Consider the following 57,671-nt stretch of genomic DNA (forward strand, 5'->3'; position numbering starts at 1 on the left):
TCAGATTAAGCAGAGCATGAGTCGACGAGGAAACTGCTGGGACAACAGCCCGATGGAGCGCTTCTTTAGAAGCTTAAAAACAGAATGGATACCGATGACCGGCTATCGGGATATCGGTGAGGCTAAGGGTGAAATTTCGCGATATGTGACGGGGTATTACAGTCAGCTGAGACCACATCAATATAACGGTGGGCTGACACCCAATGAGTCAGAGCGAAGATACTGGCTTGAATACAAAACCGTGGCCAATTTTAGTTGACCACTACAATCGGAGACTAAATGTGTTTTAGTGGACATTAAGGTGACAGCAAGCACTGAAGGGAATGACGCTGATTTTTGCACATAGCCAAAAGCGCGATTACTTTCTGTATCATGGGTTTTGAAGTAAGTACCGTCCACGCTCATCAGCTTCAACCCACAGCATTGCTCAAATTCACTTTGTTTATCCCATTGCGCCGCAGTGAGTTTGAACAGATAACGCATGGGTTCAAATCCCAGTTTTTCTTTGCCCTTGATAATACTACTGGTCGCCAACGGAGGAAGGTCACCTTTGGCATCTGGGAACGCAAGTTCAAGTCGGTCACAGACCGTTTGAATAGAGCGGTTTCTCAGCAAAGCAATTCCTAGCACTAGCCATACCGCTTGCTCCGCAGGAAAACGACGCTTACGGACAGACGCTCTGCCCGTTTGCTTAACGGCTTCTTCTACCCAGGCTAGCGGAATATGTTTAGCAAAGGCGTTGAGATGACGCTCTTGGCAAAACTCGGCGGTGATCTGTAACTCTTTAGAAAATTCGGACATAAAAAAATCGGTCTCAACAATGTTGAGACCGATTATGGCGTCTGCTCTGGATCGGTCAATTACTTAAAACGATCGACATTAACCTCTGGGGTCGCCTTTTTATTGGGGGTTATCCGATTAGCGCTTATTTCAATGAGAAATAGATGTCGGTTACCAGCTCATGTTCCGCCACTTCCGGGAAGAAGTTGTGGTACTCGAAGTAGAGGGGGAAGTCTCTCAGCTCCTCGCCGCTCTGTGGTAACCATTCGCGGTAGAATTGATAAATTTTATCGTCCATCTGATCGTGGGGCCCCTGATGACGGATCACGGCGCAGCGGCCACCGGGAATAATCTTAGTGATCACCCCAAACCCGTTGGGCGCCACATCCTGAGTGACTGAGCCGCAGATATCGAAATGAAACGCTTCGGGCGGCACGTTATTGGGGTCATTAAAGGGCACGCCTAGGGTCTGGCTGGTGGTGACCGGTGATTCATCCGTCTGTTTGCGCCAGGCGATAAACCGCTGGATCGATTGATTGAGTGTGGCGGGGCTGCCTCTGTGTTCGAGCACTGCGACCTTGATGGGGTCTCTTTGGGTCAGTTCGATTTTCATCTTGTGGTTCCTGATTATGTTGGCCTTGGCATAGTGGGCGTTCCACTGTTCCCATTTGGGCCTCAGCCTGAATTGGGATGGGGTCTGCTGAAACTGCGCCTTAAAACTTCTGGAGAAGGACTCGCTGTTTTCAAACCCCGCATCGAGGGCGATCTCGGTGATCTTGACCTCGGGATGAAACACCAGCCGGTACGAGGCCCGCTTGAGGCGCAACTGGCTGATGTATTTACCCACATTGATGCCGGTATACACCTGAAACTGACGGTGAAAGTGGTATTTAGAAAAGTGGGCCACTTGGCTGAGGGACTCGACGCTCAAAGGCCTGTCTAAATGCCGGGCAATATAATCACAAACTGTCTCAATGCGTTTGTTGTACTCTTGACTGGCTTGTGTATTCATATCGGACCCAATTTCAAGTGAGAGGCCAGTCTACTCGGCCCCGCTGGCTGATACCTGACTCAAATTGCTCAGATGTTAAAATTAGAGTCCGCGGCGTTTCCAGAAGGCGGCGATCTGGCTCTGCTCATCCTTGTGATGCACATTAAAGGTTTTTTCGGCGACAATTTTGCCGCGAAGCTCTAGCGTCATGCGCCACTTGCCCACCTTATTGTGCTCGGGAGCCCAGATGGTATCGCCGAGAAAGAACTTCCAGTCATTGGACTCGACATAGAGCTCGCCCTCGAACGGCGGGCGAATATTGCCATTGTCATCGGGAATGTCCGGATGATAGATGCAGTATTTCAGCAGTTGATTCTTGGCCTTCTTAATCTGTGCCACGAAACCAAATTCGATATCGATTTGCGCCGGCACATGGATTGTCGCCTGTAAAAATTTCGGCAGCTGTTCACTCTCTTCATCCCATTTGCTAAAGATCCCAGCCTGCAGGAGAGTGACATCGGCTTTGAGCTTAGACACGTGTAAATCCGTTCCTTAGTTATGGTACTTAACGGCCATCTCTATCATGGGCTCGCGGCTGGCCTTGGCGGCGCGCAGTCTGGCGAGATAGTTTTGCCACAGATCCACCTGATTGGTGGCTAAGTCGTGCAACACCTTCCAGGAGTAGAGGCCGGTATCGTGGCCGTCGTCGAACACGATTTTCACCGCATAGTTACCCACGGGTGTGATGGCAGCTATGTTGACGTTTTTCTTGTGGGTCACCAGCACAGGATTACCGTGGCCATGCACCTCGGCAGAAGGGGAGTAGACCCGCAGTAACTCGCAGCTTAAGGTATAGGTATTGCCGTCATCGAAGCTGACTTCCAGCAGGCGTGATTTACGCTTGAGTTTTAATCCGCTGACCTTGGGGGAAAATGTAGCACTCATGGTGTTTACCCGTGATTGAGAGGTGTTGATCTAAGTGTAGGAAAAAATGTGGGCCAAACGCTGACCCACATAGTTTGTCGCTTAAGCTTACAGGATAAAGCGGCTGAGATCTTCGTCCTGCACCAGGTTATCCAGATGTGCGTTGACATAATCGGCATCGATCATAGTTGTCGAGCCGGACTTATCCGAGGCCTCGAAGGAGATATCTTCCATCAAGCGTTCCATGACTGTGTGCAGACGACGGGCGCCGATATTCTCGGTGCGCTCGTTCACCTGCCAGGCCGCCTCGGCAATACGCTCGATACCCGATTCGCTGAACTCGATCTTGACCCCTTCGGTGGCCATCAGGGCGACATACTGCTCGGTTAACGAGGCATGAGGCTCGGTAAGAATGCGCTTAAAGTCATTGGCGGTCAGCGCCTGCAACTCGACGCGGATCGGCAGGCGGCCTTGCAACTCTGGGATCAGATCCGAGGGCTTAGACATCTGGAATGCGCCCGAGGCGATAAACAGTATGTGATCGGTTTTCACCATGCCGTGCTTGGTGGTCACTGTGCAGCCTTCAACCAAAGGTAGTAGGTCGCGCTGTACCCCTTCACGGGAAACGTCTGGCCCCGAGGTGTCGCCGCGCTTACAGATCTTGTCTATCTCGTCGAGGAACACGATACCGTGCTGCTCGACCAGATCGATGGCTTGTTCTTTGAGATCTTCGGCATTGATCAGCTTAGCCGCTTCCTCTTCCACCAACAGCTTATAGGCCTCCTTGATCGGCATCTTACGGCGCTTGGTTGCACCCGGTCCCATGTTCTGGAACATGCTCTGTAGCTGATTGGTCATCTCTTCCATGCCGGGAGGCGACATGATCTCAATCCCGACCTGAGGCGCGGCGAGATCTATCTCGATCTCTTTGTCGTCGAGCTGGCCTTCACGCAGCTTCTTGCGAAAGACCTGTCGGGTCGAGGAGTCGCTCTTAGGTTCGCTGTCCCAATCCTCTTTCGGCTTAGGCAGCAGGGCGTCGAGAATGCGCTCTTCGGCGGCCTCTTCGGCTCTGAACTTGCACTTGGTCATCTGCTCTTCGCGGGTGAGCTTGATGGCCGCATCTGTGAGATCGCGGATGATCTGCTCCACTTCCTTACCCACATAGCCCACCTCAGTGAACTTGGTGGCTTCCACCTTAATAAAAGGCGCCTTGGCGAGTTTGGCCAGGCGGCGGGCGATCTCTGTCTTACCCACACCGGTTGGGCCAATCATCAGAATATTCTTGGGTGTGACTTCCTGGCGCAGCTCGGCATCGAGCTGCATGCGGCGCCAGCGGTTACGTAATGCGATGGCAACCGAGCGTTTGGCCGCTTGCTGACCTATGATGTGGCTGTCCAGCTCATGGACAATCTCTCTGGGGGTCATCTCAGACATAATTTTCCCTTAATTCAGTTACCTAAATTAGTAATTCAGTTCTTCAATCGTCTTGAACTGGTTGGTGAACACACAGATATCACCCGCAATGGTCAAGGATTTTTCGGCAATTTCACGGGCGCTGAGATCGGTATTTTCCAGCAGGGCGATGGCCGCCGACTGAGCAAAATTACCGCCAGAGCCGATGGCGATCAGATCGTTTTCTGGCTGCACCACATCGCCGTTACCTGTGATGATCAAGGAACACTCGGTATCGGCCACGGCTAATAACGCCTCGAGTTTGCGTAAGATCTTGTCGGTGCGCCAATCTTTGGCCATCTCGACCGCGGCGCGCATCAGGTGCCCCTGGTGCATCTCCAGCTTGGCCTCAAAGCGTTCAAACAGGGTGAATGCATCGGCGGTGCCACCGGCAAATCCCGCCAGCACTTTATTGTGGTAGAGACGGCGTACCTTCTTGGCGTTTCCTTTCATCACTGTATTTCCCAGTGAGACCTGGCCATCACCGGCGATGACAACTTGATTGTTGCGACGTACTGAAACGATTGTGGTCACGATATTTCCTCTTTTCTAGCCGCCGGGCAGCAGACCCGTGCGCTGAACAATAGTGTAAATATGGGGGGCGCTTCGAATAATTCAAGGGCAAAACCCAATGGGATGATAAATGCTGACTTTTTGGAAAAGTATGACGCGGGACTTAGTACTAAAGTGGGGGTGCGTAAGTTGAAATATAGCCAGTCGGTGATGAGCTTTAATACCTTAGCTCGATGATGAAACGGGAGTCGGCTTCCATACTCTGCCTGTTGGCACTAGTTAATAGCTGGGCGTCGATACCTCAGGTTTCGTGCTCTCATCACCAAGCTCGATGAGTTGCTAGGCCGAGGGGGACTCACATTATGCAGGCAGCCGTTTTCTGCCGTCTGCTTAAGGTGAAACAGGATGAACAATAGCTAGGCTAGTCGCTGAAGGACTAGCACGATATTAATCACAGTAAAGGATATTACTCATGACTAAGTTACTTCCACTTGCCGCCGCGATCGCAATGGCCGTTAGTTCTGCCCATGTATATGCAAATACGGCAACCGCAACTCAAGAAGGTTCAAATAACACGGCAACCATCACCCAGGCTGGTTTTGGTAAAACCGCGACCATTGACACCCTTGGACAATATAGCAGTGCCCAAATCACTCAGTTGGAGGGGTTTGGTGACAATCACCAAGCCTCTATTGATCAGTGGGGCACCTATGAAGTGAGCGCTACAATCACTCAAAGTGGTGATAATCTCGACGCACAAATAAGTCAGAATATTGTGGCATTCTCTTCGGCCACAATTGACCAGTCAGGAGAAGATCAGTATGCCAGTGTGAATCAAAGTGGCAGTTGGGCTCATAATGGTTACCTGACCGCCGATGTGATACAGACAGGTTCTGAGCAGGAAGCTTATGTGGATCAAAGTGGTCAATATAATACCGCCGATGTGATGCAGAGTGGTTGGGATAACTATGCCGATGTGGATCAGATGGGCGACCATGGTTACGCCGATCTGGATCAGGGAGGTTGGCATAACGAAGCTTTTGTCGACCAGTCAGGTGGCGATTATAACAACGCTAGTGTGACTCAAGGGGATTTCAGTATCGGTAATGTTGCCCATATTACTCAATCAGGCTATGGGGTTGGTGGTAATCCTAATAACGCGAGTATAAGCCAGTATGGTTGGAATGATATGGCTTCAATTACTCAGAGTGGTGGAGCGGGGAATACGGCGACAATTACTCAATATTAGATTGAGTTGTTGGTAAGCATTCACTAACTATATTGAGTTTGTCATGATGGCAAGTTTACCGGGGCTTTCAGAGGGTATCAGTCATAGGTGTATTAAAGTTCTCTCTCCACTTTGGTATTGAATGATTGGTACTCTTTGCTTTTTTTGACAGTTTTTTTACTGTTTTGACACTCGTTTTGATCAAAAAAGCCAGCAAGTGATTGCTGGCTTTTTATTTATATATCAATATATTAAATGGTTTGTGCTTTGAGTTTGTAGCAAAGCCTTAGCCTTCCCAAAACCAGATCTGACAGCCGTTTAAACCGCCGCGTTGCAGTATATGACGCTGTCTTTCTGCTGCCCGCTTGCGATCATAAGGGCCTAAAACTACCTTATACCAGACACCGTTGCTACCTTCTGCCCGGCGAACTTGAGCTTCGAGTCCCTGGAAAGCGATCATCGCCTTCATCTCATTGGCCTGAGTCTCTTTTCTGAAGGAGCCGCACTGCATCTGGTAGGGACGCGTTGGCTGAGTATCCTCGGGAATATCGACTTCGACCTGTTTATTTTCCAGTTCCTGCTGATAGGTCCACTCCTCCTTAGGTTTAGGAGGAAGGGCGTTAGGATCTTTCTGTGGCGTCTTAGGCTGAGCCTTGGGTTCAACTACCTTAGTCTTAACCTCAGTATCGGGCGCGCTGTTATTAATACTCCAGAGAAAATAGCCAAAACCGCCGAGTAATCCCGCCGTAATGATAAACAGCAGAAAAGGAAAACGTCTCTGCGGGGCTTTACGCTTACTTACGTTAGCCGCTCTCCTCTTCGCCGGTCTTCTGTTAGCGTAGTCCTTATTGCTCATCTTACTCGCCTTATATTACATGCGTTCCAAGGTTTCGATACCCAGTAGATCCAAGCCTTGTTTCAATGTTTTGGCGGTAAGTTTTGCCAGTAACAAACGACTGTTGCGCTCTTCATCAGAGTCGGCAGCCAGAACCGGGCAGGCTTCGTAGAAGCTGGAGAAGGCGCCTGCCAGTTCAAACAGATAGCCACAAAGTGCGTGAGGTTGACCCTTATCGACCATACGATTAAGCACTTCGCCAAACTGAGCCAGCTTAGTGCCCAGCTCTTTCTCCTTGTCGTGCTCAAGCTTGATGCTGGCCTGACTGAGATCCACATCGCTGGCGCGTTTGAAGATACCGGCAACACGTGTGTAGGCATACAGTAGGTAAGGGGCGGTATTGCCTTCGAAACTCAGCATCTGCTCGAAGCTGAAGATATAGTCGCTGGCACGGTTTTTCGATAGATCGGCATATTTTACTGAGCTGATACCAACCACTTTGGCTATCTGCTCCAGCTCTTGCTGCTCCATATCCGGATTCTTGCTGCGAACCAGTTCAAGGGCGCGAGTTTCCGCTTCCGCTAACAGATCCACCAATTTGACTACGCCGCCAGAGCGGGTCTTGAATGGGCGGCCATCTTCGCCGTTCATTGTGCCAAAGCCCATGTGCTCTAGGCTCATCCCAGGCTTAACGAAATTCGCCTGGCGCGCCAGACTGAAGACCTGCTGGAAATGGAGTCCCTGACGCAGATCCACGAAGTAAAGCGCGCGATCGGCCTTGAGTACATTAGAGCGATAACGCATGGCGGCCAGATCGCTGGTGGCATAGAGGAAGCCGCCATCGGCTTTCTGGATGATCACAGGCAGAGGCTCGCCCTCTTTGGTGTGGAACTCATCCTGGAATACCACCTTGGCGCCATTACTTTCAGACAAGAGTCCCTGGGCGTCGAGATCGATAACCACCTGTTCAAGGTCGTCATTATAGGCACTCTCGCCACGCACATCAGCGCGGGTCAGACTGACCCCGAGACGCTCATACACTTCATGGCAGTGACTCAAAGAGATGTCGTTAAATTCGCGCCACAGTTTGTTGCAGTATTCGTCGCCCGACTGCAGCTCAACCACGAGTTGACGGGCGCGGGTGGCGAACTCTTGCGATTCATCGAAACGAACCTTGGCGGCACGGTAGAAGCTTTCCAGATCCGACAGCTCCACTTGCGCCTGCTCGCCATTTTGAGCGCGAAGCTCTTCCATGTAAGCCAGCAGCATACCAAATTGGGTACCCCAGTCGCCGACATGGTTTTGACGGATCACTTTATGTCCCTGGAACTCCAGTGCCCGCACCACGCTGTCGCCGATAATGGTGGAGCGCAGATGGCCCACGTGCATCTCTTTAGCGAGGTTGGGGGAAGAGTAATCCACCACCACTGTCTGTGGCTCTGGCAGCGTGACACCCAGATGATCGTCATTAAGGGCCGTCATCAGCTGATTGGCTAAGGCGTTTTCGTCGATAAAGAAGTTAATAAAACCGGGACCGGCGATCTCTACCTTGGCCACCTGGCTGTCTTGAGGCAGGTTATCTATGATCAGCTGAGCGATTTCACGGGGATTTTTACGCGCCACTTTCGTTAACATCATGGCGAGGTTGGTGGCAAAATCACCATGGGTTTTGTCTTTGGTTCGATCGACCTGAATACGCGCGTCAAAGTCTGCAGGAATGATCTCTTGCTGTTTGAGGCTGTGAATTGTTTGTTCGAGCAAAGATTGAATATGTGATTTCATGGGCGTTTAATCGACAGTAGCAAAGTTCAATAGAACTAAGATAAAAAGACTCAGGGATAACCGCGTATTCTAGCCGTTTATGGGGGTGAATTGCTATCCTTTGGCGGCAAATTCATGGTCAATTTGGCAGAATTTTACCCAGGTCACCCTCAGAGCAGGTCTTGTGGGTCTCTGTCCAGACTCCAGCGGCATTTCTTCGCTAATGGCAGGGCCTCAATCTGCGGCAATGCCGCCTCGAAAGCCTGTTGCAGCTGGCTGCGCTCTTGTGTCTGGAACATCAATTGGCGGCGATATTTACCGGCTTTTCTGTCCATAGGCGCGGGCATGGGGCCAATGACCTCACACGCTTTATTCTGGGGCAATATGGCCGCCACCTGACCAAGAAAATCATCGGCATCCTGAGGATTATGGGCCTCGGCGCGCAGCAGCAACATATGCCAGGCCGGTGGCAGCAGTGCCTGTCTGCGCTCTTCCAACTGACCTCGGGCAAATTCCCCATAACCTTTATGCATCAGCTCGCGCAGTATGGGATTGTCACTCTGGTGAGTCTGCAGCAGTACAGTGCCCGCCTTGCTCGCCCGGCCTGCACGTCCCGAGACCTGAGTGTAGAGCTGGCCGAAACGCTCCGGCGCGCGAAAGTCGGCGCTAAATAGGGCGCCATCCACATCCAGCAGCCCCACTAAGGTGACGTCGGGGAAATGGTGCCCCTTGGCCAGCATCTGGGTGCCGACCAGAATTTTATACTCTCCCTTATGGATAGCGTTGAGGTGATCCTCAAGTGCGCCCTTACGGCTGGTGGTATCCCTGTCGATTCGCACCACAGGGTATTTAGGAAACTCCTTGGACAGCGCCTGGGCAAGCTGCTCTGTGCCCACGCCTTGCCCCATCAACATGGTACTGCCGCACTGATGACACTGCTTGGGAATAGCGTATTGATTACCACAGTGGTGACAGCGGATCTCCCCCAAGGATTGATGCACAGTAAAAAAGGCATCGCAGCGATCGCACTCGTGTAGATGGCCACATTCGTGGCACAAGAGCGCAGGGGCAAATCCGCGGCGGTTAAGAAACAGCAATACTTGATTACCGGCATCCAGGTGCATGCGCATCTCATTGAGCAGGGGTTGAGACAGGCCGTGTCTTAGCGGCTGATTGCGAATATCGACGATTCCCTGACGGACTTTTTGGCCGGCGCCAGCGCGCTCGCCTAGGCTCAGGTGGTGATAACGTCCTGACAGGGCATTTTGTAAGGTCTCCAGCGAAGGGGTGGCGCTGCCAAGTAATACAGGGATCTGCTCCAGATGGCCGCGCATCACTGCGAGATCTCTGGCATGGTAGCCGACCCCCTCCTGCTGTTTGAAGCTGCTGTCATGTTCCTCATCTAAGATGATCAGTCCTGGATAGCGCATAGGGGTGAAGAGTGCCGAACGGGTGCCGATAATGATGGCCGCCTCGCCACAGCGCGCCTGTCGCCAGGCGTTGAGGCGCTGGTTATCTGTCAGCCCCGAGTGGATCACGGCTATCTGCACATTGAATCTGTATTTGAAGCGGCTGATGGTCTGGGGCGTAAGGCCAATTTCTGGCACTAAGATCAGTGCCTGTTTTCCCTGTTTGAGCACAGTTTCCAGCAGCGCCAGATAGACCTCAGTTTTGCCCGAGCCGGTTATCCCCTCCAGCAGGGTGCAGTGGTAGCCGCTCTGCTGAGTCAAGGTGGCCACGGCTATGGCCTGCTCGGCATTGAGCCTGTGGGGTTCTTCGCCTAAGGTGAGGGTGTCACGCCAGCCCAGATCTAGGCTATTTTCCCTGTCTTTAAAACCGACCCATTCTCTCTCCTGCAGGGCCTTGAGGGCGGTTTTACTCAACCCCAAGGCATCGAACTCTTCCTGAGTTAGTTCACCTTCTCTTAGCTGTTGCATCACTTTACGCTGCGCCGGTGCGCGCTTGAGGGTATCGAGATCGGCACTGCTGCCTTTGCCGGTTAGAGACCAGAAACGTGTGCTTGGGGTGGTGAGCTGAGCGCCTTTACGCAGGGCAACCGGCAGCGCCTGGGAGAGCATCTGGCCAACACTGCAAAAATAGTAGCGCGCCGCCCAGAGGGTCAGTTTATAGAGGGATTCGTTCAGCAGAGGTTCTGGGTCTAACACTTCGAGTACAGATTTGATCTGCGTCGGGGGCAAGTCACAGCTGTCGCTGATCCCAGTGACTAATCCGATTAACTGCTGGCGGCCGAAGGGCACTTTAACGCGCACGCCTATGGCGATCAGGGCGCTATCGTTATCATTAACGCGATAGCTGAAGTTCTGACGCATGGGCACGGGCAAGGCAACTTCGACAAATTGGGGCATAGAGATGGCTGACTCAACTTAAGGTTTCGATAGTGTAACTAGGGGAGTTGGTCAGGGCTAGCCCTATCTTAAGCCCGTTAGCAGGCGCAACGGCTTTTATGACTAAAAATTAAGTCTTGTTAACAGCTTGGCCTACACTTAAATGCAATGGAGAGGGGCATTAGGCATTAAGATTGATGGACGTTATCTGAATGAGGACGGCATGAAAAAATTAACATACACTCTGTTACTTGGCGCGCTTTGGGGCGGGGCGGTTTTGGGCAGTTTTGGTGCCTGGGCGGATATTAGTCATGTAAGTATTAATCAACAGCAGTTTGTCCTCGGCGCCTATCCCAAATTTAAGATTAATATAGTGGCGCAGGATACTCAGCTGGACAGGGTGCAGTTTATTTTGTCCCAGCGCAGTGGCTCCGAGCGTTTGATGGTGCGACCCCTCTCGGATTATCTGCTGGAGGTGACCGGCATAGAGGATGTGACCGACCCGGATGCGCAGCTTATTGTGAAAGAGTATCAGGTTAACCGCTGGGTGGATGTGGAGCGCATTGCCCTGTTTGATGCTCAAAGCGCCGATCTGACTCAGGTTGCTGCGGCGAACTCGGGCTTAGCTCAGACAGGTATATCTCGGGCAGGTTTATCTCATACAGATGCCCCTCTGGCTAGCTCGACTATGAGATCATCCGGCCAGCTTAACCCTCAGTCAATCGAAGCGCATTGCCAGCTGAATTATAAAGGTGGACAGACGCTGTGGCGCCTTGCCAGTCAGTACAGCGGGCAGTGGAACTTGAGCCCCTATGGCGCCATGCTGGCGATCTTTGATGCTAACCCTAAGGCGTTTAACCGCGGTGATATTCATGGCCTAAGGGCCGATGTCAGGTTGAACTGCCCTTCATCTGAGGTGAAACAGCGTTATCTGGATGCTGAGTTGGCAAAACAGACATTTGAGGCCATGTGAGCCTAAAAGGCATGCAATCTTTAGCCTGTTTCTAGCCTATCTCTAGCTTATGACTGTCAAGGTGTAAGCAGGGCTTGTAACTATTGCTGCTATCCTGTACTATCTCGCGCCTAAATATTCTATTAACTGCATGTGGTGTCCGACTTCGGGTTGGAAGTGCGACATGGCCTTTAACTTGAGGTAATCCCAATGAAACCAGGTATCCATCCTGAATATGCAGAAATCACTGCAACTTGTACTTGTGGCAACGTGATCAAAGTAAACTCAACTGCAGGCAAAGCACTGCACTTGGACGTTTGTGGTGCATGTCACCCATTCTACACAGGTACTCAGAAAGTTGTTGATACAGGCGGACGTATCGACAAGTTCAACAAGCGTTTCGGTATGCTTGGCAAGAAGTAATCATTGCTTAGGCGATGAAACGAGAAAAGGCGCTATTGATAGCGCCTTTTTTGTTGCCTGAAATTAATAAGCGCCCGATTATTCAAAGTCTGATCTGCTGAGCTGATTTGTCGGAACCGGGTAGATCCCGTGAGCCAGCTGTTTTAGTGTATAAGCTAAAGTGGTGCATAAGGAGGGATCGCATGACTAAATTTGGACTCGGCATGTTACTTTTCTGTGCCCTTTTTTCCGTTCGAGCAGAGCCAAGCCTTTGTATTCCAACCCACTTTGATCAAACTGTGCAATTAAGCCATGTTATCGATGGCGAGACTTTAGCGCTTACCGATGGACGCATAGTGCGCTTGATTGGCATCAAGGCACCGACAATTGATACGCAATATCCTGAGCTTTCTGAGCCGTTTGCCAATCAGTCGCGCCAGTTTCTTGCCCAGCAACTCAGTGACAAACAGACGCTTTACCTCGCCTTTGATAATAAGCGACTCGACTCTAAGGGTAAGACGCTGGCTTATGTATATACAGAACAGAAGCTGCATCTACAGGAGATGATGCTAAGCCAAGGATATGCCAAGGCCCGCGTTTATCTGAATGATTACTTCTGGCAATGTCTGGACAGAGTCGAGCAGTCGGCCAGAGAGGCAAAATTGGGATTATGGCGTTATCTAGAGTATCAAACTAAGACGGTTGAGCAGTTAAGCCGTGATGATCTCAATCATTGGATAGAGATCAGAGGAGTTGTGACCAACCTTGAAAGAAAAGATCAGAACTGGTCATTAATTGTCGATGAAAAACTGCATATAACTGTGCCCAGCGAACTAAGTCCAAGTTTCACGCAGGTTTTAACAATTAATTTACTTAAAACCTCCATAATTATTAAGGGTGAACTGTATTTTTCTTACGGTAAATGGCAGATAATTACGCATCATCCTTCCCAGATAATCCTATTAAACGAGCCTTAGAGGTTTTTGTTTTATCATAAAGCCGAATTTTATAATCTTTTGTTTAAAAAATAGCTTATTTCTAGTATCTTAGCGTCCCAAAGATTACGCTGGTCAGTTCGATGTTTTCCGATGAAAGTGTCGGGTTTACTGGCGATCAAAGATTAAGACCTCACTACTGACTTATTTGCCGCATTTTCAGGATTATTAAAATGGCCGACTTTCGTCAACAAGCACTCGACTATCATGAATTTCCCGTTCCAGGAAAAACAGCAGTCACTCTGACTAAACCTGCACAGACCAGTATGGATTTGGCGTTGGCCTACAGCCCTGGCGTGGCCGAGCCGGTGCGTGAAATTGCAGCCGATCCCGAGACAGCTTATCGATATACGGCTAAAGGCAACACAGTGGCGGTGATTTCGAACGGTACCGCCATCCTAGGGTTAGGCAACTTAGGCCCCTTAGCTTCTAAGCCTGTGATGGAAGGTAAGGCGCTGTTGTTTAAACATTTTGCTAATATCGATGCCACAGATATCGAAGTGAAACATCGCACTGCCGAGGAGTTTATCAACACAGTCGAGGCGATTGCCGATACCTTCGGCGGTATTAACTTAGAGGATATCAAGGCGCCCGAGTGCTTTGAGATAGAGAAAGCCCTGATCGAGCGTTGTAACGTGCCTGTGTTCCATGATGACCAACACGGTACCGCCATTGTGACAGCCGCGGGTATGATCAATGCGCTGGAGATCCAGGGTAAGGCGATCGATAAGGCTGTTTTTGTCTGCATGGGCGCGGGTGCGGCAGCGATTGCTTGTATGACTATGCTGGTGAAGTGTGGTGTGCAGCGCGAAAACGTTTATATGTTGGATCGTAAAGGGGTGATTCATACTCGTCGTGAAGATATCAATGAGTATAAGGCGCTGTTTGCGAACAACACAGATAAGCGCACACTGCAGGATGTGATCAAAGGTGCCGATGCGTTTTTAGGTCTGTCGGGTGCCGATGTGCTTAAGGCGGAAGATGTGAAGTTGATGGCTGAAAATCCAGTGATTTTTGCCTGCTCTAATCCAGATCCTGAGATCAGACCTGAAACAGCCCGTGACGCAAGGCATGATCTGATCATGGGTACAGGCCGCAGCGATTATCCTAATCAGGTGAACAATGTGCTCTGCTTCCCCTTTATTTTCCGTGGTGCCCTGGATGTACGGGCATCAAAGATCAACGATGAGATGAAGCTGGCGGCTGTGCATGCTATTGCAGATCTGGCCAAGGAGCCTGTACCCCAAGAGGTGTTAGCAGCTTATCCGAATGTGACCGAATTGAGTTTCGGTCCCGATTATGTGATCCCTAAGCCAATGGATAGCCGTTTACTGGATAGAGTTGCTAAGGCTGTGGCCCAGGCGGCGATCGATTCGGGTGTGGCCGCGATTAAGCAGCTACCCGCCCATTATCAGGACTGAGCCATAAATAACTGAAAAAAGGGCCTTAATGGCCCTTTTTTTTCATAAGTACTTTGCTCAATGGGCTGAATGGCTGTAACTTGATTGGCATATTTGATTTTTATGGTAAATTTAGCGATTGATTTAAATACTCTTGATCTAATTTTGCCCATTTTACTCGATGTAAGCAGTACCAACGAATAAGAATAATCCTGCAGGAAGCGGAAATGAAACTGACCGAATTGTTAACTAAGAAATTGACAGCCTTCTGGTTTTTATCCCTTGCTGCCGTCGCCTTTATTTTTCTGATCATCTCCTTTTTTAGTTTTGTTCAGCTCTCCTACAAAACCCAGCAACAGCAGGTGACAAAGCTGGAAACCATACTGTTTGAGCATGAGCAGCATCAGCTTAAACACCTGCAGCTCTGGTTACCCCAGATATTGTCGGCCTATCATACCCAGCGTTTTACTCTCACACGTCAGGGCGAGGTCATCTTCGAGTATGACAGCCAGACGCCTTCGCAAAACGTGATCCAATATGATCGTAAGGTTACCGGCCCTATGGCCTTGGCTTTTGAACTCCAGGTTAACCGCCCGCAGCTTTGGGATAATGTCACCTGGCAGGGCGCTCTGATCTTACTGCTAGGCTTGAGTGCAATTGGGCTGTTTGTGCGTTGGGGCTATCTCTGGTTAAGGCAGCAACTCAAAGGGGTGGAAGACCTGGCTAAGCGCAGCCACCTAATACTGTCTGGGGAATACGATAGGGCGCTGGCCGAGAGTGCCAGTGGCCGTCCCAGATTGATCAACCGGGCCCTAACCCGCATGTTGCTGGAGCTGGAAGATGCCCGAAAACAGCGGTCGCGTTTCGATCAGTTTATTCGCTCTAACACTTTCTTGGATCCTGAAACCGGAATAGGTAACCGCCTGTTTTTAAAGAATCGTCTCGATGCCCTTAGCGATCAGAATGGCATGATGGCCCCTGGCGCCCTGTTGTTACTTGAGGTAAACGATCAAGCGCTTTGGCAGCATGAGTTCGACGAAGCCCATATCAGGGAGTTTTTTACACAAACCATCAGCAGTATAGGCCAGATACTCGACAGTCAGGCCAACAGCATTTTTGCACGGCGTTCCCATCAGCAATTGGCGATAGTGGTACCGCAGATCTCCCTTGTGGATGTAGAAAAACTGACAGCCAAACTGCTCAAGGTGTGCTTGTCTCAGGTGCTGGATGGAGTGGATAACCGCGACGATCTATTCCACATTGGTGTGGCTTACTTCAAGGTCGGCGAGTCAAAAGAGCAGTTATTTGAAGAGGCTGAAATGGCGCTGAGGGCCGCCCAGTTTCAGGGGGGCAGTAGCTGGTTTATGTATGACAAAGGTGTGCTGGATGAGGAGTTTGCCAGAGGCTCGGTTCGTTGGCGCAGCTTCCTGGAATATGTTTTGGTCAATAAGCGCGTGGTGACATTTTCCCAGCCTGTGGTGGATAGCGATGGGCGGGAGCATCACCGCGAGGTGTCATGCAGGCTGAGAGACAACAGCGGTAACTTGGTGCGTGCGACCCTGTTTCTGCCTATGGCGATTAAGTGTGGACTGACACCGCAGATAGAGCGGCAGGTGATAGAAAGCGTCTTGTTTGATCTCTTACTCAACCCCAAAAATAGTCAGGCACGCTATAGCATCAACCTGAGTCTGGATACCCTGACAAGCCGAGCGTTTATTCGTTGGCTCACCACTAGCTTATTAGAATACCGCCATCTGGTGCCTAAGCTGATTTTCGAGGTCAACGAAGATATCTTAGTGAGCAATATCGATAAGCTGAAAGATAACCTGAATATGATCAAAAAGATGGGCGCCACTTTATGTGTCGACCGAGTGGGTCAGAAAGTGGTGAGTATGGAATATATCAAGAGTTGTCAGATTGATATCATCAAACTGCACCGCTCAATCGTGAGACAGATACATCTGCGTCAGGAAAATCAGTTGTTTATCCGCAGTTTGATCGGCGGCTTATACCGTTCAGACGTCCAGTTTTATGCCGATGGAATCGAAACATTCGAAGAGTGGCAAACTTTGAAAATTTTAGGCATAGGCGCCGGGCAGGGGAGTTTCTTTGGCGATCCGGTCGAGGAACGCGAGTAGACGCCTTGGCATTATAACAAAGTTTAAATTTTGTCACTTTTTATATAACTCCTAGATATGTGTCCTCCATCTAATTGACAGTGTTATTTGCTACTCAGAGCCATGAACTCTGGTTACAATAAGGACAATTTTTTGACTCTTGATAAGACCTTGGTTACCAAGGCTAAAAATAAAATCATCAGTTAAAGCGTATCCATGTATCGATAGTCCATCATACAGGGAATTTTATAGGGAATTATTTTTTGAAAAGGCTGGCTTTTTGGCAAAAAAAACATAAGCGCGTCGATATAGGCGTTTATGTCACTTCAGAACGGCTAACCCTCTCTCATGCCGATGAGTCTGCACCCTTAGAGCAAATATCTTTCGCGGGGCAGGATTGGTATGCCGCCTTGGCCATCTTGGCGCAGCGGCTTCCAGGGGCACACCTGCAAATTGTCTTAAACTCCGCTTTTTATCAGCTGTTAGTCGTGGATAAACCGGCCGTCGAGGCGGCGGAAATCCCTCAGGCGCTGGTGTGGTCAATCAAGGATATGGTCGCACGTCCGGTCAATACACTGCATTTTGATTATTTTGAGCCCCCCGAATCCACACAAAACAAGTTAAACCTGGTGGTGGTTGAGCGGGAGTTTTTGAGTGAGATGGCTCAGGCTGCCGAGAAATATGGCCTAGTTATTTCTACCGTGAGCATTGAAGAGATGGCGATAAGTAACCTGTCCGTGACAGAAAGCTTGGCCAAACTGGTTCTACTTCATGAGCCTAATCAAGAGCTTAAGCTAATAATCGTCAAGCAAGGTCAGCTTTTCATGCAGCGTACCGTGCGGGGATTTAACCAGATAGACAAGGTTTCAGGCGAAGATTTACGCTTAGGTGTAGCCGATAGTTTGAGCCTAGAGTTACAACGTTCCATGGACTACTTCGAGAGTCAGTTACGTCAGGCGCCTGTTGCCGAGATAGCATTGTTGATGGGCGGCGACACTGGGGTGTTGGCTGAATTACTGGCGGCACACTTCTACCAGAAGGTCGCTATTGTGCCCTGTGCCTCTGTGGGTGAACAGCTCGCTAAACTCGCCTGTCTGGAAAGTAAACACCAGCAGGAGGCGGCGTGATGACGGCTAAACTAAGGGTTAACCTCTTTAGTGACTCACTGCTTCCCCCTAAGCTTGGGCTCTCTTTTAGCCGTTTAACAAAGCTGGCCCTGACGCTGCTGCTCCTGTTGCTGCTGGCCAACCTTTACTACTTGTTTGAAGTCAAAGCACTGCAAGAGCACAAAGCGGAGCTGCTGAGCCAGAAAGCTGATTATGACAGCCAAAAAAGTTCGCTTGAACAGCAGCTTAAGCAACATTTTGCCTCAAAATCCTTAATGGATGAAGCCGAACTGTTAGGCCTGCAGATAGCCTTGAAACATCGTCTTCTCGGTGAGCTCGGCGAAGTTAAAAAGCTTCAGAGCCGGGGCTACTCTGAGTTACTGACAGATCTTGCCAAGATAGCCGATAGCCGGGTCTGGCTGAGCCGCATTCATGTGATTGACGATAGCGTTGAATTTGAGGGCTTTAGCAGTGAACCGGCGCAGGTGCCCGATTGGGTTGAGCGTTTGCATAGAGTCGAACTCTTAAAAGGCCAGTCATTCAAAACCTTAACTATGGAGCGAGGCGAAAATCAGCCCTTGTCTTTTGTGCTGACGAGCAAGATAAAAGAGGAGTCGGTTCAATGAGATCCCGCTTAAATAAGCTAGCCGGGCATTTCGACCAGCTCTCACTGCGTGAGCGAACCATGGTAAGCCTGGCGATCATACTGTTTGTGGCCGTGATAATGTATCTCCCTCTGGAATCGCAACTCGTCGAATATCAGAGTGTGAGGCAGCAGATAACAGGACTCTCAGCCGAGAATGCCACCTCACAGCAGCAGATAGCGCTCTATCAGGAGAGATTGAAGCAAGATCCCGATGAGGGCGTGCGCCAGCGCTTAACTGTGCTTAGGCAGCAGATGGAGAATGTCGATCAACAACTCGCCTTCCAGATGGTGGATATGGTGCCCGCAAAACAGATGCCCACCATGCTCAGAGAGCTGTTAAAGCGGGTGAAGGGCGTTAAGTTAACCGGCTTCGATACACTGGCTCCGACCCCATTCCTGCTTGGTGATAACGAAGAGAAGCTCAATATTTACAGCCATGGCATGAAGCTGACCTTTGAAGGGGATTATTTCTCCACTTTGGCGCTGGTCAGTGCCATAGAAGCCATGCCAAACAAGCTGTACTGGAAGCAATTGGATTATCTGGTCACCGGCTATCCCAAGGCGAATGTCACGCTGGCCCTATACACCCTGAGTATTAATAAGGATTTTATCAGTGTCGCTAATTAATTTTTTAATTAAGTGCCTGGGCGGTAGCGTTATTTTATTGCTGTTTTTGCCTGGCGCACTAGTGCAGGCTAAGGATGCCCAGACCCTTAGGGATCCGACCCGTCCGGGTATCGGGGTCTCTTCCCAGGGGGCAGGGCAGACTCAGGGTAAAGAAAAATTAAAGTTAAACAGTGTATTAATTTCTAATCACACGGCCACAGCGGTTTTTAACAATAAGCTGTTTAAAGTAGGAGACGCACTGCAGGGCGTGAAAATTGTACGCATCGAACAGGCGGGTGTCTGGTTGGCCGATGGGCGTAAATTCAGTCTGTATCCTGCCGTGATTGGGACCAAGGGAAGTAGAGAATAGATGAGAACAATAACAAGCATGACGCCACTGCTGGCCTTACTGTTAGTTGCGTGCCAAACCACAGACAGACCACAGCCAGTGGAATCTAAGGCGGCCCTGTCCCATTCGCTTGAAAATAAGGCTGCGCAGTCGGCGCAGCAGCCTCCAGCGGTCAAGATGCCTGAGTCGGTGCAGCGTGAACTCAGTTCGGCTTCCCTGTTAGGTGGCGTTTCGCCGCAGGCTCCCGTTGAACGACGTTTCGATGTTTCGGCCCATGATGTCGATGCCAGAGTCTTTTTCTCAAGCCTGGTACAGGGCACGCCGCTGAGCGTTGCCGTCCATCCCGATGTGTCTGGTACCATCTCTTTGTCGCTCAAAGAGGTGACCCTGAGTGAAGCTCTGAAGGTGGTGGAAGATATCTATGGCTATGAAGTGAGCCGAGCGGGCCGGGTGCTGCGGGTGTTTCCCGCCGGGATGCGCACCGAGACCATAGCGCTCAATTATCTCTATATGGAGCGTCAAGGCTTATCCCTGACCTCAGTCAACTCGGGTCGAATCTCAGACAATAACAATAGTAATAACAGTAACAACAATAACGGTAACAATAACAACAGCAATTACAGTAACGGTAGCAACGGCTCGAACGGCAACAGCAACGACACCACCAATGGCACCTTTATTCGCTCTAATACCAAGACAGATTTCTGGGGCGAACTGAAAGACACCTTGGTCTCTATCGTGGGTCAGACAGACGGTGGGCGTCAGGTGGTGGTTTCGCCTCAGGCGGGATTGGTCACAGTGCGTGCCTATCCCAATGAGCTACGTCAGGTGAAGGCCTTTATCAAGCAGGCCGAAAGCCATCTGCAGCGTCAGGTAATTCTGGAAGCCAAGATCTTAGAGGTGACACTATCCGACGGATATCAGCAAGGTATTCAGTGGGATAACGTGCTTGGCAGCGCCTTTGCCAACGGTAATACCAAGATCAACTTCGGCACCTCGCCAGGCAGCTTCGGCGATGCTATTACCGGCACCTTGGGCGGTGTGACCTCGATTAATGTTCAGGGCTCAGATTTTGGCGCCATGATCACCCTGCTCGATACCCAGGGCGATGTCGATGTGCTCTCCAGCCCAAGAGTGACAGCGTCCAATAACCAGAAAGCGGTGATCAAGGTAGGTAAGGATGAATACTTTGTTACCGATGTCTCCTCGACTACGGTCGCCGGTACAACCCCTGTGACCTCGCCCGAGGTTGAGCTGACCCCCTTTTTCTCCGGTATCGCCCTGGATGTCACGCCTCAGATAGATGAAGAGGGCAATGTGCTGCTGCATGTTCATCCCTCGGTTATCGATATCAAAGAGCAGAACAAATCGATCAAAGTCTCCTCTGAGACCTTGGAACTGCCCCTGGCCCAGAGTGAGATCCGCGAGTCAGATACTGTCATCAAGGCCCGTAATGGCGATGTGGTGGTGATTGGCGGCCTGATGAAGAGTGAGAATATCCAGCAATCCTCTAAGGTGCCGCTGCTGGGAGATATTCCCCTGATAGGTGAGCTATTTACTAATCGTTCTAACTCATTGAGGAAAACCGAGTTGGTGATTCTGCTTAAGCCGACAGTGGTGGGCGCCTCCACCTGGCAAACCGAGCTTGAACGCTCCAAGGCCCTGCTTGATCGCTGGTATCCTCAAGAGAGTGGGGAGTAAACGCGCTTGTACCTGCAGCACTTTGGCTTTACGGCAACCCCGTTTTCGTTAACGCCTAATACCGAATTCTTTTTTGGCCTGATGCCTCATGTTGAGGCGCTTCAGGTGCTGCAAACTGCGCTGCAAACTGGCGAGGGTTTTATTAAGGTGACCGGCGAGGTTGGTACGGGTAAGACACTGATCTGTAGAAAATTACTCAATGATCTTCCCGAACGATTTCATTGCGCCTATTTGCCCAATCCCTATTTAACGCCGGATGAACTGCGCTGGGCGGTTGCGGCGGAGCTGGGGCTGAAATATTCGGCCAATATCGACCGACAGCAGCTGACCAACCTGATCCAGCAGCAGCTTATCGCCTTGTCGGCCCATGGTCATTCTATCGTACTTGTGCTCGATGAGGCCCAGGCCTTGCCCGATGAGAGTCTCGAGGCGCTGCGTCTGTTTACCAATCTGGAAACCGAGAGCCGCAAACTGCTGCAAGTGGTATTGTTCGCTCAACCAGAGCTGGATGAACGCCTTAAGCTGAAACAGTTCCGTCAGCTCAGACAGAGGATCACCTTCAGCTACCGGCTCAGGGCCTTAACCCAGGCGGAAACCTATGCTTACCTGTGCCATCGCTTGAAAATCGCCGGTTATCGGGGTCTGCCCTTGTTTGGTGATAACGACAGTAAACGCATTGCCAAGGCTGCAAGAGGTATTCCGCGTTTAATCAATGTGTTGTGTCATAAATCTCTGTTACTTGCCTTTGGTGAGGGCGCCCAGGCCGTGAGCAAGCGCCATGTGAATGCGGCGATTAAGGATACTGAAGACACCCAAGTTGCAAACCGTCTACCCTGGCGAATTGCCGGGGTGACCTTTACCGCCCTGCTGTCATTTGGCTGCTGGTATTGGTTTATGGGGGCTCAGTGATGAGTGTGATCAACCGTATGCTCAAAGATCTCGACAAGCGTCAATCGCACCAGGGAGGCGAGGACTTGCCTGTTCCTCAAGTGCAGTTTCATCAGCCTGCGACCGGCAGACTGCCTTGGATCCTGTTTGCACTGGCCTTGAGCGTGTTACTTGTGGGGGGGGCATTCGCCTGGTACAAGCTGAGTATGCAACAGCAGGAACATAGGCAGCTTTTCCAAAATATCTCAGTAGACCAGAGCGAGAAGGCTCGGGTCGTCGAACAATTAGCCCTGGTACATGCAGAGTCGACAGAAAACGGGGCGACAGAGAAAGCACCTGAGAATCGCCCAAAAGTGCTAGAGAACACAGTTGAGAAAGAGGCGAACCCGGCGAAAACAAAAAACGTAGCGGAAACCGCGGCTGAAACGCAGGACAGGCAGCTGAGCGAGTCTGCTCAGGTCAATACTCCTCCTGTTACTCATGCTCAAGTTGCTAATGCTCAAGCAGCTAATGCTCAAGTCACTAGTGCTCAAGCTGAGCAGGGGATTTCTCCCGCAGTAGCAGCCTCCCAGCCTGATAGCAAAGCCAGTAAACCAGCTGGAATGATGGCGATCAAAGAGGTGATCTTATCGCCTCAGGCATTGGCCGAGAAGCGTTTTGCTGCCGGTCAGGCGGCACAGAATGAAGGCAATATGACCCAGGCTGAAAGCGATTTCAGCGAGGCGCTTAGACTCAATTCGCAGCTGCATCAGGCGCGTCGCCATCTGGCGGCCCTCTATTATGGCCAGGGGATGATGACCCAGGCCGAGTCCGTGTTGCAGCAGGGGATGACGCTTTTCCCCGAGGAGTATGAATATAGCCTGCTACTGGCGCGTGTCTACGATGCAGTTGAGATGAAAGATGAGGCGCTGGCCGTGTTGGCGTCGATCCCGGATGAATCCGAACTGGCGAAGCAGAAATGGAGTATGCAGAGTCACCTTGCTCAGCAGCAAGGGGCGTTTCCCCTGGCCGAGCAGAGCTACCGCCAACTCGCCCGTATCGAACCCGATGACGCCAAATGGTGGATGGGACTGGCCTACGCACTGGATTCGCAGCATCAGTTTTCCACGGCGAAACAAGCCTATCGTCAAGCGTTAGTTCTGGATGGTCTGTCGACACAGGCACTTGAATTTATTGAACGTCGTTTGGCTCAATTAGGAGAGATCCAGTGAAACCCAAGTTAAAAATGCGCTTAGGCGATCTCCTGGTTCAAGAGCAGATCATCAGCGATGTTCAGCTCGCTCAAGCCTTGGCCGAGCAGAGCCGAAGCGGTAAGAAATTAGGCCGGACCTTAATCGATCTCGCCTGTATCACAGAGGAGCAGTTGCTGCATTTTCTGGCGCACCAGCTCAATATTCCTTTTCTGGATATCAGCCGTCGCCCCATCTCATCTGAGGTGGTGAATCTGCTGCCCGAGGTACAGGCGCGGCGATATCGGGCGCTGGTGGTGGAAGATCAAGGGGACAAGGTGCTGGTCGCCATGAGCGACCCTGCGGATCTGCAGGCGATGGACAATATCGAAGTCCTCTTGATGCCAAGGAGCATCAGTATCGCCGTGGTGACTGAGAAGCAGCTGTTCGATGCCTTCGATAACCTCTACCGTCGTACCGGCGAGATAGCCGAGATGGCCGGCCAGTTGGAGGAGGAGTATGCCGCCGATGATCAGTTCGATCTCGCCAGTCTCACCGATGCCGATGGCAACAATGAGGCGACTGTGGTTAAGCTGCTGCACTCGATTTTTGAGGATGCGGTTCAGGTTAGGGCGTCGGATATCCATATTGAACCCGGTGAAAAGGTACTGAGGATCCGCCAGCGTATCGATGGCCTGTTGCAGGAACATACGCTGCCTGAGGCTAATATTGCCTCGGCGCTGGTGCTGCGCCTTAAGCTGATGGCGGGGCTCGATATTTCAGAGAAGCGTCTGCCACAGGATGGCCGTTTTCACATAGTGGTCAAAGGCCATAAAATCGATGTGCGTATGTCGACCATGCCCATCTATCACGGCGAATCTGTGGTGATGCGTCTGCTGGATCAATCCGCAGGCCTGCTGACATTGAATGAAACCGGTATGCCGCCTGCCATGTTGGCGCGGGTGCGTAAGCAGATTAAGCGCCCCCACGGTATGCTCTTGGTGACAGGGCCGACCGGGAGCGGCAAGACCACCACTCTCTATGGTGTGCTAAGTGAACTCAATACCCCGGACAGGAAGATAATTACCGTCGAAGATCCGGTGGAATATCAGCTGCCCCGAATTAACCAAGTGCAGGTTAACCATAAGATAGGCCTGGATTTTTCCAATGTGCTGCGCACCACTCTGCGTCAGGATCCGGACATCATAATGGTGGGTGAGATGCGCGATCAGGAGACGGTGGAGATAGGACTTCGCGGCGCGCTGACGGGTCACTTTGTGTTATCGACTCTGCATACCAATGATGCTGTGACCAGTGCCCTGCGTCTGCTCGATATGGGCGCCGCCGGTTATCTGGTGGCCAGCGCCCTGCGGGTGATCATCGCCCAGCGTTTGGTGCGCCGCGTGTGTCACAACTGCGCCCAGCCCCATAGCCTGAGTCCGCAGGATATGGCCTGGTTGGCCTCTGTGAGCAAACAGGATTTCTCACAGGCGACATTCCAGATGGGGAGCGGCTGTCAGAGCTGTAATGGCACAGGGTATCGCGGCCGGATCGGGGTGTTTGAGATCCTAGAGCTCGATGAGGTGATGATAGAAGCGATGCGCACCGGCCATCCTCATGCGTTCGCTAATGCGGTCAAGCAGAGCCCGAATTTCACCCCGTTGGCAGAATCGGCGCTAGGGTATCTATCTCAGGGGGTGACGACCCTCGAAGAGGTGGCCAGGTTGATTGAGGATGTGTCTGAGGCGCAGCCGCCTCTGTCTACCTCTTTGGCTGAAGGCAAGGCCAGGACTAGGCCTGATACTGAGCCCGAAATTGAGCTTGAAACGGAGCTTAGTGTCTGATCATGCCGATTTATCGCTATCGTGGACGGGATGCCAAGGGGCAGGTGGTGACAGGGGAGCTGGACGCGACCTCTGAGAGCGCGGCGGCGGATCAGCTGATGTCACGCGCTATTATTCCTTTGTCCGTCACTCTGGCTAAGGTTAAGCAGGATTTTAAGCTGGACTCCCTGTTTACCCCTAAGGTTGGCCTGGATGAGCTGCAGATTTTTACTCGGCAGATGTATTCCCTGACGCGTTCGGGGATCCCCATTTTGCGCGCGATAGCCGGGCTGGCCGAGAGCACACATTCGAAACGGATGCGCGAGGCGCTCAAGGATATCTCAGAGCAGTTAACCTCGGGGCGGCCCCTGTCATCGGCGATGAACCATCACAGCGATGTGTTTGACTCTCTGTTTGTCTCCATGATCCATGTCGGCGAGAACACAGGCAAGCTGGAAGATGCCTTTAATCAGCTGTCTGGTTATATCGAGCGGGAACAGGAAACCCGCAGGCGCATCAAGTCGGCGATGCGTTATCCGCTGTTTGTGCTGCTGGCGGTGGCTATGGCGCTGGTGGTGCTCAATATCTTAGTGATCCCCAAGTTTGCCGACATGTTTTCCCGTTTTGGAGCTGAGTTGCCCTGGGCGACACAAGTGCTGATAGGTACCTCCAACTTTTTCGTCAACTACTGGTACCTGCTTTTATTCGGTGCATTGGCGGCATTTGTCGGGATCAGATATTGGCATAGCACAGAGAAAGGGGAGAAACAGTGGGATCAGTGGAAGCTTAAGTTACCTGCTGTGGGGAGTATTATCGAGCGCTCCACCCTGTCGCGCTACTGCCGCAGTTTTGCCATGATGCTCAGCGCTGGCGTGCCCATGACTCAGGCGCTTAGCCTGGTGGCCGATGCGGTCGATAACGCCTTTATGCACGATAAGATAGTCGGCATGCGCCGCAATATCGAATCGGGGGATTCCATGCTGCGGGCATCAAATCAGAGCCAGTTATTTACCCCTCTGGTATTGCAGATGGTGGCCGTTGGCGAAGAAACCGGGCAGATAGATCAACTGCTAAACGATGCTGCCGATTTTTATGAGGGAGAGGTGGATTATGATCTCAAAAATCTCACCGCCAGACTGGAACCGATTCTGATAGGTATAGTGGCCATCATAGTTCTGATCCTCGCGCTGGGTATTTATCTGCCCATGTGGGATATGCTCAATGCGGTGAAAGGGGGAAGTTAATATTGTCTACTTTTAAGTGTTAAAAGTTTGATAAATAAGTAAAAAATGTAAAAATAGATAGTTTATTCTAATTGTGATGATAGAATCTTCGCTGCTTGGTTAGATGTAGAGAGTTTGTGCATTTTTTATAAGCAGGGATATAGCTTTAACTTTTAGTAATTTATTTATATTCAAGGATTAAGGGAAAGAAAATATGAATATGGCGACAAATATGATGAGAAAGAAACAACAGGGCTTTTCACTTATCGAGTTAGTGATAGTGATAGTGATCTTAGGGATTTTAGCCGCAACGGCCATTCCGCGTTTTCTCAATGTGACCGACGAAGCCGAAGAGGCCAGCGTCGATGGTGTCTCTAGTGGTTTAGCCACTGCGGTGAGTTTTGTGCGCTCTCAGTGGGAAGTCGATGGCCGTAAAAATAGTGATGTAGTGCTTGATGGCACAAACGTCAATGTGGATACCCGCTTTGGTTATCCAACTGGCACCAGTGGCGCAACCAGTGCGACAGCTATGACACATGAAAGCTGCAAAGAGGTGTTCGATACTGTGTTGCAAAGCGTCCCAAATAACGTGCTCTCAACTGCAGATGCCCGCAATGAGCGTTTTACTGTGCGCATGTTAAATGGTGCTGGCGGTTCGACTAAAGCCACAGATGGCACAGATGTCACTGGCCTGGATCTCTGCGTTTATCATCAGGTGTCATCGCTGACCCTGAACCAGTCTGGTGTGCCGACACCTAACCCAGATCTCAATACTGCGAGTGCTAAGGGAATCACCTATAACCCAGGCACAGGCCAGGTGTTAAGTTTTACTAATTGATTCTCCCTCCTCGACTTAAGTGCAGTATCTGCTCCCAAGGATTCAGATACTGCTTTATCTGTTGTAAGCGAGAAAACTAAAGGTTGTTTTTCATGAAGAAGCAAAATGGCTTTACCCTAATCGAATTAGTGGTAGTGATAATCATCTTGGGCATTCTGGCGGTGACCGCCGCGCCTAAGTTTATCAATCTGCAGTCCGATGCCCGCGCATCGACCCTCGATGGACTCAAGGCCTCGATACAGGGAGCCAATGCGCTGCTCTATTCGAAGGCCACCATCGCAGGAAAAGAGCAGAGCCTGAGTGATTCAGTCACAATCGCCACAGGTGTAGATGTAGCAACCCGTTATGGTTATCTGGACGGTAAGGCTACTACGGCGGATGTCGCTAAGGAACTGGAAAAACTGCTGGATATGCAGTTTGAAGTTCTGTCTGGTCCCACAGTGGCTGTTACCGGTGACTGGGGTGTTTGGTCTGTTGCGAATACGACGAACGAATTTTTTATCGCACCCAAAGGTAAAACGGCAAATGATCCAACGGATTCATGTCGCATACATTACATAGTTGCGATCGCTGCCACAACACAGCCCGCTGTAAAAGCAGATAATAACGGCTGTTAATTTTAATAAATGATTGAATTGTTATTGTTGAATAATTGGGAATGAAGATGCAAAAACAACAGGGTTTTACACTAATTGAATTAGTGGTCGTGATCATCATCTTAGGTATTCTGGCTGTGACCGCCGCGCCTAAGTTTATTAATTTGCAGTCAGATGCGCGAGCTTCGACATTGGATGGGTTAGAAGCTGCGATTAAAGGCGCCGACAGCCTAGTTGTTTCTAAATCGCTAATTGCCGGTAATGAAACTCTAGCATCGACAGCAACCCCTACAGTTACTGTCGCGACAGGTAAAACTGTTGCGCTTAACTATGGTCATGCAACTGCGGTATGGACAGGTAGTTTGGAACATGTGTTAGATATTAGTGCTGCTAATACAGGTACTACGGCTGAGTGGTTATATGAAGAAGATACCTCGAACAAGCTAATTTATTTCTATCCACAAGGACAGGCTACTCCTCCCACAGGTACTTGCTATGTGAGTTACGAAAATGCGCTTGATAGCGCATCAGGACATGCTCCTATTAAGGTAGAGAAAGTTATTACAGGTTGTTAATGACTTAGTTGATTCAAAAGGCCTGCCATGCAGGCCTTTTTTGTACTGCAGGGTAAAGAAGCACTCAGTAAAGTGCTCGGCAAAGCTTACTGAAATCAATGACATTATCTGACGTACACTGTAGCTTATAGGCAAAGTCAATTTAACCCTATTGCGGGCGAGGAGCGATGGCAAAACAGCAAGGTTTCACTCTGGTGGAATTGGTCACAACTATGGTCTTGATTAGCATCCTGGCCGTGGTGGTGTTGCCGCGCTTTTTTTCTGCCTCAGCTTACAGTGCCTATACCCTGAGAGATGAGTTGATCGGTGAGCTCAGGCGGGTGCAGCTGATGGCGCTCAATAATCAGGATAGGTGTTATGGCGTTAAGCTGACGCCCAATGATTATCGCATGATGATCTATCGGAGCGATTGCAGCACAGTCCTAGTGTCTGGCACGCCTCAGTCACTTCCCAGACAGACATCAGTCACCTTAAGCGGCAGTCAGGACTTTAACCTGATGTTTAATCAAGAGGGTGCGATCCTGCCCCAGTGCGCTAACACTTGCGTTGTTAAGGTGTCGGCGGATGAGAGCCTAGATCTCATTATCGAGAGTCAGGGGTATATCCATGGCCGCTAATTTTCACAAGAATTCAAGTCGCGCCCAGGGCTTTACCCTGGTGGAGTTGATTGTCGGGATCTTGGTGCTGGGTATCGCCTTTGTGATGCTGACTAGCATGCTGTTTCCCCAGGCGGATCGCGTCGCCGAAACCCTGCACAGGGTGCGATCGGCCGAGCTGGCGCATTCGCTGCTCAATGAGATCTGGGGCAAACGTTTCGATGAACATACTAATCCCAATGGCGGCGTACCCGCTTGCGGCGCGCTCGCCCGGCCGGATGCTGGCTTGCCCGCAGGGGAAGAGTGCACAGATGCCGCCGATTTCGGTCCCCAGGGGCTGGACAGGAATCACTTTCGGGATCTGGATGATTATGACGGCCTGACCGAAAATGATTTGATGCTCAACTCCACTCAGACCTACAAGGAGAGTTACCCCAACTACCGTTTACATGTGTCTGTGACTTACCCTAACACTAATAAAAATAGCAAATTGATCACCATAGATGTGACAACGCCCAATGGGGAAGTGATCACTTACAACGCCCTGAGGAGTAACTATTGATGCAGCGCAATGGTTATTCTGACGGTCCCTACTTTCTCGGTCGTTCTGGGCACCTTCTTACTTGCTCCAAGCAGCTAGGCTTTACCCTGGTGGAGATGGTCACAGTGATCATCATCTTAGGCGTGCTGGTGATCGGCAGTAGCAGCTTTCTCATTTTCGGCACGCGGATTTTTGTTGAGTCCACCTCGGTCGATCAGGTGCTCGGCCAGAGCCGTTTCGTGATTGAGAGGCTCACCCGGGAGCTGCGTAACGCCGCGCCTAACAGCCTGCGGGTGACCAGCACGGCCGATTATCAATGTGTGGAGTTTGTCCCTATTCTGGCGGGTGGCAGTTATCTGCAACTGCCGGTCGCGCCGGCTGCGCCAGCCAGTAGCGGCAATATCATGCCCGCATCAATTTCTGTGTCGGGCACTGAAAAGCTGCTGGTTTATCCTCAGAGACCCGCTGACTTTTATGCAAGCCAGCCCTCGGGCACTGTGGGACAGCTTTTCAATATCAAGAAGCTGACGGGGGACATTATTGAGTTTGAGCGAGCAGTACAGTTTGCTAAAGATTCACCACAGAAACGTTATTATCTAGTCGATGATGCCGTCAGTTACTGCTTTTTACAGGCAGGCGAGATCCGCCGTTACGACCATTATGGCTTGCGGGCACTGCAGGGTACGCCCGCTACCCTGGGACCTGGCGTCTTGATGGCGCAGAATCTCGCCAATCATCTGCAGACTGAGCCTGCCCTTAGCTTCACGCCTGGCACGCTTACGAATCATGCCGTGGTGCAGCTCAGTCCTAGATTTTCGGTCAATGGTCAGGTGTTTCACTATCAACATCAGGTGCAGGTGATCAATGTTCCTTAACGCTTCTATCGCCATACACAGATTGAACCGACAAGGCCAGCGAGGCAGTGCGCTGGTGATAGGTATCTTCGTCATCACTGTGATGTTTCTGATGGCCAGCGCCTTAATTCATATCTTGCAGGATAGCGACGAGCAGGTGAGTCTGGAGGTGATGGGTACTCGGGCCTTGGCGGCGGCGAACAGTGGTGCCGATGCCGCCTTAGCGCAATTGTTTCCCTTAAGCGGTTTAGCGGCAGACAGGGTTTGCTTAGCCAGCAGCAGTTGGACGCCGCCCGATCTTGTGGGTTTTTCTGGTTGCAGTGTGAGTCTTACTTGCAGCGAACATCTGCTTGATGGTGTGACTCAATATGCGATCACCAGTGAGGCGAACTGCGCCGCAGGCAATTGTGATGGCGACAGCTGTATTCGAGTTAACCGTAAGGTGGAGGTGCTGGCCCGTGATTAGCCTGCTGCGAAATTGCCTTTTACTCTGTACTGGCCTGTTGGTGGTTTGCTTGCAAGCCTCGGCGGCGCCTCAGTGTAATGATATTTTTAAGGATCCTCCGCGCGGTAATATTCAGCCTGGACTCATTCCGCCAGCGAATATTGGGCCAAGCTTAGGCCTGCTGGATTGCAGCAATGGCTCCTGTACACCTGTCGCCTATGACCCGAGCACCTATGAGTTTCAGCCAGGAGACTATAACTACAGCTCAGGCAGGTTTCATCAGGGAAATTATGTTAAGACCAGTGGCAGAACGACCCGGCTCTATTTCGATACCCTCTCTATTAATAACTCAAATATCAATTTAGGTGGCGATGCCAGTGAGTTGATCATCTTTGTCAGAAATGCTTTATCACTCGCTGGCCATGTTTCTATTAATGGCATCATCTATGTGGGTGGCTCAGTGGATATTCAGCCGCAAACCATCATAGATGGGGCCGTTGCCTCGGGGGGCGCGTTAGCACTTCACAATAAAAGTGAGGTAAATTTCGATCAGGATGCGGTGGATAAGGCTGACTTTGGCGGCATGTGTAATCAAGGCCCCGTGAGTGTCGATCATTATCGTATCGAATTTAGCTCAGATGCCCTTAGCTGCACGGCGAAAAGTATCGGTCTGCGCGCCTGTGTCAATGATGCTTGCTCAACTGAGGCGACAGTTACCTCCAGCGTTGAGTTGACTAAGGCCAATGTTCATTACCAAAATGTGACTTTTACCGGTCAGACTCAGACTCAGCTTCTGCATCCTGCTGGGGGGATCGTGCATCTAGGGCTGGGAGGCACATCCCCAGCGGCGCCTTATCGCTGTTATATCGATGGCGCTCTGGTGAGTAATGCTGCCTGCCAGCTCAACTTTGAAGATACAGGGCTCTATTTCGAGGTGCCCGATACCAGCTCCTGCAAGACCAGCAATCAGTTCAATCTGTATGCCGTGACCAAAAATACCCAGACCCAGCAGTGTCAGCCGCTGTTCACTAATCAGAGTCGCTCGATCAACTTCAGCTTCGATTATGAGCGCCCATCGAGTGTGAACAACCCGGCGAAACTGACGCTTAGCAGTGTCAACGCCCCCGCTCAGACTAAGACGATTTCGGGGGGCAGCATACAGAACATGAATGTTCAGTTCGATGCCAATGGGGTGGCCAGCTTGACGGCCAGGTATCCCGAGGCTGGGGTGGTCAGGTTAAACGCCCAATATCTGCATTTTGTGACTCAGCCGAGCGGAGCGACTGAGAGTTTATTTCTGACTCACAGCGATACCTTCACTGCCGCGCCGGCTGGATTTCATTTCTCGCCCATGAATCATGTGCGTTGTGATAGCAGCGATCCCTATGATCCCAACTGCGCTATTTTCGCTAAAGCGGGAGAGCCTTTTGCCATGCAGGTGATGGCCGCCTGTTGGCAAACCGATAACGACAGCGACTTTAGTGATAATGGTGCGCTGCAAAATTTTGAATATGCTAGCCTGCAGTTTGATGTGAAAGTGGAGCAGCCCAGCACGGGCGCCGACGGTGCGCTGGGGGTAACGGCGGCCGATTTTAAGATAACGGCCAATGACACAGGGCTTAAGATAGATAACCAAAGTTGGAGTGAGGTCGGCACCATGAAGGTGAGCCTCGCCGCCGATCTGCATTATGAGGGGGTGACTATCGATGCGGGGCGTTCCAGTAGCGAAATTTTTGGCCGCTTCACCCCAGCCTATCTGGACATAAAGGGCAATGTTCCCCAGCTCGCGGCGAGCTGCCAGCACTTTAGCTATCTGGAGCAGCCCTTTGGATTTATCGCCGGGCTGGAGCCACGCATTGAGGTGGCGGGCTACAGCACACTTGGCACTGTCACCAGTAACTATCAAATTGGGCAGTGGTGGCGCTATAGACACAGAGATCTGGCCGAGCAGAACCCATGGTCGGGGCGGCGGTATCAGGATCAGAGCGGCAGTGCCAATCTGGCCGATTTCGCGTTTCCTGCTCTGTCGGGCAGGGTCAATTATCAACTTTCGCCCAATGTCGCCGAGCTGCGAGATAGCGAGCTTAAGTATGTGCGTACTCCAGCGCCTCTCGTCCCCTTTGAAGGCCAGTTTTATCTTGAGCTTTCCAGCCTAGATGTGAGCGATGAAGATGGTATCTGCTATCAAGCCAGCGCTGCGGGCAGCTGTTTGCCCTATCGGTTCGATGAGATAGGCAAGGGGCAGGGGGTCGAATTCAGGTATGGTCGATTACGCCTGGAAAATGGCTATGGGCCTGAGACTGAGAGTCTGCGCCTGCCCCTTCGCAGCGAATATGTCACCAGCATTGATGCTCAAGGTTTGGCAAATTGGGAGACGAATCAGCAGGATAACTGCACTGTGTACCAGACTGTTAGTTCGAGCGATCCGGGCGAGGGCGCCGTAAGCGGGCTTAATATGCAGTTTCCTGCGGGCTTTTCTGCAATTAATGCCTATAGCGATCCTAATCTCTCGTCTCAACTTGGCAGCCTAGGGCTCGGCCAGGGGTATCTCTATTTCGCTGTCCCAAGCAGTGCTGGGGAGGTGCCGTTAAAACTTCATATCGGTCCCTGGTTGAAGTGGTACTGGAACTTCGATGGCACGGCGCCAGATACTCTGTATGACCCAAGGGCGACCGCCTATTTTGGCACTTACCGTGGCCACGATAAGGTGATTTTCTGGCGCGAGGTGCAATAAGCGCTCTGGTTGAGCCATCAGGGTTTTGAGTTGTATTAGCCCTTGCTGAATTTACCACTGGGGAGCTTGATGCTTACGGCTTGAAGATGAAGATATATTTATCAAACTATCCGCATAATCTCCTTGTGGAATCCGGGGGGCATTGTTAAAGTTACCTGATCTTTATTCATCCGACTCCACTGAGACAGGCTAAGTTACATGTTCAAGAAGCTGCGTGGCATTTTTTCTAACGATCTATCGATCGATTTGGGTACAGCTAACACCTTAATTTACGTTCGCGAAGAGGGCATAGTATTAAATGAGCCTTCAGTTGTTGCTATTCGTGGCGAACGCGGCAGTCATGGACAGAAATCTGTCGCAGCCGTAGGTACAGAAGCAAAGCAGATGCTCGGTCGTACGCCGGGTAATATTCAGGCGATTCGTCCAATGAAAGACGGTGTGATTGCCGATTTCTATGTGACTGAGAAGATGTTGCAGCACTTCATCAAGCAAGTGCACAACAACAGTGTTTTCCGTCCAAGTCCCCGCGTGCTGGTGTGTGTGCCTGTTGGCGCGACTCAGGTTGAGCGCCGCGCGATCCGCGAATCTGCCATGGGTGCAGGTGCTCGCGAAGTCTATCTAATTGAAGAGCCTATGGCGGCTGCGATTGGTGCCGGTCTGCCTGTGTCTGAAGCCACAGGTTCTATGGTGGTTGATATTGGTGGTGGCACAACCGAAGTGGCCATCATCTCGTTAAACGGCGTAGTTTACTCCTCTTCTGTGCGTATTGGTGGTGATAAGTTTGATGACGCCATCATCAATTATGTTCGCCGCAACTACGGCAGCCTGATTGGTGAAGCGACTGCCGAGCGCATCAAGCACACTATCGGTACCGCTTATCCTGGCGATGAAGTGCTGGAGATTGAAGTGCGTGGCCGTAATCTGGCCGAAGGTGTACCACGCAGCTTTACCCTAAACAGCAATGAAATCTTAGAGGCGCTACAAGAGCCCCTTTCGGGTATCGTCAGTGCGGTTATGGTGGCGCTTGAGCAGTCTCCACCTGAACTGGCATCGGATATCTCTGAGCGCGGCATGGTGTTAACCGGTGGTGGCGCGTTGCTGCGTGATCTTGACCGCCTGCTGATGCAGGAAACGGGGATTCCTGTGATGGTGGCCGACGATCCGTTAACCTGTGTGGCCCGTGGTGGCGGCAAGGCGTTAGAGATGATCGATATGCATGGTGGTGATCTCTTCTCTGAAGAAAACTAATTAAGTCGATTTAGACGCTAATTAGAGGCAGTGATATGCCGGTGACCTGATTTAATGGGACAGAGCGTTATTTTACCCATATAATCAAACCTTTCTTATTTTGATTGGTCACGGTCGCCGCATCTTGCTGCCTTAAGTGTTTTATGAAACCCATTTTCGCACGCGGTATTTCAAATCAATTCCGACTGACATTGGCAATTATTTTGTCGGTGATCTTGCTGGTGGCCAACGACAGGCTGGAGCCGGCGAGAAAATCTATCTCATCCCTACTCAGTCCCATGCAGTATGTGGCCAATATTCCCGGTGCCTTTCTCGATTGGTCGGCAGAAACCATAGCCACCCGCAATATGCTCGAAAGACAGAATAAAGAACTGCTTAGACAGCAACTGCTGATGAGTGAGCGCCTGCAGCGTTTTGAACATCTGCGTCAGGAGAATGAGCGCCTGCGCGCCTTGCTGGGCTCGCCTGTGCATATGGATGCCAGGAAGATGGTTGCCGAGGTGATGGAGGTGGCCAGCGATCCTTTTCGTCATTATGTGGTGTTAAATCATGGCGCCAGCAGCGGCGTCTATGTGGGTCAGCCTGTGGTCGATGCTCACGGTGTGGTCGGCCAAGTGGTGGAGGTGAGCGCTCTCACCAGTCGGGTGCTATTGATCTCCGATGTGACCCACGCCATCCCGGTGCGGGTTACTCGTAACGATGTGCGACTTATCGCCCAGGGAACCGGTGAAATTGATGAGCTGGAACTGCGCCATGTGGCCAAGAGTACCGATCTGCGCGTCGGCGATCTGCTGGTCTCCTCGGGTCTGGGGAAACGCTTTCCTGAGGGGTATCCCGTCGCGCGTATTATGCAGGTTGATAAAGATGATGGCCAAAGCTATGCCACAGTCACGGCACAGCCCTTAGCCGCACTGGACAGAATTCGTTATCTGCTGCTGCTCTGGCCCGATGGTGAGGCGCCAGAAACAAAAGCTGAAGCCAAGAGTGAGGTGCAAGCGGGCAGCAATGACGGGGAGAATAAGACGCAATGAGTATGCAAATTGCGAGAGGCCGCTGGATCGTATGGCTGAGCTTACTCGTCGCCATGGTGTTTCAGATCATGCCTCTGCCCAGCATAGTCGAGCCTTGGCGCCCCGACTGGGTACTGCTGGTGATCTTCTATTGGGCCATGGCCTTACCCCACAGATACAATATTTTAACCGCCTGGATACTCGGGGTGCTGCTGGATATTCTGCTGGGCGCCCACCTTGGGATCCGCGCCTTTGCCATCTCTCTGGCCGTTTATGTGGTGGTATTGCACTTTCAGCGGCTGCGTAATTTCCCCATGTGGCAACAGGCGTTGATGATGTCTACTCTGGTCTGTCTCTATCATCTCTTGGTGTTCTGGCTGCAGTTTGTGGTGAATGTGGCGAGCTTTGAGTTCAATATCTTCCTGCCTGTGATCTCCAGTCTGTTTATCTGGCCATGGGTGTTCTGGATCCTGAGACGAATTCGGCGTATTTATAAGGTAAGATAATCCCTAATCCTGAGACGGGATCGGTTTGAGTAATAGGATAAATTAAGATGTCTTTGGTTTTGGCTTCCGCTTCTCCGCGCCGCAAAGAACTGTTGGCGCAGCTGGGTATGGGGCAGGCACAATTTAGTTTTGCGATCTTACCTGCGGATATCGATGAGACTGCCAGAGCGGGCGAGCTGCCAGGGGAGTTGGTGCTTAGGCTCGCGATAGAGAAAGCCAAGGCGGGTCTGGCTCTGTGCACTGAGGTCGGCGCTCAGGTACTGGGCTCAGATACTATAGTAGTGCTGGATGGGCAGATCTTAGGTAAACCTCAAGATGAGGCGGATGCTAAGCGCATGCTGGCGGCGCTCTCGGGGCGACAGCACAGTGTCATGACGGCTGTGGCCCTGACCGATGGTGAAACGACCCTGTCACATCTGGTTGAAACGAAAGTGAAGTTCTGCCAGCTTTGCGATCAAGATATCCAAGCCTATATCGCCACGGGTGAACCTATGGATAAGGCCGGCGCCTATGGGATTCAGGGCTTGGGCGGCTGTTTTGTGCAAGGCATTGAAGGGAGCTACTCTGCTGTCGTGGGTCTGCCTCTGGTTGAGACCAAAGCCCTGCTAGCTCAGATGAAAATTTTATAATTGCATTAAATTTAAGTGGTTGAGGAGCGATGCTCCTTTATGACTTTGAGTGAGTATTCATGAGTCACCAGTTTAGCAACAGAGTACAAGGCAAAATAGGGGCCGAGTTACTGATCAATGTGACGCCGACAGAGGCGCGTGTCGCACTGGTCGAATTTGGCATACTCCAAGAAGTGCATATCGAGCGTCGCATGAAGCGCGGTCTGGTCGGCAATATCTACAAGGGCAAGGTCAGTCGGGTGCTGCCGGGTATGCAAGCGGCGTTCGTGGATATAGGTCTGGATAAGGCCGCCTTTCTGCACGCCTCGGATATAGTGCCTCACACAGAATGTGTGGCCGACGTCGAGAAGGGTAACTTCGTGGTGCGCGACATTGGCGAGCTGGTGCGACAGGGGCAGGATATCATGGTGCAGGTGGTCAAAGATCCCCTGGGAACTAAGGGTGCGCGCCTGACCACAGACATCACTCTGCCCTCCCGTTATCTAGTATTTATGCCCGGTTCCAGCCATGTGGGGGTGTCTCAACGCATCGAGTCTGAAGAGGTGCGCTCGCGCCTAAAAGGGCTGACCGAGCCTTTCGTGGATGAAGATGGCGGCTTTATTATTCGTACTGCGGCCGAGAATGCTGGCGAGCAGGAACTGGTGCAGGACGCGGCATTTCTACGCCGGGTGTGGGCCAAGGTGATGGAGCGGCGCAAACGCCCAGGTGTGGCCTTGCTCTATCAGGATCTGGCGCTGCCTGTGCGTATAGTGCGTGACTTTGTCGGCACGCAATTAGATCAGATCCAGGTGGACTCCAGCCAGACTTTCCAGGAGTTACAGCAGTTTACCCAGGAGTTTATGCCCGAGATTGCCGATAAGCTAGAGCACTATTCGGGCCGGGTACCTATCTTCGATCTCTATGATGTGGAGAACGAGATCCAGCGCGCCCTGAGCCGCAAGGTGGAGCTGAAATCCGGCGGCTATCTGATTATCGATCAGACCGAAGCCATGACCACAGTGGATATCAATACCGGTGCCTTCGTGGGACACCGTAATCTTGAAGAGACCATTTTCAATACCAACCTGGAGGCGACCCACGCCATCGCCCGCCAGCTGAGGCTGCGTAATCTGGGCGGTATCATCATTATCGACTTTATCGATATGCTTAACGAAGATCATAAGAAGCGGGTCTTGTCGACCCTGGAAACGGCGCTGGCCAGTGACAGGGTCAAGACTAATGTCAGTGGCTTCTCTGGGCTGGGTTTGGTCGAGATGACACGTAAGCGCACCCGCGAGAGTCTGGAACATGTGCTCTGTGGCGAATGTCCCGCCTGTCTGGGCAAGGGCACCTTAAAAACCGTGGAAACGGTTTCCTATGAGATCTTCAGAGAGATTATTCGCCTAGATCGCGGCTATGATGCCGATGAGTTTCTGGTGTACTGCTCGCCCGCAGTGTACGCCAGCCTGACAGGAGAAGAGAGCCATCAGGTGGCCGAGCTGGGCGCCTACATAGGTAAACGAGTCAGACTGCAAAGCGAGCCCATGTACGCGCAGAATAAATTTGATGTGGTGATAATGTAGTGCCACCTTTCCTTCGCCCCCGCAACCTCATACGCTATTTCTGGCAAACCATCGCCATAGTGCTGGTGATTTTTGCCTTGAGTGTCAGCCTGTTCAGGGGGTTGCTGCCTAAGCTGGATCAGGTGCGCCATGAGCTGGTCGATTATATCGAACAGGAGTATCAGGTCACAGTGCATGTGTCTGAGCTATCGGCGGAGTGGCAGGCCTTCGGTCCCGCCCTCACGGTAAATAATCTTATCCTGCCGCCCCAGGAAAACCTGCCGGTTACTTTAATCGTCAACAAGGTGCATGTGAAGCTGGACTTCTGGCAGAGCCTGGTGACCGCCTCGCCTCAAATTGAGAATGTGATCTTCGAAGGGGTCAATGTCGCCTTGGATATGGATAAGCTTGACGATGAAGAGGCGACCCCAGCCCCAGATGCAGAGCCGAGCGGCGAGCTTGTGGCGGCTGAGCATCATATGGACTGGCTCTATCGCCTGCTGCTCGAACAGCTGGGGCGTTTCTCTATCACAGATGTGAGCGTGCAGTTATTGAGTCGCTCCCATCAATATCGTCCGATTCATATCAACAACCTGCGCTGGCGTAATCGTGGCGGTTCCCATAAGGCCCAGGGCCAGCTCTATCTGGATAAGCAGGCATCTGAGGTGGAGAGTCTCTCGCTACTGGTCGATGTTCAGGGAGACGGTAATCAACCCGACACCCTCAAGGGGCAGGTCTATGTGGCGGCCAACTCCCTCGATTTAGGCAAGTGGGCATCAAGGCAGGTGAATCCCTACGACAAGAAGCAGCCGCTACCGCTGGAAGGTGTGGTGAATCTGCAAGCCTGGATGGTCTTTGCCAACCGGGAAGTCACTTCGGCTACGGTCGCCTTCAGGCCGAGCTGGCTGGCATGGCAGCTCAAGGGCGAGCCGCAGAAGTTTGAGCTTAAATCCGGCCTGCTGAGCTGGCAACCCTATGATGCGGGTTGGCGGTTACACAGTCAGGATCTGGCGTTTGCCACCAATGATATTCCCTGGCCCGACCTTGAGATCAAAGCTTATCAAACGGGTGATCATCTCAGGGCGAACCTAACCAACCTGGATACTCAGGTACTCTTGCCCCTGCTGCCTTTGATCCCCGGCATGACACTCGAGGGCCTGAAAACCTGGCAGACTATGGCGCCCAGTGGTGAGTTACAGGATCTGCGCCTAGATTATCAACAGGGGGAGCCACTGGCTTTCGCCGCCCGGATACAGCAGCTAGGCTGGCAAGCTGCTGAGGGTATCCCTGGTAGCGATCCGCTAGATTTTAACCTGGGACTGCAGGGCAATGACCTTTATCTCAGCGCGCCAAAACAGCACTACCGCCTCGACTTTGCCAGTGGCTTTAAGGCGCCGATCAACTTGGATGGCGAGGCGTTCACTGTTAAATATGAGATGGATCAAGCTGCACTTATCGCCCCAAGACTCCAATTTGAAAATGAGGATTTAGCCCTGAATGCGGCAATGAAAATGGAGTTCTCATCGGCGGCGCTCTTGAGGCTGGCGGCCGATGTGCAGGTGAAAAATGCCGGTCATGCGGATCGTTATTTCCCGCTGCATGCCATGAGTAAAGCCCTGGTGGATTATCTCTCAGGTGCGATTAAAGAGGGGCGCAGTCAGGATGCCAAAGTTGTCTGGAATGGCGCCTTTGCTGATTTTCCCTATCAGGATAACAGCGGAGTTTTTCAGGCAGGCTTCTCGCTGCAGCAGGCCAGATATCAGTTTCAGCCTGATTGGCCAGAAGTCACTAACCTGAGTCTCAATGCGCTGTTTGAAAACGCTTCTATGGATATCTGGGTTGATAAAGGCAAGCTGCTCAATGTGGCCGCCGATGGTGCCTACGTGGGCATTCCCTTGATGAGCTTGGAATCCGAGCTTAGGGTCAAAGCCGATCTCCATACCTCGGGCGAGGACGCCAAACAGGTATTGCTCGCCTCTCCCTTGAGAGAGAGCGTGGGCGCGACCTTAGAGGTGGTACAGGTGCAGGGCAAGGTCGAGGGCAAGCTGGATTTGACCATACCTCTGTATGAAGGGGGCAAAGAGGATATTCGCGGTAAAGTGCATTTTAAGGACACCCCTGTCTATATCAGCCAGCCCGGCGTGCAGCTGGAGAAGGTCAATGGCGATGTCTACTTCGTCAATGATGTGGTGACCGGGGAGTCGATCAGCGCCCGCTTATTCGACCAGCCGCTGACCTTGAACTTCGATACTGGCAGGTTGAATAACAATTACGGCCTTAACCTGGATATGGATGGGCAGTGGCAGCTGGAGACCCTGCCAGCCATGCTGGATAATCCCATCCAAGACTATTATCAGGGCAAGGCGGATTGGCATGGCGCCATGTCACTTATTTTCGACCCGACAGGCTATCGCATTCAGGCACAGGTCAGCAGCGATCTACAGGGGGTGACGTTAAATCTGCCCGGGCAGTTTGCTAAGTCGGCTGATAGCAAGAGGTCACTGTCCCTGGAGATGATTGGCGATAATAAGCAGTCGTCACTGGGCGCTAAGCTTGATGATCAGCTCGAGTTTTGGGGTGGCTTCGATGAGCAATCCGGCTCCTCTCTGTCTCACTTCGATCTCCTGCTGGGACGTACCTTCAGACCGGGAGATGCCATTCGTCGCGATCGCGGGCATCTGCAGCTGGATCTGCCTGAGACAGATTTTGCGCAGTGGCTGCCTATCATTAAGGGCTTTGTTGATGAGCTTCCATCGGATGATTCATCGGCGCTTTCTGTGCCTGAAACGCCGGCGTCGGCTGCACCAGAGGCAGTAGAATCATCGGTGGCGCCAGAGCAGGAGCCGGCTGCTGATCTGGCGCCTGGAGCCGAGGGCGCTCATCCTTTCTTCCCGCCACTGATCTCTATCGCGGGCCAAGTCGAGCAGCTTAAGCTGTTTGGTCTGCCTCTGACTCAGCTTAATTTGACGGCGCAGCCCACCGAGCACGGCTGGCGCTTCGAGGGTCAGGCCGATGAGTTTGACGGCCGGGTGGATCTCTATCCCGACTGGTCATCCCAGGGGCTGAAGATAGTGGCCAAACGCTTCGATTTTTCGCCCGAGATCAAACCCGCGAATGAAGCAGCGTTTTCCAGCGATACTGTGCTGAGTAACTTACCCCCCCTGGCGGTGGATGTGGATCAGTTCAGTACCTATGGCAAGCCGCTTGGGCATCTTGTGCTGCAGGGCACGCCGGTCGATGGTGATTACCATATTCAGACCATCTCGCTGAAAACGCCGGACACCTCCCTCAACGGTAAAGGCGCCTGGCTAAACAGCGAAGGGCAGAACCAGACCGAGCTTGAGCTGGATCTCAAGGCCAAAAATTTCGATGATATTGCCGATCGCCTAAAGTTAGGCGGCGGTTTGCGGGAGGCGCCTTTAAATCTGCAGGCAAAATTGTCCTGGCACGGTGCCCCCTATGGCTTCTCGCTGGCGACCCTGAACGGTCAGGTAAAATATCAGCTGGGCAAAGGGCACCTGTCTGAGGTGAGCGACAAGGGCGCGCGTATCTTCTCCCTGTTCAGCCTCAACTCGCTGCTGCGCAAGCTGTCGCTCGACTTTTCCGACGTCTTTGGTAAGGGGCTCTACTTCGACTCCTTTAGCGGCACCTTAACAGTGGATAATGGCGTGATGAAGACCACAGACTCGGAGATGGAGGCGGTGGCCGGTAACATGAAGATGCGCGGTTATACAGATCTCACCACAGAGAGCCTGAATTACGACATTCGTTTCGTGCCTAAGCTGGCCTCAAGTGTGCCAACCGTAGTGCTGCTCAGTACAGGCGGCTGGGGATTAGGCTTGGGCGCCTTCGCCCTGACTAAGGTGCTGGAACCTGTGATTGAGGTGATCTCTGAGATACGTTTCAGATTAACCGGCACCATGTCAGATCCTAAACTTGAAGAGGTGGAGCGTAAGAGTAAGGAGATAGAGATCCCCGACTCGGCTCTGCCTGAGCATCTGCGTAAACAGCAGCCAGCAGAGGAACAGTCGCCTGCTCAGCAGGAAAATCAGCAGCAGGAAGAACCCCAGCTGGAAAAACCGCAGTCGGAAGAGAAAGATGTCGAAGCGGCCTTGCCTGAAAGCGGCGCGAGTCACTAACAGGGACGATTCACTAACAGGAAAAGGTCTGAACGGGAGCGAGAAGATGCAGGTTAGCTTATTACAGTGTCAGAGCAGCCGCGATGTGCAGGCGAACTTTCACTTTATCGAGCAGCAGCTTGAGCTGCTAACTGTGCGCTCGCCCCATCTGGTGGTCCTGCCCGAGTGTTGCCTGCTGTTTGGCGGCCATGAGAGCGATCAGCTCGCCCATGCCGGCAGCGATGAACAGAGCGAGCTTAAGCAGCGACTGGCTCAGCTCGCGGCGCGTTATGGCATCTATCTGGTGGCGGGCACTATCCCGATTCTGGCCGAAGATGGCCGGGTATACAGCCGCAGTTATCTGTTCGATGAAAGCGGGCAAACCTTAGGTCACTACGACAAACTCCATCTGTTTGACGTGGAAGTAGCCGATGGCACAAAAAGCTATCGTGAGAGTGATACCTTCTGCCCTGGTGAGCGGGTGAGCGTGATAGACACGTCTTTTGGCAGAGTGGGGATGGCTATCTGCTACGACCTGAGGTTTGCCGATCTGTTTCGCGCCCTGCGCCTGCAAGGCGCCGACATTATCGTTCTGCCGTCGGCCTTTACCCGGGTGACAGGCGAGGCGCACTGGCTGCCACTACTGCAGGCCAGAGCCATAGAGACCCAATGTTTTCTCCTGGCCGCAGGGCAGTGGGGCATGCATAACAATGGCCGCCGGGAAACCTGGGGCCACAGCTGCGTGGTGAGCCCCTGGGGCAAGGTGTTAGCCATTAAACCCGAGGAGTGCGGCTGGTTAAACACGGCTATCGAATTAAACCAGTTAGAGGATATTCGGCGTAATATCCCTGTGGTTAAGCATAATCGTTTCGCTGAGCCCAAATTAAAAGCATAATGGCTCATTGCAATAACAGTTAAGGCTCCGTTTCGATGGAGCACAAGAGAGAGAATTAATGCCATTTTTAACTCGAGTCGAGCAAAGTTTACTGCAAGATGGACTATCACTGGAAAGGCTGCAGGGCTACCTCAAGCGTATCCATCAGCATCAAGTCGATTTTTCCGATCTCTATTTCCAGGGCAGTCGTCATGAATCTTGGGTGCTTGAAGATGGCATAGTCAAAGAGGGCAGTTTCCATATCGAGCGGGGTGTGGGCGTGCGGGCTATCACAGGCGAGAAGTGCGGTTTTGCCTACGCCGATGAGATCACCCCACATGCACTCGATGCCGCAGTTGACGCGGCGCGCGGTATCTCGGCTGCCGGTCACAATGGTCAGGTGCAGGCCTGGAAACGCACTCAGGCCAACAGCCTATATCAGAGTGTCGATCCTATCGCGGCCATGGAAGAGGTGAAAAAAATAGCGCTGCTGAAACAGGCCGATGCCTATATTCGCAGTCTCGACAGCCGCATCATTCAGGTGGTGGTCAGCCTCTCAGGTGTGCATGAAGAGATCTTAGTGGCCGCCAGCGATGGCACACTGGCCGCCGATATTCGCCCCTTAGTGCGTTTTAACTGCAGCGTGATTTTGGAAGAGAATGGCAAGCGGGAGCGGGGCGCCAGCGGTGGCGGTGGTCGTCACGATTACCAGCTGCTTTTTGATGAGGGAGACGATGGTCTGCCACAATGTTTTGCCTTCGCTCGGGAGGCTGTACGTCAGGCGGCGGTGAACTTAACTGCCATAGATGCGCCCGCTGGTGAGATGCCAGTGGTATTAGGTGCGGGCTGGCCTGGAGTGCTGCTCCATGAGGCTGTGGGTCACGGTTTGGAAGGGGACTTTAACCGTAAGGGCAGCAGCGCCTTTAGCGGCATGGTGGGGCAGCAAGTGGCATCATCCCTGGTGACTGTGGTGGATGATGGCACCCTGACCAATCGCCGAGGCTCTTTGAGTATCGACGATGAGGGCGTGCCCAGTCAGAAAACTGTGCTTATTGAGAAAGGAATACTCAAGGGCTATATGCAGGACAAACTCAATGGCCGCTTGATGGGAGAGACTTCAACCGGAAACGGTCGCCGCGAGTCCTACGCCCACATGCCTATGCCGCGTATGACCAATACCTATATGGAGGCGGGCGAGTCGGATCCGGCCGAGATCATCAAGTCGGTCGAGAAAGGGATCTATGCGCCTAACTTTGGCGGCGGTCAGGTGGATATCACCTCGGGTAAATTTGTGTTCTCGGCATCGGAAGCCTATCTCATCGAGAAGGGTGAGATCACTCAGGCGATCAAGGGCGCGACCTTAATTGGCAATGGCCCACAAGCCATGGGGCAGATCTCCATGGTAGGTAATGATCTTGAGCTGGATAAAGGTGTGGGTGTCTGCGGTAAGGATGGCCAGAGCGTGCCTGTCGGGGTCGGTCAGCCCACCCTGAAACTGGATCGTTTAACCGTGGGCGGTACGGCTTAAGCTGCAGTTTTACAGACTCAGATTCTTTCAAACAAATCCCACAGCAGGATGAAGATTACACAATCTCATCCTGTTTTTTTATAGACTTAGCTTGTATTTGCTTAATTTATGATCTCACTATAGTAAAGCGTATTTCATTTCATCCCCTGTGGATGTTAATCTCCACCAAGGAATTAGAGCTATGACTCTAGAGGTGTGAATGCAATCTAAATTTAGGGTGTTAATTTGTCTTTTATTTCTCAGCTGCGGCCTGGCCCAGGGGAGCGAGATGAGTTTTGCCCACGCCTGGCAACAGCTGCTTAAAGTGAGCGATAAACTGCAGGCCAGCCAGGAGGAGGTGAGGCGCAGCGAGGCCGAGAGTCAAGCCAGCGAGGATCTTAACTGGCCTTCATTGTCCATCAACGGCAGCTACACCCGACTGGAAAGCCCGATAGAGCTGGATCTGCGGGATCTCAATCCCTTAGCCAGTCTGGATCCCACCACCCTGCCACCCGCCCTTGCCGGTGCCTTGGGGACGATTCCCGGCTCACTGTTTGTCACCCCCTTCACCGAGCAGGATCTGTTCCGCTCCAGTCTGCAGGCCATGTGGCCCATCTATACTGGCGGGCGGGTGACGGCGGCTCAGGGGATCCATGCCGCCCAGGTGATGGAGAAAGAGCAGCAGCATCAAATCGCCCAGCGGGAGCTATTTCTGCAACTGGTGGAGCGTTATTACGGCGTGGCCGTCAGCCATGCGCTTACCGAGACTCAGTCGCAGCTGCTTTTATCCCTAAATCAACATGCCGAGCACGCCCAAAAATTGGAACAGCAGGGGCAGATTGCCAAGGTGGAGCGGCTCAATGCTCAGGTGGCGCTGGAAAATGCCAAGGTGGATTATGCCAGTGCTCGGCGTCAGCTGGAGATGGCGCAGCTAGCCCTGTCACGCATGTTACACGAGCAGAATGTCGATACCGCATCCACACTCTTTATTTTGCGCGATCAGCCATCCTTGTCTCAGCTTAACCAAATGACCCTGGCCGAACATCCGGCGCTGAAACTGCTTGAAGCCAAAGAGGCGCAGGCTCAGGGCTTGGTCGAGGTGGAAAAGGGCAGCTATCATCCCACGGTTTATCTCTACGGTAACTACACCCTGTATGAGGATGACAGCTTGCTGGCCAAGATGGAGCCAGACTGGCTGGTAGGGGTTGGAGTCAATATTCCTCTTATTAGCCGCGATGGCCGCAGCGGCAAGGTTCAGGCAGCCCGCAGTGCGCTGCTGCAGGCCAGATACACCAAGGCGCAGACCCGGCAAGATCTCAGTCTGCTACTGGATCAGAGTTATCGTCAGTTGCTGCAGGCTAAGGAGGAGGTAGACTCGCTCCAAGTTTCACAGCAACTGGCCGAGGAGAATAAACGCCTTAGGGATCTGGCCTTCAGTCAGGGACTCTCCACCTCAATCGATAAAGTCGACGCCGAATTAAAACTCAGCGCCGTGCAGACTAAACAGCTGGCGGCTCGTTATCGTTATCTGCTGGCCTATGCCAGGCTGATGGCGGTAAGTGGTCAGCTCGATGAGTTTGTCGCCCGTGCCAGCCGCGTTCAGGAGGAAGAAGATGCGCGCCAATAGGATACTCGCCCTGGTTGCCCTGTCAGCCCTAATCCTGTTTCTCGCCTATGGCCTGAAGCTGGCTTACAGCCCCAAGGCGGAAAGATTGCAGGGGCAGATAGAGGCGCGGGAATACAATATCTCATCAAAAGTGCCAGGCCGAGTATCCCAGGTGCTGGTGCGACGGGGAGACAGAGTCGAAGTGGGGGATCTGCTGTTTGCCATCGACAGTCCAGAGCTGGATGCCAAGCTGATGCAGGCCCAGGGCGGGCGAGATGCCGCCAAGGCGATGCAGCAGGAAGCCGATAACGGCGCCCGCAAACAACAGGTGACCGCCGCCAAAGAGCAATGGCTCAAGGCCAAAGCCGCAGCAACCTTGGCCGATACGACATATCAGCGGGTCGAAGCCCTGTTTAAAGAGGGAGTGCTAGCAAGGCAGAAGCGCGATGAAGCCTTTACCCAGTGGCAGGCCGCCAAATACACAGAGCAGGCCGCCTTTGCCATGTATCAGATGGCTGATGAAGGTGCGCGCGCCGAGACCAAAGCTGCTGCCGCGGGGAATGCCCGTATGGCCGAAGGGGCGGTCAATGAGGTGAATGCCATTCTGGCCGATAGCCAGATGCGCTCGCCTAAAGCGGGTGAGGTTAGCGAAGTATTGCTGCAGGCTGGCGAGCTGGCGCCCAGCGGATTTCCTGTGGTCAGCATTATCGATATGCAGGACGCCTGGGCTGTGATTCAAGTGCGTGAAGATAGGCTAAAGGATTTTAGGGTGGGGCAAACCCTTGAGCTTGAGATCCCCGCCTTGGGTAAAAGTTTTCCTTTTACTATCTCTCACATAGGCGTGATGGGGCACTTTGCTACCTGGCGCGCCACCGAGAGCGGCCATGATTTTGACCTGCGAACCTTCGAGATGGAGTTAAGGCCGACGGCGCCGATCGCGGATCTGAGGGTCGGCATGACAGCATTGCTGTCGCTCTGATCCGGGTAAGCGAATATGTGGCAGCTTTTACGGCGTGAACTCAAGGCGCTCTGGCAAGATCCCTGGCAGTTGGCGCTGATAAGCTATATTCCCTTGCTTGGGGTGTTAGCCTTGTGGTGGCTGTTTAGTGCTGGGGTGCCGCGTCAACTGCCGGTAGCGGTTGTGGATCTGGACAATAGCCAGCTCAGCCGCATGCTCCTTAGGCAACTCGATGCCAGCCCCAGTATCACTCCAGTTGATTATCAGTCGCTGTTTGATGCGAAGGCGGCGATGCAATCATCCAATGCCTATGCAATTGTGCTTCTGCCCCGCGGCCTGAGCCGAGAGCTTATCACCTCCAATCAGCCCACTATCGATATTCGCTACAACGGTCAGTATCTGCTGGTGGGAAAGCTGCTCTCCAGTCAAATTCAGCTCGCGCTGGCCTCCGGTCTCAAACAGAAGGGACTGCTTAAACAGCTGAGTCATGGCGTGCCAATGGGACAGGCGAAGATCAACCTCAACCTGATTGAGACCCAGCTGACGCCGATTTATAACGCCAGCACCAACTACCTGCAGTTTTTGTTGCCGCCTGTGTTACTCGCCATAGTGCAGATTTTAGCTATGCTGGTGTTTGCCAATGCACTGAACCGCGAACTGCGGCTTAACACGCTGGCGCAGTGGTTTTCTCTGGGGGCGTACCGAGTGATTGTGGCCAAACTGCTGCTGTTTATGCCGCTGCTGTTGCTGCATGGCTTGGTTATTTTCACCCTACTGTATGAATATCTTGGCCTGCCGTTGGCCGGCGATTATTGGCAGTTGCTGCTGGCTCAAGGCGTGATGTTACTGGCGGTATGGCTAATCGTGCTGAGCATCTTCTTTGCCTTGCAGGAGAGCGCGCGGGTGATCAGTTTCTGCACCGCCCTGTTTGCCCCGGCGTTTGCCTTTATGGGGGTGACTTATCCAGCCAAGGAGATGCCATTACTGGCCCAGTGGTGGCGGGAGATCATGCCATCGAGCCACTATATCGACACCCATCTGGCCGTTGCCAGCCATGATCAGAGTTATAGCGATGTCGCCGCGCAGCTTGGCAGCTATTGGGGTTTTCTGCTTCTGCTGCCTGTGCTTGCCCTGCTTATCCGCCGCACCGGCATGCAGTTAAGTCAGACCGGCATGCAGCTAAGTCAGACCGGCATGCAGCTAAGTCAGACCGGCATGAAAGTGAGCCAGACAGGCAAGGGCGAGGTAAGCTAGCATGGGTTTCTGGGAAGCGGTGCTCGCCGAGTTTAAGGCGATTTTAAGCGACAGGGCGATCGCCATCACCCTGTTTGGTGGCGTGGTCTTCTATGCACTGCTCTACCCTCTGCCTTATCTGAATCAGGTGCCCGTAGAGCAGCAACTTGTGGTGGTAGATAAAGATCATTCGAGTTTAAGCCGGCAGTTGATTCGCCACGCTGATGCCAGTCCCAAGCTGGCGGTGGTGGCTCAGGTTGACAATATCGAGCAGGCCAGAGTCATGATAGCAAAGGAGCGCGCCCACGGTTTTATTGTGATCCCAGAGGGATTTCGCCGGGATCTACTGCGCCGACAAAGTGTGACCTTGGCCTATGGCGGCGATGCCAACTACTTTCTTATCTACTCGACCATCATCGAAGGTCTGGTTGCCGTGGGGATGGAGAGCGAAAAATCGGTGCGAACTATCGGCCTGCTGGCCAATGGTCAGAGCCCAAAGCAGGTGGCGCGAGATGTTGCGCCTATCCATCTCAACAGTGTGCCCGCTTTTAATCCCGGCCTCGGCTATACGGCCTATGTGGTGCCCGGCGTGTTGCTGCTGGTGTTGCATCAGACTCTGCTTATCGGCACGGGGATTTTGGGGGCTGGCCAGTGGCGAAAGCAGGGTTACTGGCGACAGCTCACGATTGGACGCTTACTTGCGGCGCGGCTTGTCACCTTTGGTCTTATCTACAGCTTGTTTACCAGCTTCTACTTTGGCATCTGTTATTACGCCTATGATGTAAATACTCAGGCAGAGCTGGGGCAACTGGCGCTGTTTCTGCTGCCTTTTATTCTGGCCACAAGCCTTGCGGGTGTGGCGATAAGCTGCCTGTTTACCCGCCGGGATCAACCGACTCAGATCATGCTGCTGCTCTCTATGCCTATCCTGTTTTTGTCTGGATTTATCTGGCCACTAGAGTTGATTCCTATGCCGCTTATCTGGTTGTCTGATTTGATTCCTGCCGTACCTGGCATTCAGGGGATCTTGCAGCTTAATCAGATGGGGGCAGACTGGTCGGCCATTGCGCCGCTATGGCTGCAGCTGTGGGGATTAGCCTTGGGCTATCTGCTGCTGGCGCTGCTGGGGATGCGTTGGCGCCTTGGTCAAATTCATCAGTATGAACACTAGTCAGCGAATAAAAAAATAGGCAGTTAAGTCGCGTTTAACTGCCTATTCTATTTTCCTGTCTGCTAACTGCTTGTTTGCTCGCATTAGGGCTCCTTGTCAGGAGCTTGCCCCACAGCAAATTAACGACTCGCCAATTGCACGCTGTTCAGTGCGTTCTCTAGGCGGGCTAGGTTGTGCTTGTAGATCTTGTCATCTGTGGCATCAACTGCACGTTTAAAATCTTCCAGTGCGCCCAGGTTATCGTTTTGCATTAGCTTCATGACGCCGCGGTTATTGAAGGCGTAGGCTCGAATATCGTGACGATCTGATGTGTCTGCGTGCAGTGCGCTGCTGACGGCAGCTGTGCAGGCTTTCTCTGCCTTATCAAATTGAGCGAGTTTAGTGTACCCAACGCAGAGGTTGAGGTTACGGGAATATTTGTCCAGCTCGTTTGCTTCGGCCGACTTTGTGAGTGCTATGCCTTGGGCGACATCGCCTGACTGCAGGGCTTCGACTCCGGGGGCATTTTTAATCACCACCATCTTATACTGACTGTTTTCTAGGTCAGCAAAAGCGGAGCTGGAAATGCTAAGTAGAATACCTGCGGCCAATAATTCTAATGTTTTCATTTCATCTATCCCTTTGTCATTGGTAGCCCCTCGCTACAGGGATAAATTTAGTGAGATCTGTGATGAGTGACAAACGAGAAAAATCACACCGACAGGTTAAATTTTTTCATCTGTTGCTTTCGCTGTGATGCACTAGCGTTAGCAGTGTATGTTGATAATATGTTTTTTAACAATTAGTTAGTATGATATGTGAAGCGCTTTACGATCCATTCTATGAGTAGCTGTACCTCTTTTTTCGGTTGTTCTTTGCCATGATGGATCAAAAAATAGCGATCATGACTGTTAAGCGCCTGTGGGAATAATTGGATTAGATTGCCGCTGTCGAACCAGGCCTGGCTGATGGGCAGAGGCACTAAGGCGACCCCGAGCCCCTGTTCGGCGGCGCGGGCAACGCTGAACATACTGTCGAGCTGGATGATCTGCTTGGGCTGAAAATCCTCAAAGCCGATATTTTCCGCCCATTGGTGCCAGGCATAGGGACGCGCCTGATGCAAAATCAGTGGCGTTTCTTTTAAGGCACTATAACCCTTACTGGCAATCTGTCGATAGAGGTTCTTATTGCAGGCGGGCACATAATTGAGAGGAAATAGATCGAAGGTGTGCTCATGGGTTGGACGATTGCCCGATAACAGAATAGAAAGATCCGTATGGGCCTGCTGTTCGGCTCGGGTTTTGACGGTTTCCAGCTTGAGGTTGATCTTGGGGTATTGGGTCGACCAACCCACAAGTTGTGGCACAAACAGCTCACTGGCAAAAAACTCTGGCATCTCTATGCTGACTTCCAGCATCTGATCCTGATGGCTGAACTCATTGACTGTATGGGTCAGCTGCTGCATCAAAGGTTCTATCTGCTCATAGAAGCGCACGCCGGTTTCCGTAAGTGAGATGGAACGAGTCTGACGGATAAACAGGGGCTGCTGCAGGTTTTCCTCCAGCTGTTTTATCTGATGACTCACAGCGGAAGGGGTGAGAAACAGCTTCTTGGCCGTCTCTTTAAAACTTAAACATTCTGCCGCAACACAAAAACAGCGTAAACCTCTCAGGGAGGTGTGCAGTGGTAGCATCTTTTTCTCTTGAGTCGTTTAATGAAACTGGAATAAAGCAAGGCTTAGGCCAAGCCGACCGAGTGGCCTTAGCTGTTCTGGCAGGCTAGCATAGACTCCATTCGGTGCTAACCAGCGAGTGAATATTTTGTGATTTTACAACAAAAAAGCGCCAAACAGGTGCAAAAAACGCCTCAATTTGAGGCGTTTTGTCATTAAATTTCTAAATTGGCTTATTCGGCGGTTTCGGCCTTGATATATTTCACCAGTTCATTGGCCGACTTTGAGGCTTCATCGGGCTTCTTGCTCAGCTCCTTGTTGGCCTGGCGGATCAGCTGACGCAGCTTCTGTCTGTCCAGGGTTGGGTGCTGCTCGATGAGCGCCTGTACAGCGTCATCGCCTTCGCTGAGCAGCTGATCTTTAATCTTCTCGGCCACATTGAGCTTGGAGCTTTCGTTACGATTCTGATTGAGCACATTTTTCAGCTCTTCCTGCAACTGCTCAATATCCACGTTGCGCATCAGCTTGCCAATATAGTGCATATGACGGCGATGGGCTTCGGTATTGATGCGAATCGTCTTGGCTTTCAGCAGGTTGTCATACAGGGTCTCATCCAGCTCCAGTTTGCTTAGCTGGCTCTTGCTCAGTTCGGTCAGCTTCTTCCCTAGCTCTTGATAGATCACCAGTTCCCGCTTGATGTCGGCGCGGCTGACATAATCTTCGTCATGGTCGAAAGGTTGCTTAAAATGTTCTGAGTCACCAACAATATTCATAATAAAATCTCTAAGGTTAACACCCTGTTGTCGTCTGTCTGATGTGAAGCGGTAGGCAGGTAAGGGTGATACTGCAAACTGCTGTCTTTGGGCTTCAGGGTTAGCCCTTAGATAAACAGACTTAAAAATGATACTTGGGTTAATCATACCATCTCAACGGATTATCGCCTATTGAGCCTGGTGTTTGATGACAGTTATTTAATGTGAAAGCCAGATGGGTTTGTTATGCTACAGCCATTATTGGTCATGAAAGAGTAGATTTGTGTCTTCACCTAGCCTTGAAACTGAATTGGATTCATTAAAAGATGCCGTCTCTATGGCATTAGAGTACGCCGCGGCCTTAGGGTCATCGAGCGCAGAGGTTGCCATCAGTAAGCAGCAGGGATTGTCTGTCTCGACGCGTCTGAAAGAGGTTGAAACCGTTGAATTTAATAAGGATGGTGCCTTAGGTATTACCCTGTTTCGTGACGGTTGTAAGGGCAGCTCATCGACATCTGACTTAAGCCCTGAAGCGATCCGCCGTGCGGTCAAGGCCGCCGATGATATTGCCAAGTTTACCTCGGAAGACCCTTTTAATGGCCTGGCAGATGCCGACTTAATGGCCAAACAGATTGAAGATTTAGCGCTTTTTTATCCCTATGATACCGATCCCGGTGAGCTTGAGCAGCTCGCGGTGCGCGCCGAAGAAGCGGCGCTGAGCAGCGATAGCCGGATTAAAAACTCCGATGGTGCCAGCGCCAATGCTCATACCGGAGTCAAGGTGTATGGTAACAGCCATGGTTTTCTCGATGGGTATCTCAGCTCGCGTTACAGCTTAAGCTGTGTGGTGATTGGTGAGCAGGATGGCAACATGCAGCGTGATTATGATTACACTGTTGCCCGTAAGTTTGATGAGCTCTGGACCCCGGAAAAAGTTGGATTAGAAGCGGCCAAGAAAACGGTAGACAGGCTGGGCGCTCGCAAGATTGGCACCACTAAACTGCCTGTGTTGCTTGCACCGGATATCGCAACCGGTCTGATGGGGCACCTGGTCAGCGCCATCAGCGGCAGCAGCCTGTATCGTAAATCCAGCTTTTTGCAGGATGCTATCGACACGCAGATCTTCCCTGACTGGTTCACTATTGCCGAGCAGCCTCACCTGAAAGGCGCCCTCGCCAGTGCCTATTACGACAGCGAAGGGGTGGCAACTCAGGATCGCAATATTATCGACAAGGGCATATTGTCGACTTACCTGTTAACTAGCTATTCGGCGCGCAAGTTGGGTCTAACCAATACAGGTCATGCGGGTGGTATTTACAACTGGACCCTGTCCCACAGCGGCCAGAGTTTCGATGAGCTGATAGGACTCATGGGCACAGGCATTATAGTGACTGAGGTGATGGGGCAGGGGGTTAATGGCGTGACCGGCGACTATTCTCGCGGCGCGGCAGGCTTCTATGTTGAAAATGGCGTGATCCAATATCCGGTCGAGGAGATCACCATAGCCGGGAACCTCAAGGAGATGTACCGCAATATAGTCGCCGTGAGTAAGGACAGGGATCTGCGCTCATCCATTCGCACCGGTGGCATATTGCTCGGTGAGATGAAGATTGCCGGTAATTAAACCGCTGAATACTAAAATGGAAAAACGAGCATAGTTTGCTCGTTTTTTTATGTCTGCGTTTCCTTCTTCTCTTGAATATATGGATTTTCATATATATGCTTATTCGCATATTTTGCTCTGCAGGAGTTCAGTAAGATGACCAGCCTCTTCTTTAAAGCCTTGGCCGATGAGACCCGTTTACTGAGTCTGCTGCTGATCCTGTCGCAAACCGAGCTGTGCGTCTGTGAGCTGATGGCGGCGCTCGATGAGAGTCAGCCGAAAATCTCCCGTCATCTGGCGCAGCTGCGCAAGGCGGGTTTGCTAAGCGATCGCCGTCAGGGACAATGGGTGTTCTATCGGCTCAATCCTGAGTTGCCCGACTGGGCGCTGGCCGTACTGCAGCAGACGCTGGCGGGCAATCCGGCCTTCATCGAACCGCCTGTGGCGCGGTTACAAGTGATGGGACAACGCCCCGAACGCAGCAAGGCCTGCTGCCAATAAGTCTGGGATAACAAATTATGGGATTATTTGAGCGTTATCTGAGTGTCTGGGTTGGGCTTGCCATCTTGTTTGGCGTGAGTCTGGGTCATCTCTTCCCTAGCTTTTTTAGCCTGCTTGCAAGCTTCGAATATGCCAGTGTCAATCTGCTGATCGCCCTGCTTATTTGGGTGATGATCTACCCTATGATGGTGCAGATCGATTTCTCTGCAGTCAAGCATATTGGCCGGCGACCTAAGGGGTTATTGCTGACGTTAGTGGTTAACTGGCTGATTAAGCCTTTTACCATGGCGCTGCTTGGATGGTTGTTTTTTAAATTCTTTTTCGCCCATTTGCTGGATGCTCAAACCGCCAGTGAATATATTGCCGGCATGATCTTATTGGGTGTTGCCCCTTGTACCGCTATGGTGTTTGTCTGGAGTCAGCTGACTAAGGGCGATCCAAACTATACCTTGGTGCAGGTATCGGTGAACGATCTCATTATGGTGTTTGCCTTTGCCCCTCTGTGCGGTTTTCTACTTGGGGTGAGTGATATTCAGGTGCCCTGGCAGACACTCTTACTCTCTGTCATCCTCTATGTCGTACTGCCTCTGATTGCCGGTATCATTACACGTCAATGGCTCAATCGCCGGGATAAGCAGACTGGGGTAGAGGCCTTTATTGCCGGGATCAAACCTTGGTCCATGCTGGGTTTGTTGGCCACAGTCCTATTATTGTTTGGATTACAGGCCAATACTATTCTGGCGCAGCCACTAAATATTTTGCTGATCGCGATTCCTTTGTTGATTCAGACCTATGGCATCTTCTTTATCGCCTATTTTGCGGCGAAGCGATTGAACTTGTCACAAGAGGTCGCCGCGCCAGCCTGCATGATAGCCACCTCGAACTTTTTTGAGCTTGCCGTTGCTGTGGCTATCTCTCTCTTTGGTCTGCATTCTGGAGCCGCCTTAGCCACTGTGGTGGGTGTACTGGTGGAAGTGCCGGTTATGTTGTCATTAGTGGCGTTTGTCAATCATGATCGCGCGGCATATGTGGCCGAACTAAGCGGTCGTAGCAACAGGCATTAACTCTGTTGGTCGACAATAATGAACCAATAGAATCCATTATTTTTTCTGGTATGTAGGAACTGAGATGACAATTAAAATCGGGATCAACGGTTTTGGCCGCATGGGCAGGTTGGCACTGCGCGCCGCCTGGGAGTGGGATGACGTGGAGTTTGTGCATATTAACGATCCTGCCGGTGATGCGGCGACCCTGGCACATTTGCTCACCTTCGATTCTGTCCACGGCCGCTGGTGTCACGAGGCAACAGCCGAGGGCGATCAGATAGTGATCGATAATAAGCGCATCAATAGCAGTCGCAATCGCACCATAGCCGAAACCGACTGGTCTGGCTGTGACCTGGTGATCGAAGCCTCGGGCGTGATGCGCTCTAAAGCCTTACTACAGGCCTATCTGGATCAAGGGGTAAAACGTGTGGTGGTGACAGCGCCGGTCAAAGAGGACGGGGTACTGAATATCGTCATGGGGGTGAACCAGCAGCTGTACGATAAAGATAAATATCAGATAGTCACCGCCGCTTCCTGTACCACCAACTGTTTGGCGCCTGTGGTCAAAGTGCTGCACGAAAATATCGGCATCAAGCATGGCTCTATGACGACCATTCACGATATCACTAACACTCAGACTATCTTGGACGCGCCCCATAAGGATCTGCGCCGCGCCCGCGCCTGCGGTCAGTCGCTTATTCCGACTACGACAGGTTCTGCCACGGCCATCACCCATATCTTCCCCGAGCTCAAAGGCAAGCTGAACGGCCATGCGGTGCGGGTACCCTTGGCGAACGCTTCTATTACCGATTGTGTGTTTGAGATGCAGCGTCCGGTAACTGAGGCTGAGGTGAATGCCCTGTTCAAGCAGGCGGCCGAGGGCGAGCTGCAAGGGATTTTAGGCTACGAGGAGCGCCCGCTGGTGTCGGTGGATTACAAGACAGATCCCCGCTCCAGCATAGTCGATGCCCTGTCGACCATGGTGATCAACGGTACTCAGCTCAAGCTCTATGTCTGGTATGACAACGAGTGGGGCTATGCCAACCGCACCGCCGAGCTGGCGCGCCTGGTCGGCCGTCTAGACAAGGGCTAAAGGATAATATCTGATGTTCGCCAGTTTGCGCGCCTTGCCGTCTGAGATGCGGCAATACCTGATGGTGACGGGCAACTATTGGGCCTTCACCCTGACCGACGGCGCGCTGCGCATGCTGGTGGTGCTGCATTTTCACCAGCAGGGCTACTCGCCACTCGCCATCGCCATGCTGTTCCTCTTCTATGAGATTTTCGGTGTGGTCACCAATCTGCTGGGCGGCTATCTTGGCGCCCGTATGGGCTTGAATCGCACCATGAACCTCGGCCTGGGGCTGCAAGTGCTGGCGCTGGGCATGTTATTGGTGCCTGCTTCCTGGCTGACGGTAGCCTGGGTGATGGCGGCGCAGGCGCTATCCGGGATCGCCAAAGATCTCAATAAGATGAGCGCCAAGAGCAGCGTGAAGATGCTGGTGGCCAAGGGGGAGGAGGGCACTCTCTATAAATATGTCGCCATGCTCACCGGCTCGAAGAATGCCCTGAAAGGGGTAGGGTTCTTCCTCGGCGGTATGCTGCTCTCCTGGCTGGGATTCAAGGGGGCGATCGCCTCTATGGCGCTTGGCTTGAGCTTGATCTGGCTGCTGAGCCTGATAAAACTCAAGCAAGATCTAGGTAAGGCGAAGAACAAGCCCAAATTTAGCGAGCTCTTCTCAAAAAGCCGCAGCATCAATATCTTATCGGCGGCGCGCCTCTGCCTGTTCGCCGCCCGCGATGTCTGGTTTGTGGTGGCGCTGCCTGTCTATCTCGACAGCCAGTTTGGCTGGGATCATGCGGCCGTCGGTGGCTTTCTGGCGCTGTGGATCATAGGTTATGGCGCGGTGCAGAGCATGGCGCCCCAGGTGACGGGCAAGAAAGCAGGCAAGGTGCCTGATGGCCGCGCGGCGTTGCTTTGGGCGGCGCTATTAACCCTTATTCCGGCCGCGATTGCTGTGTTGATGGCGAAAACGGCTGCGCCTGAGAATCTTCAGCTTGTTTTGCTGCTAGGTCTGCTGATTTTTGGCGCCGTGTTTGCGATCAACTCTTCCCTGCACAGTTATCTTATTGTCAGCTATGCCAGCGACGATGGTGTCTCCCTGGATGTGGGCTTCTACTATATGGCCAATGCCCTTGGCCGATTGCTCGGTACTGTGCTCTCCGGCTGGATGTATCAGGAGTATGGGTTAACCGCCTGCCTGTGGATCTCGGCTGGGTTACTTGCCTTAACTGCGGCGATTAGCCTTTGGTTGCCAAGAAAGGGGTGATC

General features: G+C 52.1%; 53 protein-coding genes. 41 read left to right on the forward strand and 12 right to left on the reverse strand.

Features of this window, described 5'->3' with window-relative positions; translation table 11 throughout:
* The coding region (locus tag LZP69_RS11390) for an integrase core domain-containing protein (protein WP_234200712.1) at positions 1-259 on the forward strand (259 nt) is incomplete at its 5' end.
* Here LZP69_RS11390 and LZP69_RS11395 read toward each other — a convergent pair.
* The 6 genes from LZP69_RS11395 to hslV all read right to left on the reverse strand — a co-directional run bounded on the left by LZP69_RS11395 (position 178) and on the right by hslV (position 4,681).
* Positions 178-801, reverse strand: a complete 624-nt coding sequence (locus LZP69_RS11395; RefSeq protein ID WP_234200714.1) for a transposase domain-containing protein — start codon at positions 799-801, stop codon at positions 178-180. The genes LZP69_RS11390 and LZP69_RS11395 overlap by 82 nt on opposite strands.
* A gap of 124 nt (positions 802-925) precedes the next feature.
* Positions 926-1,792, reverse strand: coding sequence for an AraC family transcriptional regulator (locus LZP69_RS11400; RefSeq protein ID WP_234200715.1), 867 nt, complete (start codon positions 1,790-1,792; stop codon positions 926-928).
* A gap of 81 nt (positions 1,793-1,873) precedes the next feature.
* Positions 1,874-2,308: a DUF3859 domain-containing protein gene (locus tag LZP69_RS11405; RefSeq protein ID WP_234200716.1), complete on the reverse strand. Its 435-nt coding sequence runs from the start codon at positions 2,306-2,308 to the stop codon at positions 1,874-1,876.
* Between the two features lie 15 nt (positions 2,309-2,323).
* Positions 2,324-2,716 carry a gamma-butyrobetaine hydroxylase-like domain-containing protein gene (locus LZP69_RS11410; RefSeq protein ID WP_234200717.1) on the reverse strand — a complete coding sequence of 131 codons (393 nt, stop codon included), beginning with the start codon at positions 2,714-2,716 and terminating at the stop codon, positions 2,324-2,326.
* An 87-nt stretch (positions 2,717-2,803) separates the two neighbouring features.
* Complete coding sequence (gene hslU, locus LZP69_RS11415) at positions 2,804-4,129, reverse strand: HslU--HslV peptidase ATPase subunit (RefSeq protein ID WP_234200718.1); 1,326 nt, start codon at positions 4,127-4,129, stop codon at positions 2,804-2,806.
* A 27-nt stretch (positions 4,130-4,156) separates the two neighbouring features.
* A complete protein-coding gene (hslV, locus tag LZP69_RS11420) occupies positions 4,157-4,681 on the reverse strand; it encodes an ATP-dependent protease subunit HslV (RefSeq protein ID WP_234200719.1) in 525 nt (174 codons plus the stop codon).
* Between the two features lie 451 nt (positions 4,682-5,132).
* Between hslV and LZP69_RS11425 the strand changes: the two genes are divergently transcribed.
* Positions 5,133-5,909, forward strand: coding sequence for a hypothetical protein (locus LZP69_RS11425; protein ID WP_234200720.1), 777 nt, complete (start codon positions 5,133-5,135; stop codon positions 5,907-5,909).
* A 265-nt stretch (positions 5,910-6,174) separates the two neighbouring features.
* Here the strand turns inward: LZP69_RS11425 and LZP69_RS11430 are convergent, their stop codons facing one another.
* The 3 genes from LZP69_RS11430 to priA all read right to left on the reverse strand — a co-directional run bounded on the left by LZP69_RS11430 (position 6,175) and on the right by priA (position 10,850).
* Positions 6,175-6,744 carry an SPOR domain-containing protein gene (locus LZP69_RS11430; protein ID WP_234200721.1) on the reverse strand — a complete coding sequence of 190 codons (570 nt, stop codon included), beginning with the start codon at positions 6,742-6,744 and terminating at the stop codon, positions 6,175-6,177.
* Between the two features lie 15 nt (positions 6,745-6,759).
* Positions 6,760-8,505: an arginine--tRNA ligase gene (gene argS, locus LZP69_RS11435; protein ID WP_234200723.1), complete on the reverse strand. Its 1,746-nt coding sequence runs from the start codon at positions 8,503-8,505 to the stop codon at positions 6,760-6,762.
* A gap of 149 nt (positions 8,506-8,654) precedes the next feature.
* Entirely contained in the window at positions 8,655-10,850 is a 2,196-nt protein-coding gene (priA, locus tag LZP69_RS11440) for a primosomal protein N' (protein WP_234200725.1), read from the reverse strand.
* Positions 10,851-11,052: 202 nt separating this feature from the next.
* On the opposite strand from priA, the gene LZP69_RS11445 reads away from it, so the two are divergent.
* From LZP69_RS11445 to LZP69_RS11610, 34 genes are all read left to right on the forward strand, one after another.
* Positions 11,053-11,802, forward strand: coding sequence for a FimV/HubP family polar landmark protein (locus LZP69_RS11445; protein WP_234200726.1), 750 nt, complete (start codon positions 11,053-11,055; stop codon positions 11,800-11,802).
* 189 nt (positions 11,803-11,991) lie between these two features.
* Complete coding sequence (rpmE, locus tag LZP69_RS11450; protein ID WP_025009259.1) at positions 11,992-12,204, forward strand: 50S ribosomal protein L31; 213 nt, start codon at positions 11,992-11,994, stop codon at positions 12,202-12,204.
* A gap of 182 nt (positions 12,205-12,386) precedes the next feature.
* Positions 12,387-13,160, forward strand: coding sequence for a thermonuclease family protein (locus LZP69_RS11455; protein ID WP_234200728.1), 774 nt, complete (start codon positions 12,387-12,389; stop codon positions 13,158-13,160).
* A gap of 191 nt (positions 13,161-13,351) precedes the next feature.
* Positions 13,352-14,599, forward strand: a complete 1,248-nt coding sequence (locus LZP69_RS11460; RefSeq protein WP_234200729.1) for a malic enzyme-like NAD(P)-binding protein — start codon at positions 13,352-13,354, stop codon at positions 14,597-14,599.
* A gap of 206 nt (positions 14,600-14,805) precedes the next feature.
* Positions 14,806-16,716 (forward strand): RNase E specificity factor CsrD, encoded by a 1,911-nt coding sequence (csrD, locus tag LZP69_RS11465; protein ID WP_234200730.1) that lies wholly within the window; start codon positions 14,806-14,808, stop codon positions 16,714-16,716.
* 242 nt (positions 16,717-16,958) lie between these two features.
* Complete coding sequence (locus LZP69_RS11470) at positions 16,959-17,822, forward strand: MSHA biogenesis protein MshI (protein WP_234200731.1); 864 nt, start codon at positions 16,959-16,961, stop codon at positions 17,820-17,822.
* The gene (locus LZP69_RS11475; RefSeq protein WP_234200732.1) at positions 17,822-18,427 is read left to right on the forward strand and encodes a PilN domain-containing protein; all 606 of its coding nucleotides are present in this window, start codon (positions 17,822-17,824) and stop codon (positions 18,425-18,427) included. The genes LZP69_RS11470 and LZP69_RS11475 overlap by 1 nt, the downstream gene beginning before the upstream one ends.
* On the forward strand, positions 18,424-19,074 hold the full coding sequence (locus LZP69_RS11480) for an MSHA biogenesis protein MshJ (protein WP_234200733.1): 651 nt from the start codon (positions 18,424-18,426) through the stop codon (positions 19,072-19,074). Before LZP69_RS11475 ends, LZP69_RS11480 begins: the two co-directional genes overlap by 4 nt.
* The gene (locus LZP69_RS11485) at positions 19,061-19,423 is read left to right on the forward strand and encodes an MSHA biogenesis protein MshK (protein ID WP_234200734.1); all 363 of its coding nucleotides are present in this window, start codon (positions 19,061-19,063) and stop codon (positions 19,421-19,423) included. Before LZP69_RS11480 ends, LZP69_RS11485 begins: the two co-directional genes overlap by 14 nt.
* Complete coding sequence (mshL, locus tag LZP69_RS11490; RefSeq protein ID WP_234200735.1) at positions 19,424-21,103, forward strand: pilus (MSHA type) biogenesis protein MshL; 1,680 nt, start codon at positions 19,424-19,426, stop codon at positions 21,101-21,103. It begins immediately after the preceding gene.
* Positions 21,104-21,109: 6 nt separating this feature from the next.
* Positions 21,110-22,012: an ExeA family protein gene (locus LZP69_RS11495; RefSeq protein ID WP_234200736.1), complete on the forward strand. Its 903-nt coding sequence runs from the start codon at positions 21,110-21,112 to the stop codon at positions 22,010-22,012.
* On the forward strand, positions 22,012-23,202 hold the full coding sequence (locus LZP69_RS11500; protein ID WP_234200737.1) for a tetratricopeptide repeat protein: 1,191 nt from the start codon (positions 22,012-22,014) through the stop codon (positions 23,200-23,202). Before LZP69_RS11495 ends, LZP69_RS11500 begins: the two co-directional genes overlap by 1 nt.
* Positions 23,199-25,004 (forward strand): GspE/PulE family protein, encoded by a 1,806-nt coding sequence (locus tag LZP69_RS11505; RefSeq protein ID WP_326490264.1) that lies wholly within the window; start codon positions 23,199-23,201, stop codon positions 25,002-25,004. Before LZP69_RS11500 ends, LZP69_RS11505 begins: the two co-directional genes overlap by 4 nt.
* A gap of 2 nt (positions 25,005-25,006) precedes the next feature.
* The gene (locus tag LZP69_RS11510; protein WP_234200738.1) at positions 25,007-26,227 is read left to right on the forward strand and encodes a type II secretion system F family protein; all 1,221 of its coding nucleotides are present in this window, start codon (positions 25,007-25,009) and stop codon (positions 26,225-26,227) included.
* Between the two features lie 214 nt (positions 26,228-26,441).
* Positions 26,442-27,044 carry a pilin gene (locus tag LZP69_RS11515; protein ID WP_234200839.1) on the forward strand — a complete coding sequence of 201 codons (603 nt, stop codon included), beginning with the start codon at positions 26,442-26,444 and terminating at the stop codon, positions 27,042-27,044.
* Positions 27,045-27,136: 92 nt separating this feature from the next.
* Positions 27,137-27,661, forward strand: a complete 525-nt coding sequence (locus LZP69_RS11520; RefSeq protein WP_234200739.1) for a type II secretion system protein — start codon at positions 27,137-27,139, stop codon at positions 27,659-27,661.
* Positions 27,662-27,708: 47 nt separating this feature from the next.
* Complete coding sequence (locus LZP69_RS11525) at positions 27,709-28,215, forward strand: type II secretion system protein (protein ID WP_234200740.1); 507 nt, start codon at positions 27,709-27,711, stop codon at positions 28,213-28,215.
* A 167-nt stretch (positions 28,216-28,382) separates the two neighbouring features.
* Positions 28,383-28,832, forward strand: coding sequence for a pilus assembly FimT family protein (locus tag LZP69_RS11530; protein WP_234200741.1), 450 nt, complete (start codon positions 28,383-28,385; stop codon positions 28,830-28,832).
* Positions 28,822-29,373 (forward strand): prepilin-type N-terminal cleavage/methylation domain-containing protein, encoded by a 552-nt coding sequence (locus LZP69_RS11535; protein WP_234200743.1) that lies wholly within the window; start codon positions 28,822-28,824, stop codon positions 29,371-29,373. Before LZP69_RS11530 ends, LZP69_RS11535 begins: the two co-directional genes overlap by 11 nt.
* The gene (locus tag LZP69_RS11540) at positions 29,373-30,227 is read left to right on the forward strand and encodes a PilW family protein (RefSeq protein ID WP_326490265.1); all 855 of its coding nucleotides are present in this window, start codon (positions 29,373-29,375) and stop codon (positions 30,225-30,227) included. Before LZP69_RS11535 ends, LZP69_RS11540 begins: the two co-directional genes overlap by 1 nt.
* Positions 30,217-30,672, forward strand: coding sequence for an MSHA biogenesis protein MshP (locus tag LZP69_RS11545; RefSeq protein ID WP_234200745.1), 456 nt, complete (start codon positions 30,217-30,219; stop codon positions 30,670-30,672). Before LZP69_RS11540 ends, LZP69_RS11545 begins: the two co-directional genes overlap by 11 nt.
* Before the next feature lie 40 nt (positions 30,673-30,712).
* Positions 30,713-33,385 carry a DUF6701 domain-containing protein gene (locus LZP69_RS11550; RefSeq protein WP_442800681.1) on the forward strand — a complete coding sequence of 891 codons (2,673 nt, stop codon included), beginning with the start codon at positions 30,713-30,715 and terminating at the stop codon, positions 33,383-33,385.
* Positions 33,386-33,583: 198 nt separating this feature from the next.
* Entirely contained in the window at positions 33,584-34,633 is a 1,050-nt protein-coding gene (locus LZP69_RS11555; RefSeq protein ID WP_234200747.1) for a rod shape-determining protein, read from the forward strand.
* Positions 34,634-34,776: 143 nt separating this feature from the next.
* On the forward strand, positions 34,777-35,664 hold the full coding sequence (gene mreC / locus LZP69_RS11560; protein ID WP_234200748.1) for a rod shape-determining protein MreC: 888 nt from the start codon (positions 34,777-34,779) through the stop codon (positions 35,662-35,664).
* Entirely contained in the window at positions 35,661-36,149 is a 489-nt protein-coding gene (gene mreD, locus LZP69_RS11565; protein WP_234200749.1) for a rod shape-determining protein MreD, read from the forward strand. Before mreC ends, mreD begins: the two co-directional genes overlap by 4 nt.
* Positions 36,150-36,196: 47 nt before the next feature.
* Positions 36,197-36,778, forward strand: coding sequence for a Maf family protein (locus LZP69_RS11570; protein WP_234200750.1), 582 nt, complete (start codon positions 36,197-36,199; stop codon positions 36,776-36,778).
* A 59-nt stretch (positions 36,779-36,837) separates the two neighbouring features.
* Entirely contained in the window at positions 36,838-38,340 is a 1,503-nt protein-coding gene (rng, locus tag LZP69_RS11575; protein WP_234200751.1) for a ribonuclease G, read from the forward strand.
* Complete coding sequence (locus LZP69_RS11580) at positions 38,340-42,458, forward strand: YhdP family protein (protein WP_234200753.1); 4,119 nt, start codon at positions 38,340-38,342, stop codon at positions 42,456-42,458. Before rng ends, LZP69_RS11580 begins: the two co-directional genes overlap by 1 nt.
* Before the next feature lie 46 nt (positions 42,459-42,504).
* Positions 42,505-43,332: a carbon-nitrogen hydrolase family protein gene (locus LZP69_RS11585; RefSeq protein WP_234200841.1), complete on the forward strand. Its 828-nt coding sequence runs from the start codon at positions 42,505-42,507 to the stop codon at positions 43,330-43,332.
* A gap of 58 nt (positions 43,333-43,390) precedes the next feature.
* Positions 43,391-44,839: a metalloprotease TldD gene (tldD, locus tag LZP69_RS11590; RefSeq protein ID WP_234200754.1), complete on the forward strand. Its 1,449-nt coding sequence runs from the start codon at positions 43,391-43,393 to the stop codon at positions 44,837-44,839.
* A 268-nt stretch (positions 44,840-45,107) separates the two neighbouring features.
* Positions 45,108-46,445, forward strand: a complete 1,338-nt coding sequence (locus LZP69_RS11595; protein ID WP_234200755.1) for a TolC family protein — start codon at positions 45,108-45,110, stop codon at positions 46,443-46,445.
* Positions 46,432-47,403 carry an HlyD family secretion protein gene (locus tag LZP69_RS11600; RefSeq protein WP_234200756.1) on the forward strand — a complete coding sequence of 324 codons (972 nt, stop codon included), beginning with the start codon at positions 46,432-46,434 and terminating at the stop codon, positions 47,401-47,403. Before LZP69_RS11595 ends, LZP69_RS11600 begins: the two co-directional genes overlap by 14 nt.
* A gap of 15 nt (positions 47,404-47,418) precedes the next feature.
* A complete protein-coding gene (locus LZP69_RS11605) occupies positions 47,419-48,636 on the forward strand; it encodes an ABC transporter permease (protein WP_234200757.1) in 1,218 nt (405 codons plus the stop codon).
* Between the two features lies 1 nt (position 48,637).
* On the forward strand, positions 48,638-49,786 hold the full coding sequence (locus LZP69_RS11610; protein WP_234200758.1) for an ABC transporter permease: 1,149 nt from the start codon (positions 48,638-48,640) through the stop codon (positions 49,784-49,786).
* Positions 49,787-49,905: 119 nt separating this feature from the next.
* Here LZP69_RS11610 and LZP69_RS11615 read toward each other — a convergent pair whose 3' ends face one another.
* The 3 genes from LZP69_RS11615 to yjgA form a co-directional block, all read right to left on the reverse strand.
* Positions 49,906-50,394 (reverse strand): hypothetical protein, encoded by a 489-nt coding sequence (locus LZP69_RS11615; RefSeq protein ID WP_234200759.1) that lies wholly within the window; start codon positions 50,392-50,394, stop codon positions 49,906-49,908.
* A 173-nt stretch (positions 50,395-50,567) separates the two neighbouring features.
* On the reverse strand, positions 50,568-51,449 hold the full coding sequence (locus LZP69_RS11620) for a LysR family transcriptional regulator (RefSeq protein ID WP_442800682.1): 882 nt from the start codon (positions 51,447-51,449) through the stop codon (positions 50,568-50,570).
* 221 nt (positions 51,450-51,670) lie between these two features.
* On the reverse strand, positions 51,671-52,210 hold the full coding sequence (gene yjgA / locus LZP69_RS11625) for a ribosome biogenesis factor YjgA (RefSeq protein WP_234200761.1): 540 nt from the start codon (positions 52,208-52,210) through the stop codon (positions 51,671-51,673).
* Between the two features lie 262 nt (positions 52,211-52,472).
* On the opposite strand from yjgA, the gene pmbA reads away from it, so the two are divergent.
* The 5 genes from pmbA to arsJ all read left to right on the forward strand — a co-directional run bounded on the left by pmbA (position 52,473) and on the right by arsJ (position 57,669).
* Complete coding sequence (pmbA, locus tag LZP69_RS11630; protein ID WP_234200762.1) at positions 52,473-53,813, forward strand: metalloprotease PmbA; 1,341 nt, start codon at positions 52,473-52,475, stop codon at positions 53,811-53,813.
* A 135-nt stretch (positions 53,814-53,948) separates the two neighbouring features.
* Positions 53,949-54,293: a metalloregulator ArsR/SmtB family transcription factor gene (locus LZP69_RS11635; protein ID WP_234200763.1), complete on the forward strand. Its 345-nt coding sequence runs from the start codon at positions 53,949-53,951 to the stop codon at positions 54,291-54,293.
* 17 nt (positions 54,294-54,310) lie between these two features.
* On the forward strand, positions 54,311-55,357 hold the full coding sequence (gene arsB, locus LZP69_RS11640; RefSeq protein WP_234200764.1) for an ACR3 family arsenite efflux transporter: 1,047 nt from the start codon (positions 54,311-54,313) through the stop codon (positions 55,355-55,357).
* A 64-nt stretch (positions 55,358-55,421) separates the two neighbouring features.
* A complete protein-coding gene (locus tag LZP69_RS11645) occupies positions 55,422-56,432 on the forward strand; it encodes an ArsJ-associated glyceraldehyde-3-phosphate dehydrogenase (protein WP_234200765.1) in 1,011 nt (336 codons plus the stop codon).
* Positions 56,433-56,445: 13 nt separating this feature from the next.
* Positions 56,446-57,669 carry an organoarsenical effux MFS transporter ArsJ gene (arsJ, locus tag LZP69_RS11650; protein ID WP_234200766.1) on the forward strand — a complete coding sequence of 408 codons (1,224 nt, stop codon included), beginning with the start codon at positions 56,446-56,448 and terminating at the stop codon, positions 57,667-57,669.
* Positions 57,670-57,671 lie beyond the last annotated feature (2 nt).

Source organism: Shewanella sp. AS1, from assembly GCF_021412565.1.
In the GTDB taxonomy this organism is placed as follows: Bacteria; Pseudomonadota; Gammaproteobacteria; order Enterobacterales; family Shewanellaceae; genus Shewanella.

What these genes read in the sequence shown, in the direction of transcription:
- LZP69_RS11445 (WP_234200726.1), top strand. Translation starts at nt 11,053, where the DNA reads ATGAAAAAATTAACATACACTCTGTTACTTGGCGCGCTTTGGGGCGGG.
- LZP69_RS11455 (WP_234200728.1), top strand. Translation starts at nt 12,387, where the DNA reads ATGACTAAATTTGGACTCGGCATGTTACTTTTCTGTGCCCTTTTTTCC.
- rng (WP_234200751.1), top strand. Translation starts at nt 36,838, where the DNA reads ATGAGTCACCAGTTTAGCAACAGAGTACAAGGCAAAATAGGGGCCGAG.
- LZP69_RS11430 (WP_234200721.1), bottom strand. Translation starts at nt 6,744, where the DNA reads ATGAGCAATAAGGACTACGCTAACAGAAGACCGGCGAAGAGGAGAGCG.
- argS (WP_234200723.1), bottom strand. Translation starts at nt 8,505, where the DNA reads ATGAAATCACATATTCAATCTTTGCTCGAACAAACAATTCACAGCCTC.
- LZP69_RS11605 (WP_234200757.1), top strand. Translation starts at nt 47,419, where the DNA reads ATGTGGCAGCTTTTACGGCGTGAACTCAAGGCGCTCTGGCAAGATCCC.
- LZP69_RS11570 (WP_234200750.1), top strand. Translation starts at nt 36,197, where the DNA reads ATGTCTTTGGTTTTGGCTTCCGCTTCTCCGCGCCGCAAAGAACTGTTG.
- yjgA (WP_234200761.1), bottom strand. Translation starts at nt 52,210, where the DNA reads ATGAATATTGTTGGTGACTCAGAACATTTTAAGCAACCTTTCGACCAT.
- LZP69_RS11615 (WP_234200759.1), bottom strand. Translation starts at nt 50,394, where the DNA reads ATGAAAACATTAGAATTATTGGCCGCAGGTATTCTACTTAGCATTTCC.
- LZP69_RS11535 (WP_234200743.1), top strand. Translation starts at nt 28,822, where the DNA reads ATGGCCGCTAATTTTCACAAGAATTCAAGTCGCGCCCAGGGCTTTACC.
- LZP69_RS11545 (WP_234200745.1), top strand. Translation starts at nt 30,217, where the DNA reads ATGTTCCTTAACGCTTCTATCGCCATACACAGATTGAACCGACAAGGC.
- LZP69_RS11530 (WP_234200741.1), top strand. Translation starts at nt 28,383, where the DNA reads ATGGCAAAACAGCAAGGTTTCACTCTGGTGGAATTGGTCACAACTATG.
- LZP69_RS11555 (WP_234200747.1), top strand. Translation starts at nt 33,584, where the DNA reads ATGTTCAAGAAGCTGCGTGGCATTTTTTCTAACGATCTATCGATCGAT.
- tldD (WP_234200754.1), top strand. Translation starts at nt 43,391, where the DNA reads ATGCCATTTTTAACTCGAGTCGAGCAAAGTTTACTGCAAGATGGACTA.
- LZP69_RS11595 (WP_234200755.1), top strand. Translation starts at nt 45,108, where the DNA reads ATGAGTTTTGCCCACGCCTGGCAACAGCTGCTTAAAGTGAGCGATAAA.
- LZP69_RS11410 (WP_234200717.1), bottom strand. Translation starts at nt 2,716, where the DNA reads ATGAGTGCTACATTTTCCCCCAAGGTCAGCGGATTAAAACTCAAGCGT.
- mshL (WP_234200735.1), top strand. Translation starts at nt 19,424, where the DNA reads ATGAGAACAATAACAAGCATGACGCCACTGCTGGCCTTACTGTTAGTT.
- LZP69_RS11585 (WP_234200841.1), top strand. Translation starts at nt 42,505, where the DNA reads ATGCAGGTTAGCTTATTACAGTGTCAGAGCAGCCGCGATGTGCAGGCG.
- LZP69_RS11635 (WP_234200763.1), top strand. Translation starts at nt 53,949, where the DNA reads ATGACCAGCCTCTTCTTTAAAGCCTTGGCCGATGAGACCCGTTTACTG.
- arsB (WP_234200764.1), top strand. Translation starts at nt 54,311, where the DNA reads ATGGGATTATTTGAGCGTTATCTGAGTGTCTGGGTTGGGCTTGCCATC.
- LZP69_RS11425 (WP_234200720.1), top strand. Translation starts at nt 5,133, where the DNA reads ATGACTAAGTTACTTCCACTTGCCGCCGCGATCGCAATGGCCGTTAGT.
- arsJ (WP_234200766.1), top strand. Translation starts at nt 56,446, where the DNA reads ATGTTCGCCAGTTTGCGCGCCTTGCCGTCTGAGATGCGGCAATACCTG.
- LZP69_RS11600 (WP_234200756.1), top strand. Translation starts at nt 46,432, where the DNA reads ATGCGCGCCAATAGGATACTCGCCCTGGTTGCCCTGTCAGCCCTAATC.
- LZP69_RS11480 (WP_234200733.1), top strand. Translation starts at nt 18,424, where the DNA reads ATGAGATCCCGCTTAAATAAGCTAGCCGGGCATTTCGACCAGCTCTCA.
- LZP69_RS11540 (WP_326490265.1), top strand. Translation starts at nt 29,373, where the DNA reads ATGCAGCGCAATGGTTATTCTGACGGTCCCTACTTTCTCGGTCGTTCT.
- LZP69_RS11500 (WP_234200737.1), top strand. Translation starts at nt 22,012, where the DNA reads ATGAGTGTGATCAACCGTATGCTCAAAGATCTCGACAAGCGTCAATCG.
- mreC (WP_234200748.1), top strand. Translation starts at nt 34,777, where the DNA reads ATGAAACCCATTTTCGCACGCGGTATTTCAAATCAATTCCGACTGACA.
- hslU (WP_234200718.1), bottom strand. Translation starts at nt 4,129, where the DNA reads ATGTCTGAGATGACCCCCAGAGAGATTGTCCATGAGCTGGACAGCCAC.
- LZP69_RS11475 (WP_234200732.1), top strand. Translation starts at nt 17,822, where the DNA reads ATGACGGCTAAACTAAGGGTTAACCTCTTTAGTGACTCACTGCTTCCC.
- rpmE (WP_025009259.1), top strand. Translation starts at nt 11,992, where the DNA reads ATGAAACCAGGTATCCATCCTGAATATGCAGAAATCACTGCAACTTGT.
- LZP69_RS11520 (WP_234200739.1), top strand. Translation starts at nt 27,137, where the DNA reads ATGAAGAAGCAAAATGGCTTTACCCTAATCGAATTAGTGGTAGTGATA.
- LZP69_RS11395 (WP_234200714.1), bottom strand. Translation starts at nt 801, where the DNA reads ATGTCCGAATTTTCTAAAGAGTTACAGATCACCGCCGAGTTTTGCCAA.
- LZP69_RS11460 (WP_234200729.1), top strand. Translation starts at nt 13,352, where the DNA reads ATGGCCGACTTTCGTCAACAAGCACTCGACTATCATGAATTTCCCGTT.
- LZP69_RS11645 (WP_234200765.1), top strand. Translation starts at nt 55,422, where the DNA reads ATGACAATTAAAATCGGGATCAACGGTTTTGGCCGCATGGGCAGGTTG.
- priA (WP_234200725.1), bottom strand. Translation starts at nt 10,850, where the DNA reads ATGCCCCAATTTGTCGAAGTTGCCTTGCCCGTGCCCATGCGTCAGAAC.
- LZP69_RS11515 (WP_234200839.1), top strand. Translation starts at nt 26,442, where the DNA reads ATGAGAAAGAAACAACAGGGCTTTTCACTTATCGAGTTAGTGATAGTG.
- LZP69_RS11610 (WP_234200758.1), top strand. Translation starts at nt 48,638, where the DNA reads ATGGGTTTCTGGGAAGCGGTGCTCGCCGAGTTTAAGGCGATTTTAAGC.
- LZP69_RS11400 (WP_234200715.1), bottom strand. Translation starts at nt 1,792, where the DNA reads ATGAATACACAAGCCAGTCAAGAGTACAACAAACGCATTGAGACAGTT.
- csrD (WP_234200730.1), top strand. Translation starts at nt 14,806, where the DNA reads ATGAAACTGACCGAATTGTTAACTAAGAAATTGACAGCCTTCTGGTTT.
- LZP69_RS11510 (WP_234200738.1), top strand. Translation starts at nt 25,007, where the DNA reads ATGCCGATTTATCGCTATCGTGGACGGGATGCCAAGGGGCAGGTGGTG.
- mreD (WP_234200749.1), top strand. Translation starts at nt 35,661, where the DNA reads ATGAGTATGCAAATTGCGAGAGGCCGCTGGATCGTATGGCTGAGCTTA.
- LZP69_RS11525 (WP_234200740.1), top strand. Translation starts at nt 27,709, where the DNA reads ATGCAAAAACAACAGGGTTTTACACTAATTGAATTAGTGGTCGTGATC.